Source organism: Sphingomonas sp. P3_C5, assembly GCF_056402635.1.
On the sequence record NZ_JBFUHA010000009.1, the window covers coordinates 168,296 to 224,498 of the forward strand.

The 56,203-nt window shown below is 63.5% G+C and carries 54 protein-coding genes and 1 pseudogene (2 of these 55 cut by a window edge); 18 read left to right on the top strand and 37 right to left on the bottom strand.

Annotation, left to right across the window (positions count from 1 at the left end; all coding sequences use genetic code 11):
• Positions 1-1,615, top strand: the 3' portion of a protein-coding gene (locus tag AC1DVS_RS20815; RefSeq protein ID WP_478026128.1) for a M13-type metalloendopeptidase. It extends 290 nt beyond the left edge of the window; 1,615 of the gene's 1,905 nt are visible here — the last part of the coding sequence; the start codon falls outside the window, past its left edge; its stop codon occupies positions 1,613-1,615.
• Between the two features lie 16 nt (positions 1,616-1,631).
• On the opposite strand, the gene AC1DVS_RS20820 is transcribed toward AC1DVS_RS20815, so the two are convergent.
• From AC1DVS_RS20820 to AC1DVS_RS20835, 4 genes are all read right to left on the bottom strand, one after another.
• Complete coding sequence (locus tag AC1DVS_RS20820; RefSeq protein ID WP_478025998.1) at positions 1,632-2,639, bottom strand: NAD-dependent epimerase/dehydratase family protein; 1,008 nt, start codon at positions 2,637-2,639, stop codon at positions 1,632-1,634.
• Positions 2,640-2,767: 128 nt separating this feature from the next.
• The gene (locus AC1DVS_RS20825; RefSeq protein ID WP_478025999.1) at positions 2,768-3,133 is read right to left on the bottom strand and encodes an EthD domain-containing protein; all 366 of its coding nucleotides are present in this window, start codon (positions 3,131-3,133) and stop codon (positions 2,768-2,770) included.
• A gap of 108 nt (positions 3,134-3,241) precedes the next feature.
• Positions 3,242-3,847 carry a cation efflux transmembrane domain-containing protein gene (locus AC1DVS_RS20830; protein WP_478026000.1) on the bottom strand — a complete coding sequence of 202 codons (606 nt, stop codon included), beginning with the start codon at positions 3,845-3,847 and terminating at the stop codon, positions 3,242-3,244.
• A 110-nt stretch (positions 3,848-3,957) separates the two neighbouring features.
• Positions 3,958-4,989: a M23 family metallopeptidase gene (locus AC1DVS_RS20835; RefSeq protein ID WP_478026002.1), complete on the bottom strand. Its 1,032-nt coding sequence runs from the start codon at positions 4,987-4,989 to the stop codon at positions 3,958-3,960.
• 168 nt (positions 4,990-5,157) lie between these two features.
• On the opposite strand from AC1DVS_RS20835, the gene AC1DVS_RS20840 reads away from it, so the two are divergent.
• Together AC1DVS_RS20840 and AC1DVS_RS20845 are read left to right on the top strand one after the other, a co-directional pair.
• The gene (locus AC1DVS_RS20840; protein WP_478026003.1) at positions 5,158-6,048 is read left to right on the top strand and encodes a helix-turn-helix domain-containing protein; all 891 of its coding nucleotides are present in this window, start codon (positions 5,158-5,160) and stop codon (positions 6,046-6,048) included.
• A 170-nt stretch (positions 6,049-6,218) separates the two neighbouring features.
• Complete coding sequence (locus tag AC1DVS_RS20845; RefSeq protein ID WP_478026005.1) at positions 6,219-6,467, top strand: hypothetical protein; 249 nt, start codon at positions 6,219-6,221, stop codon at positions 6,465-6,467.
• 9 nt (positions 6,468-6,476) lie between these two features.
• Here AC1DVS_RS20845 and AC1DVS_RS20850 read toward each other — a convergent pair whose 3' ends face one another.
• The 3 genes from AC1DVS_RS20850 to AC1DVS_RS20860 are packed head-to-tail and all read right to left on the bottom strand — an operon-like array spanning position 6,477 to position 12,395.
• Positions 6,477-8,003, bottom strand: a complete 1,527-nt coding sequence (locus tag AC1DVS_RS20850) for an efflux transporter outer membrane subunit (RefSeq protein WP_478026007.1) — start codon at positions 8,001-8,003, stop codon at positions 6,477-6,479.
• The gene (locus tag AC1DVS_RS20855; protein WP_478026008.1) at positions 8,000-11,188 is read right to left on the bottom strand and encodes an efflux RND transporter permease subunit; all 3,189 of its coding nucleotides are present in this window, start codon (positions 11,186-11,188) and stop codon (positions 8,000-8,002) included. The genes AC1DVS_RS20850 and AC1DVS_RS20855 overlap by 4 nt, the downstream gene beginning before the upstream one ends.
• A 4-nt stretch (positions 11,189-11,192) precedes the next feature.
• On the bottom strand, positions 11,193-12,395 hold the full coding sequence (locus AC1DVS_RS20860; RefSeq protein ID WP_478026010.1) for an efflux RND transporter periplasmic adaptor subunit: 1,203 nt from the start codon (positions 12,393-12,395) through the stop codon (positions 11,193-11,195).
• A 379-nt stretch (positions 12,396-12,774) separates the two neighbouring features.
• On the opposite strand from AC1DVS_RS20860, the gene AC1DVS_RS20865 reads away from it, so the two are divergent.
• Complete coding sequence (locus AC1DVS_RS20865; protein ID WP_478026012.1) at positions 12,775-13,755, top strand: cupin domain-containing protein; 981 nt, start codon at positions 12,775-12,777, stop codon at positions 13,753-13,755.
• Positions 13,756-13,776: 21 nt separating this feature from the next.
• Here AC1DVS_RS20865 and AC1DVS_RS20870 read toward each other — a convergent pair whose 3' ends face one another.
• Together AC1DVS_RS20870 and AC1DVS_RS20875 are read right to left on the bottom strand one after the other, a co-directional pair.
• On the bottom strand, positions 13,777-14,124 hold the full coding sequence (locus AC1DVS_RS20870) for a cupredoxin domain-containing protein (protein ID WP_478026013.1): 348 nt from the start codon (positions 14,122-14,124) through the stop codon (positions 13,777-13,779).
• Positions 14,124-14,651, bottom strand: coding sequence for a DUF4142 domain-containing protein (locus tag AC1DVS_RS20875; protein ID WP_478026014.1), 528 nt, complete (start codon positions 14,649-14,651; stop codon positions 14,124-14,126). Before AC1DVS_RS20875 ends, AC1DVS_RS20870 begins: the two co-directional genes overlap by 1 nt.
• A gap of 175 nt (positions 14,652-14,826) precedes the next feature.
• Here AC1DVS_RS20875 and AC1DVS_RS20880 point away from each other — a divergent pair, with 175 nt between their 5' ends.
• Complete coding sequence (locus AC1DVS_RS20880) at positions 14,827-15,531, top strand: RNA polymerase sigma factor (RefSeq protein WP_478026016.1); 705 nt, start codon at positions 14,827-14,829, stop codon at positions 15,529-15,531.
• Positions 15,532-15,549: 18 nt separating this feature from the next.
• On the top strand, positions 15,550-15,771 hold the full coding sequence (locus AC1DVS_RS20885) for a hypothetical protein (RefSeq protein ID WP_478026018.1): 222 nt from the start codon (positions 15,550-15,552) through the stop codon (positions 15,769-15,771).
• 16 nt (positions 15,772-15,787) lie between these two features.
• On the opposite strand, the gene AC1DVS_RS20890 is transcribed toward AC1DVS_RS20885, so the two are convergent.
• The 8 genes and pseudogenes from AC1DVS_RS20890 to AC1DVS_RS20925 form a co-directional block, all read right to left on the bottom strand.
• A complete protein-coding gene (locus AC1DVS_RS20890; RefSeq protein ID WP_478026019.1) occupies positions 15,788-16,978 on the bottom strand; it encodes a Yip1 family protein in 1,191 nt (396 codons plus the stop codon).
• Between the two features lie 213 nt (positions 16,979-17,191).
• Positions 17,192-18,208 carry a cell wall hydrolase gene (locus tag AC1DVS_RS20895; protein WP_478026020.1) on the bottom strand — a complete coding sequence of 339 codons (1,017 nt, stop codon included), beginning with the start codon at positions 18,206-18,208 and terminating at the stop codon, positions 17,192-17,194.
• Between the two features lie 101 nt (positions 18,209-18,309).
• On the bottom strand, positions 18,310-21,153 hold the full coding sequence (locus AC1DVS_RS20900; protein WP_478026022.1) for a M16 family metallopeptidase: 2,844 nt from the start codon (positions 21,151-21,153) through the stop codon (positions 18,310-18,312).
• A gap of 94 nt (positions 21,154-21,247) precedes the next feature.
• Positions 21,248-21,724: a winged helix DNA-binding protein gene (locus AC1DVS_RS20905; protein WP_478026024.1), complete on the bottom strand. Its 477-nt coding sequence runs from the start codon at positions 21,722-21,724 to the stop codon at positions 21,248-21,250.
• Positions 21,724-22,134 carry a JAB domain-containing protein gene (locus tag AC1DVS_RS20910; protein WP_478026025.1) on the bottom strand — a complete coding sequence of 137 codons (411 nt, stop codon included), beginning with the start codon at positions 22,132-22,134 and terminating at the stop codon, positions 21,724-21,726. Before AC1DVS_RS20910 ends, AC1DVS_RS20905 begins: the two co-directional genes overlap by 1 nt.
• Positions 22,135-22,283: 149 nt before the next feature.
• Positions 22,284-22,736 (bottom strand): hypothetical protein, encoded by a 453-nt coding sequence (locus AC1DVS_RS20915; RefSeq protein WP_478026027.1) that lies wholly within the window; start codon positions 22,734-22,736, stop codon positions 22,284-22,286.
• 66 nt (positions 22,737-22,802) lie between these two features.
• Entirely contained in the window at positions 22,803-23,150 is a 348-nt protein-coding gene (locus AC1DVS_RS20920) for a hypothetical protein (protein WP_478026029.1), read from the bottom strand.
• 482 nt (positions 23,151-23,632) lie between these two features.
• Positions 23,633-23,770, bottom strand: a pseudogene (locus AC1DVS_RS20925) (LuxR C-terminal-related transcriptional regulator); the annotation flags it as partial.
• A 139-nt stretch (positions 23,771-23,909) separates the two neighbouring features.
• Here AC1DVS_RS20925 and AC1DVS_RS20930 point away from each other — a divergent pair.
• Positions 23,910-24,134: a hypothetical protein gene (locus tag AC1DVS_RS20930; protein ID WP_478026030.1), complete on the top strand. Its 225-nt coding sequence runs from the start codon at positions 23,910-23,912 to the stop codon at positions 24,132-24,134.
• Positions 24,135-24,150: 16 nt separating this feature from the next.
• On the opposite strand, the gene AC1DVS_RS20935 is transcribed toward AC1DVS_RS20930, so the two are convergent.
• A complete protein-coding gene (locus AC1DVS_RS20935) occupies positions 24,151-24,363 on the bottom strand; it encodes a hypothetical protein (RefSeq protein WP_478026032.1) in 213 nt (70 codons plus the stop codon).
• Positions 24,364-24,365: 2 nt separating this feature from the next.
• Positions 24,366-25,505, bottom strand: a complete 1,140-nt coding sequence (gene tgt / locus AC1DVS_RS20940) for a tRNA guanosine(34) transglycosylase Tgt (protein WP_478026034.1) — start codon at positions 25,503-25,505, stop codon at positions 24,366-24,368.
• A 73-nt stretch (positions 25,506-25,578) separates the two neighbouring features.
• Between tgt and AC1DVS_RS20945 the strand changes: the two genes are divergently transcribed.
• The 5 genes from AC1DVS_RS20945 to AC1DVS_RS20965 all read left to right on the top strand — a co-directional run bounded on the left by AC1DVS_RS20945 (position 25,579) and on the right by AC1DVS_RS20965 (position 30,518).
• Positions 25,579-26,298, top strand: coding sequence for a cupin domain-containing protein (locus tag AC1DVS_RS20945; protein WP_478026036.1), 720 nt, complete (start codon positions 25,579-25,581; stop codon positions 26,296-26,298).
• Between the two features lie 220 nt (positions 26,299-26,518).
• Positions 26,519-27,322 carry a glycosyltransferase family 2 protein gene (locus AC1DVS_RS20950; protein ID WP_478026038.1) on the top strand — a complete coding sequence of 268 codons (804 nt, stop codon included), beginning with the start codon at positions 26,519-26,521 and terminating at the stop codon, positions 27,320-27,322.
• On the top strand, positions 27,315-28,070 hold the full coding sequence (locus tag AC1DVS_RS20955) for an NTP transferase domain-containing protein (RefSeq protein ID WP_478026040.1): 756 nt from the start codon (positions 27,315-27,317) through the stop codon (positions 28,068-28,070). Before AC1DVS_RS20950 ends, AC1DVS_RS20955 begins: the two co-directional genes overlap by 8 nt.
• Positions 28,067-29,953: a lysylphosphatidylglycerol synthase transmembrane domain-containing protein gene (locus AC1DVS_RS20960; RefSeq protein ID WP_478026042.1), complete on the top strand. Its 1,887-nt coding sequence runs from the start codon at positions 28,067-28,069 to the stop codon at positions 29,951-29,953. Before AC1DVS_RS20955 ends, AC1DVS_RS20960 begins: the two co-directional genes overlap by 4 nt.
• Positions 29,946-30,518, top strand: a complete 573-nt coding sequence (locus AC1DVS_RS20965; protein WP_478026044.1) for an HAD family hydrolase — start codon at positions 29,946-29,948, stop codon at positions 30,516-30,518. The genes AC1DVS_RS20960 and AC1DVS_RS20965 overlap by 8 nt, the downstream gene beginning before the upstream one ends.
• Here the strand turns inward: AC1DVS_RS20965 and AC1DVS_RS20970 are convergent.
• The 13 genes from AC1DVS_RS20970 to AC1DVS_RS21030 all read right to left on the bottom strand — a co-directional run bounded on the left by AC1DVS_RS20970 (position 30,508) and on the right by AC1DVS_RS21030 (position 44,843).
• Positions 30,508-32,208, bottom strand: coding sequence for a hypothetical protein (locus AC1DVS_RS20970; protein WP_478026046.1), 1,701 nt, complete (start codon positions 32,206-32,208; stop codon positions 30,508-30,510). The two genes, AC1DVS_RS20965 and AC1DVS_RS20970, sit on opposite strands and share 11 nt — an antisense overlap.
• Positions 32,209-32,364: 156 nt before the next feature.
• Entirely contained in the window at positions 32,365-32,823 is a 459-nt protein-coding gene (locus AC1DVS_RS20975) for a helix-turn-helix domain-containing protein (RefSeq protein ID WP_478026047.1), read from the bottom strand.
• A 1,053-nt stretch (positions 32,824-33,876) separates the two neighbouring features.
• Complete coding sequence (locus AC1DVS_RS20980) at positions 33,877-36,372, bottom strand: hypothetical protein (protein WP_478026049.1); 2,496 nt, start codon at positions 36,370-36,372, stop codon at positions 33,877-33,879.
• A gap of 348 nt (positions 36,373-36,720) precedes the next feature.
• Positions 36,721-37,038 (bottom strand): hypothetical protein, encoded by a 318-nt coding sequence (locus AC1DVS_RS20985; protein WP_478026051.1) that lies wholly within the window; start codon positions 37,036-37,038, stop codon positions 36,721-36,723.
• Positions 37,039-37,206: 168 nt separating this feature from the next.
• Positions 37,207-38,118: a bifunctional helix-turn-helix transcriptional regulator/GNAT family N-acetyltransferase gene (locus AC1DVS_RS20990; RefSeq protein WP_478026053.1), complete on the bottom strand. Its 912-nt coding sequence runs from the start codon at positions 38,116-38,118 to the stop codon at positions 37,207-37,209.
• A gap of 54 nt (positions 38,119-38,172) precedes the next feature.
• Positions 38,173-38,862: an HAD hydrolase-like protein gene (locus tag AC1DVS_RS20995; protein WP_478026055.1), complete on the bottom strand. Its 690-nt coding sequence runs from the start codon at positions 38,860-38,862 to the stop codon at positions 38,173-38,175.
• Positions 38,855-39,403, bottom strand: a complete 549-nt coding sequence (locus AC1DVS_RS21000) for an EF-hand domain-containing protein (RefSeq protein ID WP_478026057.1) — start codon at positions 39,401-39,403, stop codon at positions 38,855-38,857. The genes AC1DVS_RS20995 and AC1DVS_RS21000 overlap by 8 nt, the downstream gene beginning before the upstream one ends.
• Positions 39,404-39,657: 254 nt before the next feature.
• Positions 39,658-41,070: a methyl-accepting chemotaxis protein gene (locus AC1DVS_RS21005; RefSeq protein ID WP_478026059.1), complete on the bottom strand. Its 1,413-nt coding sequence runs from the start codon at positions 41,068-41,070 to the stop codon at positions 39,658-39,660.
• Positions 41,071-41,200: 130 nt separating this feature from the next.
• Complete coding sequence (gene queA, locus AC1DVS_RS21010; RefSeq protein ID WP_478026061.1) at positions 41,201-42,226, bottom strand: tRNA preQ1(34) S-adenosylmethionine ribosyltransferase-isomerase QueA; 1,026 nt, start codon at positions 42,224-42,226, stop codon at positions 41,201-41,203.
• Between the two features lie 28 nt (positions 42,227-42,254).
• Positions 42,255-42,995 (bottom strand): peptidylprolyl isomerase, encoded by a 741-nt coding sequence (locus AC1DVS_RS21015; RefSeq protein ID WP_478026063.1) that lies wholly within the window; start codon positions 42,993-42,995, stop codon positions 42,255-42,257.
• A gap of 151 nt (positions 42,996-43,146) precedes the next feature.
• Entirely contained in the window at positions 43,147-43,653 is a 507-nt protein-coding gene (gene coaD, locus AC1DVS_RS21020) for a pantetheine-phosphate adenylyltransferase (RefSeq protein WP_478026065.1), read from the bottom strand.
• Positions 43,654-43,699: 46 nt separating this feature from the next.
• Entirely contained in the window at positions 43,700-44,599 is a 900-nt protein-coding gene (locus AC1DVS_RS21025) for a polyprenyl synthetase family protein (RefSeq protein ID WP_478026129.1), read from the bottom strand.
• A gap of 4 nt (positions 44,600-44,603) precedes the next feature.
• The gene (locus AC1DVS_RS21030; RefSeq protein WP_478026067.1) at positions 44,604-44,843 is read right to left on the bottom strand and encodes an exodeoxyribonuclease VII small subunit; all 240 of its coding nucleotides are present in this window, start codon (positions 44,841-44,843) and stop codon (positions 44,604-44,606) included.
• Positions 44,844-44,964: 121 nt separating this feature from the next.
• On the opposite strand from AC1DVS_RS21030, the gene AC1DVS_RS21035 reads away from it, so the two are divergent.
• Positions 44,965-45,222 (top strand): ribbon-helix-helix domain-containing protein, encoded by a 258-nt coding sequence (locus AC1DVS_RS21035; protein ID WP_478026069.1) that lies wholly within the window; start codon positions 44,965-44,967, stop codon positions 45,220-45,222.
• 46 nt (positions 45,223-45,268) lie between these two features.
• Here the strand turns inward: AC1DVS_RS21035 and AC1DVS_RS21040 are convergent, their stop codons facing one another.
• From AC1DVS_RS21040 to AC1DVS_RS21060, 5 genes are all read right to left on the bottom strand, one after another.
• Positions 45,269-46,975: a long-chain-fatty-acid--CoA ligase gene (locus AC1DVS_RS21040; protein ID WP_478026071.1), complete on the bottom strand. Its 1,707-nt coding sequence runs from the start codon at positions 46,973-46,975 to the stop codon at positions 45,269-45,271.
• Positions 46,976-47,072: 97 nt separating this feature from the next.
• The gene (locus AC1DVS_RS21045) at positions 47,073-47,270 is read right to left on the bottom strand and encodes a hypothetical protein (protein ID WP_478026073.1); all 198 of its coding nucleotides are present in this window, start codon (positions 47,268-47,270) and stop codon (positions 47,073-47,075) included.
• A 57-nt stretch (positions 47,271-47,327) separates the two neighbouring features.
• Positions 47,328-49,034: a GGDEF domain-containing protein gene (locus AC1DVS_RS21050; RefSeq protein ID WP_478026075.1), complete on the bottom strand. Its 1,707-nt coding sequence runs from the start codon at positions 49,032-49,034 to the stop codon at positions 47,328-47,330.
• A 205-nt stretch (positions 49,035-49,239) separates the two neighbouring features.
• A complete protein-coding gene (clpA, locus tag AC1DVS_RS21055) occupies positions 49,240-51,555 on the bottom strand; it encodes an ATP-dependent Clp protease ATP-binding subunit ClpA (RefSeq protein WP_478026077.1) in 2,316 nt (771 codons plus the stop codon).
• A gap of 124 nt (positions 51,556-51,679) precedes the next feature.
• Positions 51,680-51,877 carry a DUF1192 domain-containing protein gene (locus AC1DVS_RS21060; RefSeq protein ID WP_478026079.1) on the bottom strand — a complete coding sequence of 66 codons (198 nt, stop codon included), beginning with the start codon at positions 51,875-51,877 and terminating at the stop codon, positions 51,680-51,682.
• Positions 51,878-51,952: 75 nt separating this feature from the next.
• Here AC1DVS_RS21060 and AC1DVS_RS21065 point away from each other — a divergent pair, with 75 nt between their 5' ends.
• The 5 genes from AC1DVS_RS21065 to AC1DVS_RS21085 all read left to right on the top strand — a co-directional run.
• Entirely contained in the window at positions 51,953-52,969 is a 1,017-nt protein-coding gene (locus tag AC1DVS_RS21065) for an NAD(P)H-quinone oxidoreductase (RefSeq protein WP_478026081.1), read from the top strand.
• 18 nt (positions 52,970-52,987) lie between these two features.
• Positions 52,988-53,605, top strand: coding sequence for a hypothetical protein (locus AC1DVS_RS21070; protein ID WP_478026083.1), 618 nt, complete (start codon positions 52,988-52,990; stop codon positions 53,603-53,605).
• A 91-nt stretch (positions 53,606-53,696) separates the two neighbouring features.
• Positions 53,697-54,314, top strand: a complete 618-nt coding sequence (locus AC1DVS_RS21075) for a glutathione S-transferase family protein (protein WP_478026085.1) — start codon at positions 53,697-53,699, stop codon at positions 54,312-54,314.
• A 98-nt stretch (positions 54,315-54,412) separates the two neighbouring features.
• Positions 54,413-55,306: a UDP-2,3-diacylglucosamine diphosphatase gene (locus AC1DVS_RS21080; RefSeq protein ID WP_478026087.1), complete on the top strand. Its 894-nt coding sequence runs from the start codon at positions 54,413-54,415 to the stop codon at positions 55,304-55,306.
• A 5-nt stretch (positions 55,307-55,311) separates the two neighbouring features.
• Positions 55,312-56,203, top strand: the 5' portion of a protein-coding gene (locus AC1DVS_RS21085; RefSeq protein ID WP_478026089.1) for a glycosyltransferase family 4 protein. Its footprint extends 146 nt past the window's final position; the window shows 892 of its 1,038 coding nt (coding positions 1-892); its start codon is at positions 55,312-55,314; its stop codon lies beyond the right edge, outside the window.

Sequence of the window (56,203 nt, forward strand, 5' to 3'; positions counted from 1 at the left end):
CGCGGACATCGGTGCGCTGATGGCGCGTCCGCGATCAAGCAGTCTGATCGCGTTCAACGTCTTTCCCGCGCAGGGCGAATGGATGGTCCATCTGGACCAGCAAAACCAGAACCAGCCGATGCTCGAGCTTTCGACGGCCGCTTGTGCAGCGACTGACGCGCATTCCGTGAAGCTGCGCGATGCCTATCGGCATTGCATTGCCCAGCTGTTCGAACTGGCCGGGATCTCCGACGCGTCGAGGCGCGCCGGAGATATAGTGGCGCTCGAAGGTGAAATCGCGCGGCGGCAATGGAGTTTCGAAAAGCTGCGCGACCGGCGGGCCAATCTCCATGTCATGACGGTAAGCGAGCTCGAGGCTTTTGCTCCGGGCTTGCCTTGGCGGGTCATGTTAGCGGCGCGCGGGGTTGCGGGTGTGGAGCGCATCAACCTGGGGACGGACAGCGCGGTGGCTGCGCAGGCCGCGCTCTTTCGCGAAAAGCCGGTGGACAGCTGGCGGAGCTGGCTCGCCTTTACGTGGATCCGCAATGGGATCGACACGCTGCCGGCGAGTATGCGTGATGCTTATGGGGCTTTCGTGGCAGTGGCCCGGGGCGCCACGCAGCGGCCGAAGCGCACCGACGAGGCGCTCCGCTTCGTCAACAGCCAGATGCGGATGGATGTGGCACGGCTCTATGTCGAAGCGCATTTTCCCGAGGCGGCGCGCAAACAGGCCGAGGAGATGCTCGCCTATCTGAAGCGGGCGATGGCCGAGCGGCTTCGGACTACAGCCTGGCTGGACCCGCCATCGCGGGCGGAGGCGCTGGCGAAGCTGGACGCAATGGCATTGAAGGCGGGATATCCGCGGCGCTGGCCGACCTATCGAGGGGGCGGAGGGCTACGGGACAACGACGCGGCGGGGAACCTGGAAACCCTGTTGCGGGAAGCCTGGACAGCGCAGCTCGGCCGCCTCGGCAAGGCGAGCCCCCAGCAGGAGCTCTGGTATCAATCGCCGCAAACCGTGGATGCGAGCTATAGCGTGCTGCTCAACACGATCGAGCTGCCGGCGGCTATCCTCCAGCCGCCCATCTTCTCCGACACCGCGCATCCGGCCGAGAATTTCGGAGCGATCGGCGCGCTCGTCGGCCATGAGATGGGCCATGGCTTCAACGATCAGGGTCTGCTCTTCGACAGCAAGGGCATTCTGCGCGACTGGATGTCCGCTGATGCGCAAGCAGCCTTTGCGGCCCGCGCGGAGCAGCTTGTCGCGCAATATGGGGCGTTCGAACCCTTGCCGGGGCTGAAGCTCAACGGACGGCGGACATTGGGGGAGAATATCGCCGATCTTTCCGGCGTTTCGCTGGCACTACACGCTTATGAGCTCTATCGCGCCGACCGTGGCGATACGCTTGACGCGGCAGAAGCGCGGCGGAAACTGTTTCTGAGTTGGGCCAGGATCTGGGTCTACAAGGCGCCTGACAGCGCAATCCGCTATATTGTCGAGAATAGCGATCATGCGCCGGCGCCATGCCGGGTCAACGGCGTCGTCCGGAACCTGGACGCCTGGTACGAGGCCTTTGATGTGGCGCCGGGGGACGCCCTTTATCTGGCGCCCGACGCGCGGGTGCGGCTTTGGTGAGAGGCGGCGACCGAAGTTAGCTCCGGAGCCGTTCCACCGCATCGGCATAGACCGACGCAATTCCAGCGCTGATATCGGTCGAGGGCCTGAACCCGAAAGCGCGCTCCGCCTTTGCGGGGCTTCCGATCGCGTCCTTATGCACCTCTTCGATGATCCGGCTTTTCGGCAGTCTGTTCGGGCCGGTGACGAGTTCGGGATAGCGATCCCAGAAGGTCGCCGGATCATTGAAGACGGGTTCGATATCCAAGCCGCTGACGGCCGTGAAGATCTTGTAGAGCTCGGGCACGCTGCTGCCCACGCCCGAGCAGATGTTGAAACGCTCCGCATCGAACCGGCCGTCAGCGAAGGTCATCTTCGTCAGCAGTTTCACGACGTCGTCGGAGTGGACATAGTCACGGCGGGCATCGGTGTCGTTGTACAGCATCGGCCGCCGCCCAAGGACGAGCTCGCGCGCGACATAGCTGGTAAAGGGCGGGCTCAGCCGCTTGACGTCCTGATGCGGACCGAAAACATTGAAGAACCGGCAGATGATGATGTCCATGCCGTAGCTGGATGCGAAGCCTTCGCACAATTTCTCGCCCGCCGCCTTGGTCATTGCGTAGACCAGGTCCGGATTGATCGGCGCGTCCTCCGTCAGCACGGGCAGCTTCGTCTTTTCGTAGACGGCGGAGGTCGACGAGAAGATGACCCGCCTGACGCCGGCCCTGCGCGATGCCTCCAGGACGTTGCCGAGACCGCCGACATTGACGTCGTACGCGACACCAGGGTTGGCCTGGCAAACCGGCAAGGGCGCGATGCCGGCAAGATGGATCACCACCTCGGCGCCCTGGATCATGTCGAACAGGGCTGGATCGCGGATATCCTTGCACAGGAAGGTTCCGAAAGGCGCGCCGTCCAGCAACAKGTTATCGAGGTGGCCGTAGCTCATATTGTCGAGCAGAACGACGTCGTGGCCCTGGAGATGCAGGCTCTTGCCGAGCTGTGAGCCGATGAAGCCCGCGCCGCCCGTGATCACGATCCGCATGTTCGGAAAATCCATCGCTTTGAGAAGTACTGGTTCGACCTCCAGGCTTTAGGGCGCCCGCCAGATTCCGGCAACGGCACCCCTGTGAAAGTCGCACCTCAGGCAGGGGCGATGCCAATGGGGCGCGATCAAAAAATAATGTGCTCGTGCGTCACGAATATCACCGAGCGATCGAAGTCGATGAATTGGCCTTCATCGTCCAGCAGCATCTTGGCGGCTTCGAGATAGTCTTCCGTGCCCCTGTTGCGATCGCCAGTTTCGGTTTCGATCCAGCCCTCCATGATTCCGTCATAGGGCGCATTACCGCCACGCGACTTGCGGAGTGCGCCGCTCATGGCGTTCTCGATCGTATGGCTTTGCACATAGCGGATCATGCCGATGACGCCGCAGACCGATTTCACTTTGGGCGCATGCGTGTTCAGCCAGTAATCTTGAAATTGCTCACGCGTCAGATGCGGCTTGCGCGTGAGGCAGAAGATGAGTTTGACGATCATGGTGATCCCCCGGGCGCAGTGAATGAGTGCGGCGTTGCGGCAAACTACGCCAAGGCGCCCCTGACGCGACGCTCGAATTTGTCAGCGGGCTGCCTTGGCTCCGCACTATCAGGTCGTCGCGGCGTGTTCCGTACGTGCGGCGCTCCACACTTCTCGCGCTGCGTCCGCATTCATCAGCGCGATGCCGAGACCTGCGATCAGATCCGGCCACGCGGTGTGCCAGGCGAAGGCGGTGATGAGCGCAGCGGCGATGATCGCCAGGTTGGCGAACGCGTCGTTGCGCGCCGACAGGAATGCGGCCCTGGTCAGACTGCCTTTGTGCCCTCGGTAGCGGGACAGCATGAAGGCGCAGCTCAGGTTGACGGCAAGCGCGCCTAGTGCCGCGAGCGACAGCGGGACAGGGTCTGGTGCGACCGGCGCGTTGAACTTCTCCCAGGCTGTCCACAAGGTCGCGAGGCCGGGGACGAGCAGGATCGCTGCCAGCGCCATGCCGACACGTGCGCGATTCTTCGCGCTCCATGCCAGCGCGGCGAGGATCAGCAGGTTCACCGAGGCGTCCTCGAGGAAATCGACTGAGTCGGCGAACAGGGACACCGAACCGATCCGCAGCGCGACGGCAAACTCGATGCCGAAATAGGCCAGGTTGAGCAGTGCGACGATCGCCACGACACGGCGAAGTGCGGGATCGGGGGGATTTCCGGCTTCCTGGTCCATATGTCTGGCTACGCGATGTCCGTATGTCGCGACACCGCCTCTTAACGAAGCGCGCGACGCTCTTGCGGCCTGAGCGGGCGGTGCCTTGTCGGCACCGCCCGCCCGTCACGTCATTTGCGCCACACCGCCACGCTGCGGGTGCCGCAGACATAGTTGGAGGTGCGCTTGAAGCCCTTGGCGACATATTTGGCGTTCATCGATGCGGCGAGCTCAGCTGTCATGCCGAAGGCCGAGGCCCATTGGCCCGATGCTGGTACCCAGTGGGTATCGTAGCTCGCGCCATTGTCCTTGCAGGTAGCGAGGAGCAGCATCTCGCCCGAGTTCGCCATATGGTCGAAATGGCGGCGATAGTCCTCATCCTTGATGTCGTTGAACTTCCAGGTGCCGATCTTGTGCGGCGGCCATAACAGGATCGGCCCGCGCGGCAGTTGCTGGCCGGCGATCGGGGTCCATGGGCCGTTGATCATCCCCTTGCCGTCGACATAAGGCGTCGTCAGACCGCGATCGAACAGCGGCTTCACCGGCTTGCCATCGCGTTCCATGTGGATGTGGAGATGCGGCCCGCTCGACGCGCCGGAGTTGCCCACCCGGCCAATCATCTGCCCGGCGGTAATGTGCGCGCCGTTCACCACGACCGCCTCCTTGCGGATGTCGGGATTGCCCTGGACGACGGAATTGTCGCCGAGCAGCACGGCATTATGGGGGCAGAGCGCGGCCGGGATCGATCCGGGAATGGTATGGGCGTAGAGGGCGACGCTGCCGTCGTCCTGCTTCACCCAGAGATGGTTGCCGCCGCCCGGAATCAGGCCCTTGTCGCGCGCCGGATGCTTGCCGCCCGCCGGATTTTCAGGGGCATTGCGCCAGCAGCCGATCACCGTTCCGCTGGCCATGGCGTAGATTGGCTTGCCGTATATGACATAGTTCGCGTTGACCTTGTCGTCGGTCTTGCCCTCGATCATCGTTGACCATTGGGTGTCGCTGATCCGACGGCGTGCAACAATGTCCTGTCCTTCGGCCTGAATACCGCCAGTGTGGATGTTGGTGCTGAACCGCTCGCCCGGCGCCAGATCATTGCCGCTGAGGGGCAAGTTGTGCGAATCAGCGGCGGCGATGGGCAGAATCAGGGTGGCCGCGAGGGCCATGGATATCGCAATCTTCAAGGTGTCTCTCCTGTACAGGCATCTTTCCTCTCCCTGGCGGCGCCTCTCGGCCGTGCTGGGGGTTTCGCGAAGGTGTAACGGCGTGCGCCACGGTTGCGCGAGGAGATGCAACGGTTGCACGCTTCGCCTGTCGCCCGCATAATCAAGCGGATGATACGCTTTGCAGACCGGCTGACACTCGTCCTCGCCGCCTTATCCCTCAGCAGGGGTCGGCTGGCGGCCGAGATGGGCGTGGACAAGTCGCTGGTCGGCCGCTGGTGTTCGGGCAACACCAACCCTTCGGCCTATAATCTCGATCGCCTGACCATATTCGTCGCGGCGCGTTGCCCGGGCTTCACCATGCTCGACTGGCAGGCGGATCTGCCCACGCTCGCCGCGCGCTTCGGCGTCGAGCCGCCGCGCGCGCCTGTCGACGACAGCCTGCCGGCCTGGGACTGGCTGTCGCCCACCTTGCTCTCCGAGGCGTTGACCAACACCCGGATGAACGGCGAGGCGTTCGAGGGGATCTGGCGCACCACCCGGCCCTCGGCCGACACGCCGGGCATGTTCGCGCATGACCATATGCTGCAATATCGCGCGAGCAACGGGCTGTTGCGGTACCGGCTCGGCGTATGGCGGCTGCGTTTCGATGGCTGGGCGCTGCCGATCCAGAACCAGCTCTTTTCGATGGCGAGCGATCCGGTCAGCGGCGTCTTCATCTTCTCGATCGTCAAGGGCGTAGCGCGGCGCAAGGCGATGGTGCTCGACGGGATATCGCTGACCTGCCTGCGCAACACCGACGGCGATATCGTCGCGACGCCGTGCATCTTCGAGCGTGTCGCCGACCTGACCGGCGATGCCGCCGCTGACGAGGCGCTTTTCGAGGAATGCATGGAGCAGCCCATTTACAGCGACCCGGCGTCGATCCCAGACGATATCCGGGCGCATCTGCTGCCTGATGTCGGACCGGCAGCCGCGGCGGCGGGTGGCGAGATGCTGATGCTGATGCGCTTCGCAAACAGCATGTCGAAAGCGGCGCCGGTGGGAGGCGATTTTCCCTGATCCGACGACCCGGGCTTTCCGCCGCCGCCTCTCTGCGTCTATGATGGCCGGTCACCTGCGCACCAATTGCCTGTGCGGTGAATTTGGGGATCAAGTAACTGTCACCGAAGGTGGATCTTGCTGAATCCGGGTTTCGTTCCCTGGCTGCCGCTGTGCAAGCGGGGGCGGCAATGTCCGTCTATATGCTGCATCTTTCGGAGCTTGCCGCGCCTTGCGCCGAATGGGCGGATATCGTGGCGGGAGGGGCTGCGTGCGTGCTGAACGCGCTGCCGCCGCGGCGGCGGTCCGCCCTGTTTGGTCGAGAATTGCCGTTTCGGGTGATCGTTGTTGACGAGGATTGCTGCCCAGTCCTCGTCATCCAGCCCGATATGATCGCCGTTTATGCTGCATGCCATGGCCGGTTGAACGGAGGCGCGTGACGGCGGAGATCAGGGAAGGGTCGGATCGCGCCGTTCGGGCATTGCCGCGCCCTGCCAGCCGCCGCCGAGCGCCTTGAACAGGCTGACCTGCGCATCCGCCACCGCCGCGTCCGATTGCGCGAGCGCGGCGCGGGCGTCGGCGCGGTCGCGTTCGGCTTCGATCAGTAGCAGGAAGCTGTCGGCGCCGTAATCGAAGCGCAGTTTCGAAAGCCTGGCCGCCTCAGTGCTTGCTGCCTCGGCGCGGCGGAGTGCTGCGTTGCGATCGAGCGCGCCGGCATAGCGGGCGAGTGCCTGTTCGACTTCCTTGAGCGCAGTCAGCACGGTTCCGTCGAACCGCGCGAGCGATGCGTCGGCGCCGGCGCGGGCCTGACGGACGCGGGCGCGGGCGATGGTCTGGTTGGGGAAGTTCCAGCTGATCAGCGGGCCGAGCGACCAGGACAGGCTTGGGCTCTTGAACACATCGCCCGGCTTGCTCGCGCCGAAGCCGATCGAGCCGAGCAACCTGATCGACGGGTAGAGATCGGCGGTCGCGACACCGACGCGTGCCGTGTCGGCAGCGAGGGTGCGTTCCGCTGCGCGAACATCGGGGCGGCGGGCGAGCAGGGCGGCGCCGTCGCCGACCGGCACCGTGACCGTCACGCGCGGCGGGGCGAGGCATTTGTCCGCATCGGTATCGATCTGCTCGGGCGGGCGGCCGGTGAGGGTTGCGAGGGCGTAGAGTGACGCGCGGCGTTCGGCCTCGAAGCCGGGGATCTGCGCCTGGGTGTTGGCGAGCAGCACATCGGCACGCTGCACATCGCGGCGCGTACCGCGGCCGGCGGTGAACAGGGTGTTGGTGAGCTCGAGCGTCTGCTGCTGCAGAGTCACCGTCTCCAGCGCGACCGCGCGCTGCGCGGCATTGGAGCAGGCGCTGGCATAAGCGCGCGCGGTTTCGGCGGCGACCGAGACCCGAGCTGCGTCGAGCTCCGCGGCGGCGGCCTCTGTGTCGCCGCGCGCTGCCTGTATGGCGCGGGTTACGCCGCCGAACAGATCGACTTCATAGGAGGCGTCGAAGCCGACCGAGAAGAAATCGGATTCGAAAGCCTGACCGGTCGGGCTCTGGCCTGCCGAGGTGCGACTGCGGGTGTAGGATGCGCTGAGATCGGTGCTCGGCAGGCGGGCGCCGCGCTGTTCGGAGAGCACCGCCCTGGCACGGGCGAGATTGGCGGCGGCAGTGCGGATGTCCGTGTTGTGGGCGAGCGCGTCGGTGACGAGGCGATCGAGGACCGGATCACTGTAGAGCTGCCACCAGTGATCGGGGAGCGGGGCGGAGGCGGCGGCGGTCGTTTTGGCGGTCTCGGCGAAGCTGCCGGTGGCGATCGGGGGTGGGGTTGGCTTTACGTAATTCGGGCCGACCGTGCAGGCGCTGAGGGCGAGTGCCAGCCCCAGAAAACCGTTCGTGCTGAGCTTGTCGAAGCACTGCCTCAAGCGGGTGCCGCGCCGGGGAGAGGTGCCCTTCGACGTGCTCAGGGCGAACGGAGGGCGGTGCAAGATCATGCCGGCTCCTCCTCTGGGTCACCGACAGGCGCCTCGGGCGCCTTCCGTCCGCGCCATTTCGCGCTCACCCAATCGCCGAGCTTGCGGCAGATGACGTAGAAGCTCGGGGTGAACAGCAGGCCGAACGTGGTCACGCCGATCATGCCGAAGAACACAGCGACGCCGAGCGCCTTGCGCATCTCGGCGCCGGGGCCGGAGCCGATCACCAGCGGCAGCACGCCGAGGATGAAGGCGATCGAGGTCATCACGATCGGGCGCAGGCGCTGCTCGGCGGCGTGTTCGGCGGCGGCGTGCATGTCCATGCCCGCTTCCTCGTTCTGGCGCGCGAACTCGACGATCAGGATCGCGTTCTTGGCGGCGAGGCCGATCAGCACGATGAGGCCGATCTGGGTGAGGATGTTGTTGTCGCCGCCGAACAGGTTCACGCCGAGGATCGCGGCAAGCAGGCACATCGGCACGATCAGGATGACGGCGAGCGGCAGCACCATGCTTTCGTAATTGGCGGCGAGCAGCAGGAACACGAACAGCACGGCAAGCCCGAACACCAGCGCGCCGGTATTGCCAGCCTGTTGCTGCTGGAAGGCGAGCTCGGTCCATTCGAAGGTCATGCCCTTGGGCAAAGTCTCTTCGGCAAGCTTCGCCATCGTGGTCAGCGATTGGCCCGACGAGAAGCCGCGCAACGTGTCGCCCTGGAACTCGGCTGACGGATAGAGATTGTAGCGCACCACCCGGTACGGCCCGCTATCGTTGCGGAGCGTCATCACTGCGTCGAGCGGCACCATCTCGCCAGCCGCGGAGCGGGTGCGCAGGTGGCCGACATCGGAGATCTGGTCGCGGTACGGCGCATCGGCCTGCGCCGTCACGCGGTAGGTGCGGCCGAGCAGGTTGAAGTCGTTGACATAGGTCGAACCCAGATAGGTGTTGAGTGTCGAGAAGACGTTCGAGACCGGCACGCCCAGCTGCTCCGCACGCTCGCGATCGAGTTTCGCGAACAGCCGCGGCGTGCGTGTATTGAAGGTGGTGAAGGCGCTGGTGATGCCCGGAGCCTGGTTGGCTTTCATCATCATCTGGAAGGCAGCGCCCTCGAGCGCCTTGTAACCGAGATTGGTGCGGTCCTCGATCATCATCTTCCAGCCGCCGCCGGTGCCGATGCCGCGTACCGGCGGGGGCGGGATGACGAGGACATTGCCGCCGGCGACCACGCCGAAGGACTGGCGCATTTCCTGTGCGATCTCGTCAGCGTCCTTGCGTTCGCCGAACGCCTTCAGGGGAATGAACATCGCGCCGGCATTGGGTGCGGTGGAGAAGGTCGCGCCGTCAAGCCCGGCAAAGGCGACGGTCGCCTCAGTCGAGGGGTTCTTCATCGCGATGGCGTTGACCTGCGCCATGACTTCCGAGGTGCGCTGGAGCGACGAGCCCGGCGGCAGTTGGACGACGGCGATCAGATAGCCCTGGTCCTGCGCGGGGATGAAGCCCGTAGGTGTCGCCATGAAGCGCCATCCGGCGAGACCGATCAGGCAGGCATAGACGATTCCGACCAGCGCCAAGGTGCGCACGGCGCGCGCGGTATATTTGCCGAACCGTTCGCCCAGCCGCTTGAAGCCGTTGTTGAAGCCGCGCGCGAAACGCCCCGGCCAGCCCAGCAGGCCTGGGCGGGGCTCGCTCTCATGGCTTTTCGGCTTGAGGACGAGCGCTGCCAGCGCCGGCGACAGGGTGAGCGAAACGAAGGCGGAGATGACCGCCGCCGAAACGATGGTCAGCGCGAATTGCTGGTAGAACTGGCCCGAAATGCCGGGGATGAAGCTGGTCGGGATGAACACGCCGCACAGCACCAGCGAGATCGCGATCAGGGCGCCGGAGACCTCATCCATGGTTTCGTGCGCCGCCTGGCGGGGCGTAAGCCCCTTCTCCTCCATCAGTCGCTCGATATTCTCGACCACGACGATCGCGTCATCGACGACGATGCCGACAGCGAGCACCATGCCGAACAGCGAGAGGTTGTTGAGACTGAACCCGAAGGCAGCGAGCATCGCCAGCGAGCCGACCAGCGAGACCGGCACGGCGATCACCGGGATCAGGGTAGCGCGGCCGCTCTGCAGGAACAGCAGCACGACCAGAGCGACCAGGATGATCGCCTCGAACAGCGTGTGATAGACCGCCTCGATCGAGGCCTGGATATATTCGGTGGGATTATAGGGTATGCTGTAGGAGAGTCCCTGCGGGAAGCTCTTCGCAGCGCTGGCGATCTCGGCGCGCACCGCATCGGCCGTGGTGAGCGCGTTCGAGCCGGGCAGCTGAGTGATGCCGATCGCGGTCATCGGCTTGCCGCTCAGCGTGGCGTTGATGCTGTAATCCTGCGCGCCGAGCTCGATCCGGGCGACATCGCGGAGCCGGGTCAACCGACCCTGATCGTCGCGCTTGACGATGATCTCGCCGAACTGATCTGTCGTGGTCAGCCGGCCTTCGGTCTGGATGCCGAGCTGGAAGGCGGTGCCGCCCTGGTTGAACGGCGGCTGGCCAACCGATCCGACCGCGACCTGGGCGTTCTGGCCGCGAATGGCCGTCACGATCTCGTCGACCGTCAGATTGCGCGATGCTGCCCGATCGGGATCGATCCAGACCCGCATATTGTAATTGCGCCCGCCGAACGAACGCACCCCGCCGACGCCGGGGATGCGGAGCAGGCGGTCGATAACCTGGGTGGTCGCATAGTTGGAGACATATTGCTCCGAGAGCGATCCGTCGGGCGAGGTGAGGGCGATCACCATCAGGATGTCGGGCGAATTCTTGGCGACGGTAACACCGATCTGGCGGACCTGATCGGGCAGGCGCGGCTCGGCGGTGGCGACCCGGTTCTGCACCAGCACCTGGGCCTGATCGACATTGACGCCCTGTTTGAACGTCACGGTGATCTGGATCACGCCGTCGCCGGTCGACGAGGAGGACATGTAGATCATGTTCTCGACGCCGTTGATCGATTCCTCGAGCGGCGCCGCGACTGTCTCCGCCAGGGTTTCGGCCGAGGCGCCCGGATAGGTCGCGCTGACCACCACGGTGGGCGGCGCGATCTCGGGATATTGCGCGACCGGCAGGCCGGGATAGGCGACGATCCCGAACACCACGATCAGGACCGACAGGACAGCCGCGAAGATCGGCCGTTCGATGAAGAAGTGCGGGAACTTCACGGGATCAGTTCGCTGTCGCTTCGGACGCCGGCGGCGCACTGTCGGGCTGCGATGTCGGCGCGGTGTCCGCGGCACGGGGCTTCAGTGTCACCAGATTGGCCTTGACCGCTGCGCCGGGCTGAAGCGTGGTGATGCCTTCGATCGCGACCTTGTCCGATGGGCCAATGCCTGTCCTGATGACGCGCAGGCCCTCGACCTGCGGCCCGGTTTCGACCGGGCGCGGGGCGACCTTGCCGTCTTTGCCGACGACATAGACGAGCTTGCGCGTCTGGTCAGTGATGATCGCCTCGTCGGGCACGAGCATGGCGCGGTAATGGCCCGAGCCGAGCAGGCGCGCACGGCCGAACAGGCCGGGCGTCAGGAAGCCATCGGGGTTGGCGATGACGGCATGGGCGCGGATCGTGCCCGAATTGGTGTCGATCGCATTGTCGACGAACTCCATACGGCCGTGCCAGCGATAGCCGCTCTCATCGGCGAGCTGGACCTCGACCGGATTGGGCGTGCTCCGCGAGGAGCCGCGCTCGCCTTTGCGATCCTGGCGGAGATATTTGAGGTAGAAGCTCTCGGCACCCTCGAACGAGAACCAGATCGGATCGGTCGAGACGACGCGGGTCAGGACGGTCTGGCCCTCAGTCGCGAAATTGCCCTTGCTGACCCGACGATCGGACACGAGGCCGGTGATCGGCGAGCGGACCGTGGTGAAGCCGAGGTTGAGGCGGGCATTGGCGACATTGGCCTGAGCTGCGGCAAGATCGGCCGCGGCGGTCCGGACATTGGCCTGCTTGGTCTCATACTCCTCCTTGCTGATCGCCTGGGCGGTGAGCAGCTTGTCGGCGCGGGCGAGCTCGGAGCGAGCATTGATCAGCGATGCGTTGGATTTCGCGACCTGGGCCTGGGCCTGGGCGAGCGCGGCCGCATAGGGCCGGGGATCGATGATGAAGAGCGGCTGTCCCTGCCGCACATGCTGGCCGTTGGCGAACAGGATGCGATCAATCGTGCCGGAGACGCGTGGGCGAAGCTCGACGTCCTGGATTGCCTCGAACCGGCCGACATATTCATCCCAATCGACCACATCGCGCTGCAGCGGGATCGCGACTGTAACTTGGGGAAGCGGGGGCGGTGGCTTGGCTGAGCCCGAGCAGCTCGAAAGCGCGATAGCGGTACCAACGATCAGGACAAGGCGCCGAAAAGGAAAGGCAAACGACATCACGGGACCCCATTTCTGCGGCGCTTTCCGACGTCCCCTCGAATGCCTGGGTCGTTCGCCCGCGTGCTTCATTCGCTGCACAAGTGCGATTCCCGGTAAACCTTTACAAGGGCTGAAAAAAAGGCATGCGTATTAGATTGTTGGAATAGAAAGAAATTTTCTTTCCAGGGTCGTGCTGCGCTGCCGCAATCGCGCCTTCGGAACCGTGTTGGATAATTTCGGTAGACTGCAAGGCATCAAAACAGTTTTCCTATATGATATATTTGATATAGGTCGGCGCGAACGCGTCTCCGCGGGCATCGGCGTGAGACCGGTAGGCGGATAGCGAGAGAATCGGTCCCCGACGTCTTCGCGGACCCTCAGGAGGGAGACGACTGAAATGCATCGACTGAAAGCCGTGTTGAGCGCTGGCGCGATCGGCGCCGCCACCCTGATGGCGCCATCGGCCTTTGCCCAGGCTGCAGCCGCGCCGGCCGGGCCGCCCCGAGAGCGTCCGCCGCTGATCCTCGGCTGGGCGCCCAAGAAAAATCCGGTCGAGGCCTATGTCGCACCCAACAAGCCGCTGTGGAAATTTGCCGACGTGCTCGCGATGCACAAGGGGCAGCCGAACTGGACTCAGCCTGTCGTGCGCAACAAAGACCTGGCCGCCGACTGGCATCAGCTCGCCCCCGGCGGCAAGACGGTGGAGGTGCTCTACCCCGATAATCGCGTCGGCATGATCGTGTGGAGCGGTCAGGTCCGCGTCAGCATCAAGGGGCAGGAGCCGTTCGTCGCGTCAAAGGGCTTCGAGATCAACATTCCGCTGCGCCTGCCCTTCACGATGGAGACGGTCGGGTCCGACCCCGCGCTCTGGCTCGAGATCCATCAGGCCAATGACGTGCCGATTTACCCGGTCACCAGCTCGCCGACCAAGCCGAAGGATGTCCCGGGCTATACCTATACCAAGGTGGTCCTGTCGGGCGGCGACGGCGTGTATGACGACAATAACAAGCCTTATCTCGACTATTACAAGGACGTGATCGGCGGCGGCGCGCGTGCTGGCGCCTTCATCGCCAGCGACCATTTTTTCCTGAACAATATTCGCGGCAAGGGCACGCCAACGCCGCCACCGACCAATCTTGGCCATTTCCATGTCGATTATGCTGAGTTCTGGTTCGTGATGGAGGGTAATATCGACTATCAGATCGAAGGCGTTCCCTTCTTCACCGCCGCGCCAGGCGACATCGTCACCGCGGCAATGGGCCGCTGGCACCGGGCGAGCTTCGGCGGGCCGGTCGGCCAGATGGATACCCGCGTCGCGATTAACCCCTTCCCGCGCGGGTTGCATGACTTCTCGGAAGATTCGGGCGGGCGCCAGTAACCGAGAGCCCGGAGTTCCGTTCTAGCGAGAGACCTTGAGCCGTCCGGTCATGCCCGGGTGGAACTTGCAGAAGAACGCGATCACCCCCGGCTTTTTGAGCACCAGCCTGACGGTTCTGGCCGGGGGAAGATCGAGATCGAAACCGCCATCGCGCGCCGTCGCGCTATGCCGGAACAGGTCGCGATTGACCCACAGGATGGTGTCGCCGACGTGCAGCTTCGGCGGCGGCGCCCCGAACTTCATATTGTCGAGCGTGATCGTGTAGGTTCTTGCGGGAGGTGCGGCCGCCACGGGGATCATGGCGGCCGCCAGCAGGGCGGCGATGGCGAACGCCACCCCACCTTTTGCGGCCCTGCTTATATTCACCATCAGTGGAGCGCCGCCGCGAGATGCTCGGCGTGCTTCTGATGTTCGGTGAAAAGGGTCAGGCCGGTTTGCAGCAGCGATTTGAGTTCGCCATTGCGCGCTCCAGGGACCAGCGTGGTCTTCAGCGCGCCGTTCACGGTGCGGTGATAGGCGACCTCGTTCTTCACATAGGCGCGGTCGAATGCTGCGCCGCTCAAGCGTGAGAGCGTCGTCAACTCGCTCGCCGCCTGTTTCGAAAGCGCCTGGCTGGTGGGGTTGTCCTGCGGCGTCACGCCGAGTTTCTTGACCAGCGCGAGCGCCTTGACGTTCACCGCATCATGGTCGCGGACCATCTCCTCGGCAAAGGCGCGGACGGCCTTGTTGTGTGATTTCGCGAGCGCCTGCTTGCCCGCCGCGATGTCGATCGTGCCGGCGGTATAGGCTATGTGTGCGATCTGCGCGTCGTTGATGGCCGGCGCGGCCTGGGACAGCGCGGCGCCTGACATGGCCAGCAATCCGGCGGCACTCAGCAAAGCAATCCTGTTCAGCATCCTTGATCCCCATATCAGTGGCGGCCGAAGCAATTTTCGGCGCTGCACATTGGATGCCGCCCGTGCTTGAAGGTTCCCGCCATGCCTTGATTGCCTCGCGCGGGAACCTCGTGGCCGCTGCGGCATCCAAGGGAAGAACGGCTATGATATTTCGAGAATCGGGAGAGGCGCTGAGATGAAGGCGGTGGCGAAGGCTGACATTGCTGCGTTGCCGGATCTGGATCTCGCAAGGCGGATCGCGGTGCGCGATCCTGATGCCGTGCGGCTCATGACGGAGCGCAACAACCAGCGGCTGTTCCGCACTGCCTGGAGCATATTGGGCAACCGCGCGGAAGCCGAGGATGCCGTCCAGAGCAGCTATTTCCGCGCCTTTGCCGCGATCGGGGAGTTTGCCGGCCGCTCCTCGCTCTCGACCTGGCTGACGCGGATCGTCATCAACGAGGCGCTCGGACGACAGCGCGCCGCGCGGCGGCGCCGAGCGCGGCTCGACGCGGAGTCGGTGGTGGACCTCGACGATTATCGGGAAAAACTGATGAATGGATCGATCGACCGCAGCGGCCCCGACGGTGCGCTCGCGGTCAAGCAGATGCGGACTATGCTCGAAGCTGCGATCGAGGGGCTGCCGCGCGACTTCCGCCTCGCATTCGTCATGCGCGAAGTGGAGGGGATGACGATCGAGGAGATCGCGCACGCCCTCGATATCGCCCCAGCCACGGTCAAGACCCGACTGTTCCGCGCTCGTCGGCGTCTCCAGGAAGCGCTGGCGCCCGAGTTGCGGGCGAGTCTTGTCGGTGCATTTCCCTTTGCCGGTGCCCATTGCGCATCGCTGACGCATAAGGTCGTGATGGATATATGCGGCGAGGGTGCCCTGCCGCGATAAGGGTCAGGCGGACGAGCGATGGAAAGGGAAATCGCGCGGTGGCGCTGCCGGACCGAGGACGAGTCGGTCGTCACGGTCATCGAATATCAGCATGTCGCCGCCCAGGTACCCGGTGCACCAGCGCGGCATTATCCAGGTGCCCGCCGGCTCGCGCTATCGACCGGCGAAGTGGTCCGCTACATCGACGCGACCATGTTCGAACTTGTCGAAACCGGCGAAATGCTCCGCCGGATCGACTGACCGACAATCGCGGCGGTTATTTTGCCAGGCTGGCGAGCGCGCCCGTGTCCACCGTCGCCACCGCCTGTTTCAGCGTGTCGATGCTCGGTGCGTTGCCGTCGGCGGAGACCATGAAGCGGCTTGCGACCATCGTCTCATAGTGACCGGAATGCGACTCGGTGTTCCATTTTTCACTGACCATCGAGCCGCCGACCATCTCGGTCTTCTCGTAGCCGGTCGCGGTCTGCTTGCTCGATTGCGCGTTTACCGCACCACCCAGCGTCGCGATCGCGCCCATCGCCCCCATGTCAGCCACCGACAGGCTGAAGCTCTGCTCGCCCAGGGTGTAGCGGCCCTCGGCGCGGCTGCCGCCAAGCCCCGCCGCGGCGCCGCTGCTGGTTTCGACATCACCGCGCGTGAAGCCGGCGATCGTGGCGGGCAGCATCCCCTGGAGCGCCGCAACCGGAACCGCCGTGACGGTGCCGCTCTTGGCATCGGCTTGCATCCTGTCGGTCGCCACCTTCATTTTGGCAGCTGCCTCGTTGAGCTTGCCGAGATCGACCGATCCCACGCCCGGCACGCTCATCGTGCCGCTGACAGAGCCGGAGTCGGCAAGGAGCGGCGGCCGGATGAAGGCCGCTGTCAGCGAGGCGGTCGCGAAGGTGATCACCGCCGCCGCGACGATGCAGACGAGGATTGAGACAATGACATAAGCGGGTGCCTTGTCAGCTGGTGCCTTCATCAACAGCGGCAGGCCGATCCACAGGAGATAAAGGCTGTAAAGACCAACCAGACCCAGCCATCCAAGCATGGGGATGATCTGGAAAATCCCGGCAAGCCAGGAAGCGGTCATCGAGAAGGCGACGACCTTCATTGCGGAAACCGGGTTCTTGGTGGCACCAAAATTGGGTGCGAGCCAGTCGATCACCAGCGCCATCACAAAGGCGCTGATCAGCGCGAACACATACATGGTAACGGCGCCACCCACTGCGACACCGATGGACGGCCTGTAAGTGATGCCGAGAAAGCCGATCCCGAATACCATCATGCCGATCAGATGTGCAATCGGACCGATGGCAGCGAGGGGGATGACCCAGGTCATGAAGATGCCTTTGACCGTCATCGGCTCTGCGTCGATCCGCGGCCATTCCTGGGCGGGTGCGGTCAACAGGCGCTTGATTCGGTCCATCATGCCGGCGGGTTGATCGCCGGGAATTTGCGTGGCCATGGTGTTGCTCCCTCTTGTTCGCTCTTCGGCGCGCGACCCTAAACCCGGCCCTCCGGAAGGATAGGATCAAGGCGACATGCCCGCCGATTACGCTCGCCCGGATTCGCCCGTTCCGGGACTATCACAGTTCGCGATTGCCGGGGAGTATTGTCACGCAATCGCGCTGCATCCTCTCCTTCGGGAGATACCGACGCAAAGACCGGGGGTGGCGGCTCACCTTAGTGGCTTGCCCGAATCCTTCCACCGGTCGAGGATCTGGGACTCGCCATTATCGTTCGTCGTTGCCACCGCGGGCTTGAGTATCCCGCTCTGAGCATAGGCCGGCTGGATTGCCGCGGCACTGGTTCGCGGGGCAGGTGTTGGTGTACCGGCTGAAGCCATCGTAAGCGACGGCAGCGCCGGGCGCGCGTGCGGGCCGGGGAAAGGCTCGTGCCCGGTATAAGCCTGGTTGAATGCGGCTGGCGTGCCCCACCAACCCTGCCAGCGATGGAAGAAATGCGCGCCGATCGCGGCGGTCATCACCAGGCTTTTGTTCCACGACGGCGTGACCGCATAGGTGTGGTAGTGCGTCGCCAGCCCCACGGGCGCGAAGACGCGGCCGTTCAGCGCTGCCGCAGCGACCTTCATCGCGCGCACCCAGTAAGCCTGGGAGGGAATGCGCGCCATTGATCCGTCACAGGCGTAGCTGAACTGGCAGCCGGTCGTCCGCTCGGAACCCTGATAGACGACGCCGCACACCGTCGCCGGAAAGGCCGGATGACGCACCCGGTTGAGGATCACCTGCGCAACCGCCTGCTGCCCGGCATCCGGTTCAGTCGCTGCTTCATAATAGATGGCCGCGGTCAGGCACTCCAGCGCGCGGCCTTTGTCGAGGGCGCTTGCCGATGCGGTCGAGAAGGGCTGGGCAGGCCTGATAGAAGCATCGGCGGCGAGCGTGGCGGTCGCGGCCGACACCGGCAGATCGGGCAGGGCGGTCGTTCCTGTCGCACCCGCGCCTGGTGCCGCACTGTCCTCAGCGACATAGAAATAGGCGGCGCCCGGGAAATGGTCCTCGGCCTCATAGCCGGTCGGCTTGGGCGCGGGGCGAGCGGCCTTGGCGCTCTGGTCGACGATCGCGCGGATCGCCGCCTCCGCTGAGACGCCGACGCAGATCAGCGCGACGATCCCGACAATGCCGAGCTTGCCCAGCCGCCGCATCCGGAACCAGTTTTTGATCGCGCCCCACACCATGGCTTTGCCATAGCGGGATTCAACCGCCCGTGCCGCCCCCGATTTTCGGGTGTCTCGCAGCGAAACAGTTGAAGGTTAACGTAATCTTGCCGCGTGAGTGCTCACTTCAGCGCGGCGCTGTCCAACTTCAGCGCGCTTGCCGGGATTAGTTCGACGCTGGGATAATCCTTCCTCAGTGCATCGATGAACAGCTTCGCGTCGCCCACCACGACGATGCTCGCCTGCGACGGATCGAGCAACTTTGCCGCGGCAGCCTGCACTGCAGCCGGATCGACCGCCGAGACCGATGCGGTGAAGGTCTTGAGCTCATCAAGCTGCACCCCCTCGACGATATAGCCGCCAAGCGCATCGGCGATGCCGTCGGTCGTTTCGATCCGTCGGCCGAAATCGCCGATCAGCGTCGCCTTGCGCGGTTCGAGCTCGCTTGCGGCGACCGGTTCGGCGCCGAGCCGCTTCATCTCGGCGATCATGATCGCGATCGTCTCGGGCGCGGTCGGGTTCTTGGTCTGGGTGCGTGCGGAGATCGCGCCGGGATCTCGTCGCGCTGAAAGCGAGCTGCCCGCACCATAAGCCAGGCCGCGCTTGATCCGGATCTCCTGATTGAGCCGGGATGAGAAGCCGCCGCCAAGCACTGTGTTGGCGACGCTTGCCGGATAGAAGGCCGGATTGCTCCGCGCGATGCCGACGCGAGCGACCACGACGCCCGCCTGGCCCGCATCCGGCATGTCGACGACGATCACGCGGGGTTCGGGCGGCAACGAGGGGTGTCCGGTGACGACGAGATCATATGGGTTCGCGAATTTCCAGCTTCCGAAATTCTTCTCGGCGAGCGCCTTTGCGGCGGCGGGGGTGATGTCGCCGACGAGAATCAGCGTAGCCTTTCCGGGCTGCCAGGTCGCACCATAAGCGCTTTGCACATCAACCCGCTTGATCGCCTTGAGCGAGTCCGGCGTCCCCGACAGCGCATGGCCATAAGCCTGGTTGCCGAACACCGCCCGGCCGGCGACAAGCCCGGCAAGCTGCGCCGGGTCCTTTATCGTCAGCGATACGCCATCGATCGCCTGCGCCCGCGCCCGCTCCAGTTCCTCGGGGGCAAAGACGGGATGGCGCGCGACATCGGCGAGGATGGCAAGCGCCGGTGTCGCCTGATCCGATTTCACCGTCACTGAAACCGACGAGCCGTCCCAATCCGCGCTGCTGTCGATCGATCCGCCAAGGGATTCGATCTGCGCTGCGATCTGCGTTGCGGTTCGGGTCGCCGTTCCCTTGGTCAGCAGATCGGCGGTCAGGCTGGCAACGCCAGCGCGATCATTTGGATCGTTGGCACCGCCGCTGTTCGCAACCAGCGAGGCGGTCAGTAGCGGCAGGTCATGCTTCTCCACTGTGATGACACGAAGGCCGTTGGCGAGCCTGAATTCGCGCGGGGAGGGAATCGCAGCATTAGCCGCCGGTCCGGCGGGCGGCGGCTTCAGACGGTCAGCATCGCTGGCGGGCGTTACGATCTCGACATTGGCGGGCGCCGCCAGGGGCGAGACGACCACAGTCGAGGCGACGTTGATCATATCGCCCTTCACGCCAGCCGGTGCAGCTTCGGCGGGAAGATACTGGATGGTGGCCGAGCGTTCATCGCGGAGATATTTCCGGGCGACGCGTTGCACATCGGCAGCGGTTACCAGAGCGATTTGCGCGAGCTGGCGGTCGGAGGTGCGAGGATCGCCGTCAATGATCACCGAGGCCGCGAGCGCCGATGCCTTGCCCTCAGCTGTTTCCCGGCCCTTCAGCGCCGAGGTCAGGATTTCGTTCTTCGCTTCGGAAAGCTCAGCTGCGCTGACCGGCGCGTCGCGTAGCCTTGCGACCTCGCGGCGCAGCGCCACCTCGCCGGCATCGGCGTCCTTACCGCCGGCCATGATTGCGAAGACGGCAAGATTGCCACTGCCCTGCTTGGTATCGAGATAGGTCTCGGCGCTCTGCGCGAGCTGGTCGCGATAGACGAGCGTCTCGTAAAGGCGCGAGCTCTCGCCCTGCGACATCACTGCGTTGAGCACGGCGATCGCCGGGTTGTCGGGATCGTTATCGGCGGGCACCGGATAGCTGATCATCACGGCGGGCAGGGGCGTATTGGGTTCATAAACCTTGTAGTGAGTCGCCACGGTGCGTTCTGGCTCGGTCACCGTCACGCGCGGGATCGGCCGGTCGGGTTTGGCGATACCGGCGAAATATTGGTCCACCCACGCATCGAGCTGCTTCGCGTCGAAATTGCCGGAGACGACGAGGATCGCGTTGTCGGGCCGGTAATAGGTCGCGTGGAAGGCGCGGACATCGTCGATCGAGGCGCTTTCGAGATTGTCGATGCTGCCGATCGTCGAGCGGGCATAGGGATGCCGGCTGTACGAGATCGCCGGGAAATAGATCGAGAACAGCTTGCCGTAAGGCCGCGCCATCGTGCTCTGCCGCAACTCCTCCTTCACCACGTCGCGCTCCGAGGCGAAGCTCTTCGGCTCGACCACCAGGCTCGCCATCCGGTCAGCCTCGGCGAACAGCAGCCGCTGCAGGTGGTTGGCCGGGACCACCTCGAAATAATTGGTGTAATCGTCATTGGTCGAGGCGTTGTTGTAACCGCCGACATCCTCGGTCAGCCGGTCCATCTGCTCGGAAGCGAGGTTTCGCGTCGCCTTGAACATGAGATGCTCGAACATGTGCGCGAAGCCCGAGCGTCCGGCGGGATCGTCCTTCGACCCGACATTGTACCAGACCTGCACCGAGATGTTCGACGTGCCGGTATCACGGATCGCATAGACTCTCAGGCCATTGGCGAGGGTACGCTCGGTGAAGTCGATCGGTTTCACCGCGGTGGACGCTGGCGCGTCTTTCGCCTGGGCGATGGAAGGAATGGCAAGAGGAAGCAGGGCGGCGCCCAGCAACAGGGCGGCACGGTAAAGCTGCATGGGTTACTCCGGTCGGGCAGGAGGCCGATCAGCCTAAGGTGTCGCGCTGGCGAGGCGCGGTGTCAATTGGCCCTCCTTTCGCCAGTGCCCCTCTTCAGCGTAGTGCCGCCTGCATGACCGCCTTGCCTTTCCCCGTGAGGCTCACATGGGAGCGGCGCCGATCGCGTGGATCGTCGGTCCGCACGACCAGACCGCGTTCCTCGAGGATCGCGATCATGCGCAGGCCAGTCGTCGCCGGTACGCTCGAGGCGAGCGACGCGCTGGTGACCGAGATCCGGCGTCCATGGGCGTCAGCGTCGAGCAGATCGAGGAGAATGTCCCATGCGGGCTCGCCGAACAGATCGGCATCCTCCCCGAACGCCGCATCACGCCGGCGCCTGGAGCGATAGATTTCGATGGCACGCGCCACGCTCGTGTCACGGACTTCGGACAGATACCGGCCTGGGTGGACCTGTCTTTCCGGGGCGGGCGCTTCCTGCCCGATCTGCTGCAGCTCGGCATGGACGTTGCTGAGGGCACGGCTGAGGTCCTGGAAGCCCCGACGTGTGGAATTGGGATGAGTGTTGGACATCAGATCAATCTCCTGCCGCGAAGGCTCGCATGGCCAGTTGCACCGATAATCATGTGGTCGTGGATCGTGATGCCGAGCGGCGCCGCCGCCCGGACCAGCGCCCGGGTTGCCGCGATATCGGCGGAACTCGGCGTCGGATCGCCCGATGGATGGTTGTGAACCAGGATGAGGCCGGTCGCCTGAAGTTCGAGCGCGCGGTAAAGGATGTCACGCGGTGCGATCAGCGCCTCGGATTGGGTGCCGGTCGATAGCCGCTCGTCGCGCAGCAACTGGTGGGCGGCGCCGAGAAACAGGCAATGCACTGTTTCGACCCGCTCATGCGCCATGGTGAACCACAGATAATCGTGCAGCTCCCGGTCGCTCGCGATGACTGGCCCCGCATCGAGCCGGTCGCGAAGCGCGAAGCGCATCGCGCGCCGGTTGTTCTCGATACAGGCGGTGGCGTCCGCCGAACCGTCGAGCAGGCGGAGCAGCCGTTCCCGAGGCGCCGAGAGCGCGGCTGCGAGTGTTCCGAACTCGGCGATCAGCCGCTCGGCCCAGAGCGCCGCTGCGTCAGGGTCTACCGGTGCGAGGAGGTCCGCCAGGAGGGATCGGCCCCGGTCGCCTTTAGGCGAACCMGGTGCCGCCAGGTCCCGAGCACAAGGAACAGCAATTGCGGGTAGATCCAGAACGCCAGCATCACGAGGTACGCCGTCCGGATAAGGCGAGGATCGGCGAGCTTGAGCAAATGGCCGAGCACCGACATGCCGTGAAAGACCACTATCCCCATTGGCCAGAAACGGTTCGCCTTGAGCGCGATCGCCGTAAAGGCAAGGAGGATCAGTATGTCGAGAATGAACACCCGGGTCTCGACCCCATAGAAGCGGGTGGAAACCGGGTTGAGCAGCACCGGGGTGATGGCGATTCCGATGATCATCACGAGCACCACCAGCCTCTCCGGCGCGCCACCACGTGCGAGCGCATAGAGAGAGCTGGCGGCAAAGAGCCCATAATAGATGAGGAGATGAAGCATGGTTCGATGACGCCACGTCAATAGCTCCCAGTCAACTCTGGCCTGGCCAATCTCTGGTGGGTGATGTCACGCGACCACGCGGAGCTGCGTGCGGTCTTCGCCTGTGATGGGCGCGTCGACCGGCGGACATCCGGAGTCGCCATAAGCGGAGACGCCGAGCTCGGCAGGCAGCGCCGCCAGCATCGGGTGCACCTTGATGAGTGAGGCTCTTGTCTCGATCGACAGCGTGACTGCCCGCGACATGGCGGCGATCGCGTCGAGGCCGATGCCGAGCGGCAGATTGCTGGCGCGGCGCACCTCAAGCATGGTGGCGACGCAGCGTGCGGCGGCAATGGCGGCATCGTCCTGCGCGCGTTCGGCGGTGAGGAATTCCGATTTTACCGCTTTCACAGCGGCGAGGCGTTCGTTGAGCATAGCTGTCCCCTTTTCGCGAACCCTCGGGGCCGCGATTGCTTCACTCACCCCGGATCGGGTGATCAGTTGTGGTAGACGATTGCCTGGAGCGTGCGCTGGATCGACTCAGCGGCGGCGGCTCCCATGAAAGCGATGATCGCAACGGCAAGCATGCCGGCGGCGATCCAGAAGAGGCGTTCTGTCGGTGTCAGGTCATTGCGATTCTCCCCCGCTGCGGGGAGAGGCCACCGCGCGCGGGGGAAGCGACCGGCAAGGGGAAAGGCGCCTGTCGCCCATCGCTCGCCAAAAGCACTATCCCGAACGCGATCATGACTTGCCCCCTGTTGCGATGGGTTCAAGTCGCTCGAAACATGGCTGAATTCGACCCCCAAAGGATAACCGGTTATTTTTTCGGGGGCGGATTGGCGATCGGCGGCGTGGCAGAGGCGGGCCGCTTCGAGGCTGCTGGTCGCGCCCAGCTTGCGCATTGCCTGCTGGAGATGACCGTTGACCGTGTGGTGCGAGATGCCGAGCTCGCGACCTATCTCCTTCGGCCTCAGGCGCTCGAACACGAGACGCAGGCACTGACGCTCGCGTTCGGTCAGCGTTTCACGCGGGTCGTCGTTCGCGTCAGCCTGCATTTATCCTGAATATGATTTTCGTCGCCAAAAGGACATTATTTTCACTCTTGATATCCCACATTATTTTCCATGGGTGATATCCTATTGTAAGGTAGCGAGGGCCCGCATCCGCCAGGTATCGGGCAAAATGGGAAACGCCATGTCGGTTTCAAAAGCGCAAGATACTGTCTCGGCTGCCGAAATCCGCGATTTCGCGCTGCTTGACCTGCTCGCGACTCTCGAGCGCTCGCAGGCGACCGCCGATGAACTCGGCCTGTCGACAGTGGGCATCCGACTCGATCAGGCGATCCTCGCCCTTATGCGTGAGCGTGCGGTCGGGTTCGAGGCGCAGGGATTACCGCGAGGGCTCGCCAACCGTCACTGATTGAGCCGATTTGGCGCTACTTCTTCCGGTGGCGATTCGCATAGAGCAAAGCCGCCACTATCGCGGCCGAACCGACTCCCAGCCCGATCGTCGCGAGCGGCCAGCGCTTGGCCTTTGCCAAAGCGGCTGATGCCGCCGCGGCCGCACGCTGCTGCGTGACGGCAAGCGTTTCGGCCAGAATCTCGTTGGGGATCTCGTTGGTGCTTTCCTGGTCGTCGGGCGTCGGCAAGCTCACTCTCCTTTTGCGGGACCGGCATAATCCCGCCTGAACGCGTTGGCGAAAGCTGTGATTCGGCCTTCGGCGATCGCCGCGCGCAGATCGGCCATCAGCGCCTGATAGAAGCACAGATTATGCTCGGTCATTAACATCGCGCCCAAAATTTCGCCCGCGCGGACGAGATGGTGGAGATAGGCGCGGCTCCAGCCGGTGCAAACCGGGCAGGCGCAGGTCGGGTCGAGCGGCCCTGTATCCTCGGCGAATTTGGCGTTGCGGATGTTGATAGGGCCGGTGCGTGTGAAGGCCTGGCCGGTTCGGCCGGATCGGGTCGGCAGCACGCAATCGAACATGTCTATCCCACGCTCGACCGCGCCGACGATGTCATCGGGCTTGCCGACGCCCATCAGATAGCGCGGCTTGTCGGCGGGGAGCTGGCCGGGGGCGAAATCGAGGCAGCCGAACATCGCCTCCTGACCTTCGCCGACCGCGAGGCCGCCGACCGCATAGCCGTCGAAACCGATATCGATCAGCGCGGCGGCGCTGTCGCCGCGCAGGGTCTGGTCGAGCGCGCCTTGCTGGATGCCGAAGATCGCCGCGCTTTCGGCGTGCGCGCCGCCGCTGTCGAAGGCGTCGCGGCTGCGCTTCGCCCAGCGCATCGAGCGCGCCATGGCGGCGGCCTGAACCTCGGGTGTGGAGGTGGTCGGCACCAGCTCGTCGAACGCCATCACGATGTCCGATCCGAGCAGCCGCTGGATCTCTATCGAACGTTCGGGGGAGAGCGTGTGGCGCGATCCGTCGAGATGGCTCCTGAAGGTCACCCCATCTTCGGAGCGCGTGGTCAGGTCCGACAGGCTCATCACCTGATAGCCGCCCGAGTCGGTCAGGATCGGCCGGTCCCATCCCATGAAGGCGTGCAGGCCGCCAAGCCGCGCCACACGCTCGGCGCCGGGCCGGAGCATCAGATGATAGGTATTGCCGAGGATGATGTCGGCGCCGCTCGCGCGGACATCGGCGGGTTTCACCGCCTTGACGGTGGCGGCGGTGCCGACCGGCATGAAGGCTGGCGTGCGGATCGTGCCGCGCCGCATCGCGATGGTGCCGGTGCGGGCCTTGCCGTCAGTGGCGGAGATGGTGAAGTCGAAGCGCGGGGCCATGGCCGGCCTCCTAGCGTCGTGGTGCGGTCGCTGTCGACACGCATCGCTCGCTCGCCCTATGCGTTGGCCCGTGATGGCTGATGAACGGGACGAAGCGTTGCGCGCCATGGCGCTGCACCGGGGGCTGAAGCTCCGGAAATCGCGGCGGCGCAAGCCCGGCGGCGATTTCGGGCTTTATGGTCTCGAAGATGCCGGCGGCAAGGCAGTGCTCGGGATCGGCGAGAAGAGGCTGGAGGCGACTGCGGACGAAGTCGAGGCGTGGCTCCGCGATGCGGCGCGGGCGACCTGGAAGAGTTCGGCGGGGACAGTGAAGGCAAGGCCCGCTGCGCCGAGGCGCGAACCGACTCACGCACCGGAGCCCGAGCTGGAACAAAAAGTCGCGCCACAGCCGGAACCCAAAACAGAGCCGAAGCCAGAACCAAAGCCAAAGCCAGAACCAAAGCCGAAGCCGAAGCCGAAGCCGAAGTTCAAGATCACCACTGCCAACCTCTTCTCCAAGCTGCCATCCGCGCGCCGTGCCGAGGCTTTCACCGCGCTGCTCGAACGCCCCGGACTGCGGATCGAACGGATCGTCTCGCAGGGCCAGGCCACACCCGAGGATGAGCCGATGGTGCAGGCGCAGGACGAATGGGTCGTGCTGTTGCAAGGCGAGGCTGGTATCAGGATCGAGGATTCAGTGCCGGTGACATTGCGGCCGGGCGATCATCTGACGATCGCGGGCGGCCAGCGCCATTGGGTGACATTCACCGCGAAGGACGAGCCGACAGTGTGGCTCGCTGTGCATCTCGGCTGAGGTCCATTCCCGAGCCGCGATATAACGCGGCGTTAACCAAATCATGATTAGTGAGCCGGGTAGGGGCTGAAGGCGAATTCACGGTGCAAGAGCGTTGCGGGGCGAGGCTATGTGCCGAAAGCGAATCGTCGTTGCTACGGTTCTCGTGGATCACTGGCCTCGTAGGATTGGCTGAAGCGCCGATCCCGCGTGCGGCAGCACGGCGCTGCGGAGGCGGGCGGTGAGCGAGAAGATCCTGCTCTTCATTCCGTGCTATAATTGCGCGCCTCAGATCGGGCGGGTGTTGGCCCAGCTTCACGGTCCGGCGGCTGCGCATATCAGCGAAGTGCTCGTCCTCGACAATGGCAGCAACGACGGCACGATCGATCGCGCGCGGGAGGCGGCGAGTGGCATCACGGCCCCGCCGATCACGATTGCCCGCAACCACAGCAACTATCACCTCGGCGGATCGCACAAGTCGGCGTTCGCCTATGCGGCGGCCAACGGTTTCAGCCATGTCATTGTGCTGCACGGCGATGACCAGGGGCGGGTCGATGACATCGTCCCGGTGCTGGAGCACGGCGATCACCTGAATCACGATGCATGCCTTGGCGCGCGCTTCATGCGGGGATCGACCTTGCACGGCTATTCGCGGTTCCGCAGACTCGGCAACTGGGTGTTCAACTGGCTTTTTTCGGCGATCGCGGGGGAGCGAATCTACGATCTCGGCTCGGGGCTGAACCTGTTCAGCCGCGCTGTCTTCACTGATCCGCAGGTGACCCGAGCGTCTGATGACCTGCGTTTCAACAATTATCTGCTCATGGGCCTGATCGACCGGCGGCGGCGCATTCTCTATTTCCCGATCACATGGCGGGAGGAGGATCAGGTCTCCAACGTGCGGCTGATTTCGCAAACGCTGGGGGTGCTCGCAATCGGATGGGATTATCTCGCGCGGCGCCGCCATTTCCGTACCGCCGACCATCGCGAGCGGCCCGTGGCGAACTATGGCATGGATGTGATCGCGCGGAGCGGCGCACGTGGCTGAGCTTGCGCTTGTCATGCCGATGGCGGGGCGGGGCTCGCGCTTCTCGACCGCCGGGGAGCCGACGCCGAAACCGCTTGTCGAAATCGCGGGCCGGCCCTTTTTCTGGTGGGCAACCGAGAGCGTCCTGCGGGCGACGCAGGTAGGCGAGATCGTTTTCGTGGTGCTCGAGGAGCATATCGCCAATCACGGCATCGACCAGACGATTGGCCGTTACTATCCCGATGCGCGGATCGTCGCCATTGCCGAACCCACCAGCGGTGCCGCCGAGACCGGCGCGATCGGCGTGGCGGCGCTTACCGGGGATGGCCCGATTGCGATCAACGACTGCGACCATGCTTTCCGCGCGCCCGGACTCAGCGACCTCGTCGATGCGCTCTCATCAGGTGCGGCAGGAGGTCTTGTCGGCTTCGCATCGGATGACCCTGCCTATTCCTTCGTCCGGCTCGACGCGCAGGACCGCACGCGGGTGCTGGAGACTGTCGAGAAGCAGCGCGTTGGCCCCTTTGCCATTGCCGGCTGCTATCTGTTTCGCGATCGTCCGACCTTCGCCGCTGCCCTGAATCGGTATCGCGAAACCTGCTCCTATGCCGAGCTGTTCGTCAGCGGGCTTTACAATGTGCTGTGCGAAGAGGGTGAGCTGGTGCGGTTCCAGTCGCTCGAGCGGCATATCTCCTTTGGAACCCCAGGCGAGCTGGCGCGGGTCTCGCCAGAGGCACTTCAGGGCCTGTTCGTGGAACAGTCAGCTTGACGATCATCTCGGTCGCAGCTCTGGCGATGCTGGTGCTTGGCCATTTGCTGCGCGCGATCCGCCAAGCCACATTATTCCCCGCCAGCGCGCGCCCACGAACCTTTCACCTGATGGTCGGGTTGAGCGTGGCCTATGTCGTCAACGTCGTCATACCGTTCCGCATCGGCGAGGCAGGGCGGGCGCTCTATGTCGCCGCGCGCGCCGATCAGCCATTCGGCAGGGTCTGCGCTACGGTGATCGTGGAGCGCCTGTCGGACCTCGCGGTAGTGTCCGTGCTGCTCTTTGCCATACCGATGTTTTTTGGGGCGGATCATTCCACGGTCCCATTCGTCGCCAGCGTGACGATGGGCGGGACGTTGGTCGTCGCGGTTCTTCTGGCGCATTTGCTGCGATCCTCGCGCCATGCCCGGGCAGCGCTGTGGGGCCTGGCTTCGCTGTTCAACGACAGGCTTCGTTTCACCCTGGTCGATATGGCCTGGAGTGCCGCCCAGTTCCTCACATCGACCCTGTTGCTTCGCCCGCGCTATGTGATGCTGACGGTGCTGATGTGGGGGGCCTATCTGCTCGCCTATGTGTTGCTGGGCCTTTCGGTCCAGCTGGATCTTGCCTCCGTCATCGTCGTTCTGCTGTCCCGGCCATTAGCCCCACTGGCCGATGCAGGAGCACTCGCGTCCGCGCTGGTCCTGCTCACCACTTTCGCTGCGCTGTTCATCCTGAGCATCGGATTGATCGTCGATCGCGGTGGGATCGGGCGGTCGCTCCGGAGGGTGGTTCGCCTTGGCTTGCCGCCGGCGGAGCTTCCCGCTGCGATGGTCGGGACCGCATTCGCCCGGGACGAGGATTATGGCGCGATGCTGCGCGCGCATTTCACCGATGGCAAATCGACGATGGCGCGCTTCGGTCTGCATGGGCTGGACGGCGCTGTCGTGCAGCGCCTTTTGCCGGGTGGGTCGGACGCCATCACCGCCGTTGTGGAGACGGACGGCCATCTGGCGATCCGTAAGTTCGCCTTCGAAGACGCCGGCGACAAGCTCGCCGAGCAGGCGGGCTGGCTCCACGCTCATCAGGGCGAATTGCCGCTTGCCGAGATCACGTCGGAACGGCGGAGCGGCGCCAAGTTCCGGTTCGACATGCCCTATCTGACGACGGCTCGTGACCTTTGCGAGATGATCCACGTCCTGCCCGTCGCCGCAAGCCGGGAGCTGGTCGGCGATGTCGTGCGCCGTGTCGCGCTATGGCATGAAAGCCACGCGGCCGGGCAGTGCAGCGACGACGCGCTTGCAGCCTATATCAATCACAAGGTGGTCGCCAATGCGAGGATGGTGCTCGACTTTGCGCGGCTGCGACTGCCCGAGCGATATCACATCAATGGCGGATCCTTCTCGCTGGAGGAATGGAACTGCCTGCTCGATCCCGTGTGGATCGCGGAGCAACTCCCGAGCCGGGCGACCAGCGCAATCCACGGCGACCTCACCATCGAGAACATCATTGTCTGCCCCGAGCGCGCTCCTGGCTGGTATCTGATCGACCCCAATCCGGGCAATCTGTTCGACACGCCGCTGATCGACTGGGCGAAGCTGATGCAGTCTCTCAACCTTGGCTATGAGGCGCTCAATCGCGGGCCGGCCGCGTCTCTGAGAGATGATGCGATCGACGTCATGTTTGCACGATCCCGTGCTTACTCTGACGTTCATGAGGGGCTGGTCGAGCAGCTTTCCGACCGGCTCGGCGCTGACGGATTGCGCGAAGTCTCGTTCCACGAGATCGTGAACTATCTGAGGCTCATTCCCTACAAGATGCGGCACAATCCGGCCAAGGCGATGACCTTCTTCGCCGCTGCGTCAGTGCTGCTGCGCCGCTACACGGCAGGTGACGATGCCTGATCTCCAGGCCCTGTTCGTGGATATGGACGGTACGCTGGTCGACACCGCGGACGCCAATTTTGCCGCCTATGCGGCCGCGCTGAGTGAGGGGGGCGTTGCGGTGGACCGTGCGGAGTTCGACCGCCTGGCCACCGGCCGGCACTGGCGGCAGTTCCTTCCGCCCCTGCTGGCCAGGACCACGGTCGAGCCGGCCGCAGTGGCGGCACGCAAGCAGAGTATCTATCCCGGCATGGTCGCGCATACGCGGTTGAACCAGCAGCTCATGACGCTCCTCTCGTCGCTTCGGCCGGCGCTGAAACTTGGCCTTGTCACCAGCGCTTCGCGATCGGGGGTCACGGCGATACTTACTGTTCATGGGCTTGAGTCGTGGTTCGACATCGTCATTTCGGGCGACGACGTTACCGAGCCCAAGCCTTCGCCCGAGGCCTATCTTCTTGCCGCCAAGGGTCTCGATATTCCCGCCTCTCGCTGCATGGTGATCGAGGATTCTCCCGTCGGGGTGGAGAGCGCCAGGCGGGCGGGCATGACCGTTCTGAAGATCGAAGCAGCGCGCTTCACCGACTGAACACCGAGGGTGCGCTGACGGCGAGTTGCGACTTTCTCAGCAAGGCCTTGGCATCGCCTGGCGTCGGATCGGCGATGCGGTGATAGCCGGCATCGAGCGTGTTCAGATCCTCCGCGCTTAAGGGAACGGCGATGATCGCGCTCATGGTGACTGCCCGCAATGCCGGCGGCGTGGAACTGTCTGGCACCTCCCGGCCGAGGAGCGGCGCGACACGATCCTGCTTGGCGAGGAACATGATCTGCTGTGGATGCAGCGCGGCGACGCAGGGCAATGCGCCCTGCTCGAGCTGTTCGGGCATCAGCTTGGGCCAATAGGATATGAAGCTTGGCTCAAGCGTCAACTGGACGATGGTTCGGCCGTCCTGTTGCATGGTCACGCCGAGCATGTCGCAGGCTGCAGGCTGCGGAACCCTGTGAAAGCCCCGTTGCAGGAGCTGGAGATGAAGATAGCGGTCTTCGTTCCAGGTGTCGGTCAGGACCACGAGAGGGGCGCCGGCGGGTGCAGAGGTGATGAGGTGATCGATGCGGCCGAAATCCCGGTCGACGGCACCTTGCCAGTCGCGCCAGAGAGAGATGCCCCAGATACGCCCAGAGAGGACACGCGGCCCGTCCGACAGCCCAAGGCCGGTAATCGGACCGGCGATCACGAACAGGCTGAGCAGCCCGAGGGCGATCGGCATGATCGGCCGCCCGGCGGTCAGATCGGCGAGGAGCTCTTCCAGACCCCGTGCCGCTAGCGCGCCCAGAAAGGGCGCCAGGATCAGGAATTGGCGCACCTCCCACATCTTCCCCAGCAGGGCGAGATTGAAAAGCAGCGGCACGCCGATAAGGAGCGCCAGCCGGCGCCATTCCTTGTTTCGGCAGAGCGCCGCAGCGCCGAGCGACAGAAGGGCCAGCCCCGGCAGCCCGCACGCATAAACGAACTGGTTCAGATGGGTTAAGGCGCTGGGTGGCCGATCCCAAAGCTGTACCGCGAGCTTGCCTGCCTGGATCGCATCGAGCGGGCTTGAATGCACCAGCGCGAAGATGCCGAACAGCGTCACAAGCGCGGCGACGCCGGCGATAATGGTACCAATAGCGGCGCGCTTGAGATCCTGGCCTTCGGTGCCGATGAGCGGGACGGCTACTACGGCGACCAGCACCATATCGGTGCGTGTCGCGACGGAGATTCCGATCAGCACGCCAGCGGCGACCATCGCCGCCCAGGAGCGCCAATGCGAAAGCACGGCCAGCGCCACGAGGCAGAGCGCGGCCGCCGGCACGTTATCGTTGAAAAAGAAGCTGCTCTCCGCGATCACGGGCATGATCAGGACCGTCGCCGCAACGATCTTCCAGCGGGCGCCCGACCATCGCCGGATCAGAAAAGCGGACGCAGCGAGCAGGAAGACAAGCCCGACGATCATGATCAGGCGCAGCGCGCCGTCGCCGCCGAAGACTGGCGAAAGCGCGGAAATGCCGAGCACCGTGCCCAATTTGGTCAGGCCGTAATAATCGGCGTTGAAGGGCGCGAAGGGCATGAAATCAGCGATCGAATGCCGTGAGAGGTGCACGCCGAGCGACACGACCGAGGCGCTGAAGCCTTCGACATGGACGGGATGGAGTGCCGGCAGGAAAAACCACAATGCCGCAAGGATAATGGCCAGCCACGGCAGCGCCCGCCGGGGTATCGCCAGAGTCTCGCTTAGCGGCATTTTCCCTCGCTTGATGTTGCCCGACCCATTCGGCTTGCTGCCTTGCCGCAGGCCTTGGGGATAGAGTGAAAATGTATCGATACCGCGAACCGCCGAAGCTCGAGGCACTTCCGCACGATCGGTTTGAGCAAACGGGTCGCACGCGCGACGCTCAGCCTAACCACCGCGAGGCGGCATCGGACAGGGTGAGGCATACTTCGCGGCGCGGGCGAGCGCCTTTTCGATCATCTCGATCGCGCCCGGATCGCTCTTCTGCTCCTCGCGGATTTGCCATTTCTTCGGCTGGCGCACCCGGAGCCAGTGCAGCGCGGCGTTGAGATCGGGCGGGAAATGGTGTTTGTGGGCGGCGTAGACCGGTTTGGGATCACTGGCGCTTTTGAAGACCTTGGTGCGCTCGACGCTGCACCCAACGGCGCGGGAATAGAGCGCGCGCTCGACCCGGGCATCGGCATGCTCCTTCCCGACGACCACGGCTGCCGCGAACTCCTCATGGGTGTTGCGCCAGCGATAGATGGTCCGGACGCACACCTCGAAATGCTCGGCGAGCTCTTCGTCGGTGGCGCCGAGGCGGCACATGTGGCTGGCCTGTTCGGCGAATTCTGGTTTGTAGATCATGGCGCTTGGATAGCGCGGCTGGACCTAGGGTTGAATCAAGGGCGGGCGGGCAAAATGTCAGTAGGGTTCTGACAGGTTTGCTTTGCTGCGATACTTAAAATATTGTTATTAATCAGTACATTAAGCAGACGCGCCAGAATCAATGTCCGTTTATTTCCGCGGGCAATTGATCTGATAGCTCGAGCATCGTGACTGGCTGCTCGACGATGAACTGCCGTAAGGGTGATACCCATAGGTGTTCGAGGAGGAGCCACCGCTGGTTGAACGATTGGTGTAGGGCCTGGAGGGCTGCGCGCTCCCGAAATTCGGACGCAGCCAACTCTGGTCCTGCCTTACAGCCTGCTCATATGTCGAGGGCGGTGTATAGCGTCGCTGCGCGCGGGGTGTGTAGATCGAACTTCCCGAACTCCCCGAAGTGTACGAGCCACTGCTCGCGCTGTTGCCATATGAACGCGAGCTCCCCTGGGATGAAGTACTCGGCGCCGACGACCGGCGCGAATAAGAGGGAGGCACGCTGCTGGTGAAACTCGGGTCGCCGCCGAGATTTACGCTGAGCGGGTGTTGCCGACGATATTGCATGCGTCGCCATTCACTCGCACGCTCGGCATATAATTTCTGCTCGGATTTGCTGCTTTGATCCGTATTGCGGACATTGTCCTGAGGACTCCCGAAGTTGGTCTCATCTCTGGGGTCGCGAGGCTTGGGAGGCCATTCGGTTGCCCCAAAGGGCCGCTGGCTCTGGTAGTTGGGCCTGTCCCGGATCTTTTGCTCTTCGGTTTGCGCAAATGCCGACCCGGCGCAGGTTATCGCCATGACGAAAAGAACCGTGCGCTTCATCGTTGCCTCCCCGAGCAATATTGCAGCTCACTGGCCAGCATAGCGCCTTTTCGTTTCAGTCCAAGCCCGATGCTCTTGCAGACGCCGATTGGACAATGATGCCACGTGCGATAACCCCCAGGCTACGCCACCCGCCATGGGGGCTGGCATCCGACTTGGGGATAATCGCACGCAACACCGAAATCCCGGCTCAATGTCGCATCGAACCTGAAGCCATCATGGAGATGTCAGATTTGCGGGCGGCTGCCGGCGGAAGGACTTCAGGCGGAAGTTGTTTCTCGGTGGCCAGAGAGCATTGCCTCCCGCGAGCGCGATGGTCTGTGCCGTGTCGTCAAACGCCGAAATCGTTACGCCTGCGGCAGCCAGTCCGTCCGTGGCGTAGCTGGAATCAATGAAGTCTCCCACTATCGGACCGGACAGGGACGCGCCCGCCGTCCCTTGGGCGTTGCCGACGTCTCTCAGGATATTGCTGTTCGTGCCGAAGGTGAGGCTTGCACCGGCTGCCGTCGCCGTCGGCCCGGTACCCGACATATAGACGTCGGTCCCGTCGATGCCGATCACAACCGTGCCCGAGGGGATGGTCCCTCCAGCAACCTTCAGACCGAGCAGCTTCAGGGACGCGCGTGCCACGTTCTGGATCTTGGTCGAGCCGCCGGTGAGATCGCCTGTCAGCACCTTGGAAGCCAGATTGCTGACGAACACAGGCACGTTCGGAACGAAGGTACGACCGGTACAGGCCGAGAGGTTGCCGACGCTTGTCGAAAAGGTCCCGTAGATCGTTTCCGCGCCAGGCGGGCCCTGATAGCCGTTCTGGAGCACTGCCTTCATGACCTTGGTGGTGGTGTCGAACGAAAAGACGTAGAATGTCTTACCCGTATCGTCGTCGGTCAGCACGTCGCCGGGGACCAGATATGCCTGTTCCGCAGCGCCGGCTGACTGAAAAAACGTGCCGGTCAAAATAAGGCCGGAGAGCGTGAGATCCGGAAACCGCGATGATTTTGGGAAGCCCGATTGTGACCGCTCGATCTCGACGGGCGAGGTCAGGCCATTCACCTGCAATTTGCGAGTGTAATAGGGACAGCCATAGAGTCGCTGCGCATCGTTTGCGATGCCCCCACCCAGGGACTTCACGCCTACTGAATTGCCCGTAGTGAGATTGCGGGCAATGTATCCGTGGCCGAAGTCCACCTTGTACGCACTAGGCTGCGCCCCGAATGCGGGCGTTACGATCCCGCCAGCCAAGGCTGTGTTGGCCAGGCATCGATAAATCGGCAGACCGCCCCCGGTATTGGTGACATCCTGGACCAAGCCCCCTCGCGTAAAAACGTCCTGAGCCGAAAGCACGCAGACGCGCTCGAAATTCAGCGCGGTGCCGATGAAGAGAATGGGCGACGAACAGGACGCATTGCCCACATGGCGGGTCGTGGACGCGCTCAAATGGTTATCCGGCGTGCCTCGCACGTTGTTATAGGTGACGGTCTGCATATTCATGTCGCCACCAAGGAAGATCACGGCCTTGCCGGCAGATCCCATGAGGTTTCCGAGGCGATCAAGGCATTCGATATAGCAATCCTGGAAGGTGAGCGGCGCCAGATATCCCGCATGCGCGTTGAACAGGTTCATTGTCGCGCTCAGGGAGACGTTGATGACCGGCCCCTGGAATCGCCCTGAACGATGCCCGTGAGTCGAACCTTCGAGAAACGTAAAAATCTGGTTCCCGGTGATATTGCTGATCGAGACGTTGCGGCTCTGCGTCTGACCGACGTCGATGGCATATTTGGTGAACTGGATCAGGCAGTCGCGCACCTTCAGGAAGTCACCGTTGGCGTCATAGTTGGACGGCTGTACGACGACAGTGCAGACAAAGCCCTCGAACGTGCACCGCTCGACGGTGACATTCGAGCTTTGGCCCTTGCCATATTGGGTCGATCCCACACCGCTATAGGACGGGTAGGCGACGTCGTTGTAAGAGACATATTGATTGGGCAGGCCGCTGTTATAAGCACCCATATAGGCCCAGACCATCGTTCCATCGGCCTCGGTAGCCGTCGATCCGCTCGGGCCTCCGCTCGCTGCCGATATGCCGTAGTTGCGCGCCACATAGACCTTGGAATTGACGAAGCACACCTCCCCGGTCTGGTAGGCCGTCGAGGCCACCCACGCGGCCAGGGTCGGCCGTGTTCCCGAGAATGGATCAACCGCAATCGCTGAATAGGGCGTGTAACGCCCATCCTGCATGGCGCTCAGACTCGAGTCGTACCAGTTCTTGACGTCTCGGTCGTCGCACGTCGGATTGAGGGCGAGGGCTCCGCTCGTCACCGCCAAATTGTTGTCGATGACATATTTGGCGAACAGGCCGAAGAGCCCCATGTCGCTGATGGTGCAATTGCGCTGGCCCTGAACGCTGATCAGGGGGCGGTCGCTGAAAGCCGCGTAAAGGCCGGTGCCGGGAGATCCCTGCAAAGAGGCGTGCCCTGCGTAAAGTGCACCGGAGCCACGGATATTGACGTGAGTGTAACTGCCCAGTGTCCCGCCGCCGAAGCCGGCGTGAATCGTATCGTAAAATGCATATTTGCCGGCCGGCACCCAGGCGGTCGAAATTCCAAAATATTGGCAGTAATAGAGCAGCGCGTTCATGGCCGGCGCATTGTCCGTTCCGGTGACCGCGTTGCTGTCATAGGGCTTTGCGCCATCGTCATAGCCGCCGAACATCAGCAGATCCGGCCGCTGTTCGTTCAACTGCCAATAGGCGCCGTCTGCCGACTGGAACCACCACAGGCCCGAGCCCCATCCGAGCGCACTCGTCGCCGCGGATGTCGATCGCCGATAGGATGCCGCGCCTTTCCCGAGGCTGCGATAGCCTGTCGTCTGGACGATATCGGCGTCACTGGGCACGGTCGCCGCTATGGCTGCCGCAAGCAGCCCTGGTGAATAGATCATGATATACTCCTCTAGGTTAATAATAAAATCGCGATATTAGAGTAATGCGTGCAAATTTAAGTGAACGATCTCAAGGATATTATTGTCTCTCCCAATAGTTTTGCTAACTAATGGCGTAATTCATGGTAGATAGATTGACTGTCTGCTTATGAGATGCTGAACTATGTGATTGATCGATGCCATCGACCTTTCGGCTGGTGAAAATTCTCTCGAAGCCAGGGCAAGGCGCTGACGAATGTTGCTGAGAGAGGGCGCGCGCGCTGGACGCGAACATCGGCCCTTGCCGGCGACCAGCGCCTCGGCGAACTCATCATGGATGTTGGGCGAACGACAAACCGCGCGGACGCAGACCTCGAGACGCTCGGCGAGATCCTCGTCGGTCGCGCCGAGGCTGCACATGGTGCGGGGCTGATTGGCGAATTCGGGTTTGTAGATCATGGCGCTGTGGGTAGCGCGGGTGGCCTTGGGGTTGAATCAAGGTCGGGGTAGCAAAATGTCAGTAGGGTTCTGACAGGTTTGGCTGGCGCGGATTGCGCCTATTATCGTTTTAATTCATATATATAGATCTAAGACAGATCCTTTGACCCGTCCTTCAGGGATATGGCCTCAGCCAGTCAATTCCATCTCCCAGATCTCTCCTTGCTCGGGCCGCCCGAATTCGTGATGCACCTCGGTTGAGACAATCCGGAAACCCTCGCCGGCATAGATGCGCCGCGCGCTGTCGAGCACGGTATGGGTCCAAAGTTTCAGCGTCGTATAGCCGGCTTCCCGTGCGAAAGTGACGCAGCGCCCGACGAGATCGCTGCCGATTCCCATGCCGCGCGCCCAGGGTTCGACATAGAGGAGGCGCAACTGGGCAACGCCCTCACCGGCGTCAACGACGAATACCGAGCCGGCCATCACCCCGCCGCTCTCCGCCACCCAGCATTGTTCGCGCCCTTCGCGATAATCGCGCAGGAACCGCGCGGTCACTTCGCCGAGCAGGACCTCCATCGGCGCGCCCCAATCATGGCTCTCACGATAGAGGATCGCCTGGCGCGCCGTGATCATGCCCATATCACCGGTGCCGAAGGTGCGGACGGTATAACCGCGCTTGGCGTCGTTCGAGAGCAGCCCGCGCGCGGCATCGAGCGCAGTGACGAGTGCGCGCTGGTCGACCTCTCCAAGCGTTTCGATCCGCGCCTCGAGCACCGCGCGCTGGCGGTGGTCCAGATCAGCAAAGGCAGCGCGGCCCGTAGCGGTCAACGCGATCGGCCGCCGCCGCGCGTCGGTGCCGCGCCCGCGCTCGATCCAGCCGCTCGATTCGAACTTGCGCAGGATCCGGCTCGCATAGCCCGCATCGAGCCCAAGCGCCTGTTGCAGTTCGACCGCCACCGGACCTTCGCGCGTGGCGATTTCGTACAGCATCCGCGCCTCGGCGAGCGACATGGCACTGCCCAGGAAGTGCGCGTCGAGCGCGCCCGAGAAGTGGGTGTAGAAGCGGTTGAACGCGCGCAGCGACGACAATGTCTGGTCCATGCCGCCAAACTGGCGGATAAACTTGACGGAGTCAACTATTAGGGCCAATCGGCCCTAAAGCAGGGCGCGCATGACGTCGCCCGGCGTTTCGAACAGGACATCGGGCTCGAGCCCGGTCAGCGCTGTTCGATTGGCGTATCCCCACAGGACAGCGCCCGCAGCGACACCTGCCTTGCGCGCGGCGGTGATGTCGCGGGTCTCGTCACCGATCGCGATCACCTGATGGGGCGCAAGGCCGCTCCGGCGCAGCACGCGCTTGAACAGGCGGGCCTTGCCGAACAAGGAAGCTCGGCATTCGAACAGCTCGACCCGCGCGATCGTTTCAGGCGCCAGGACGGTCCGGACATTGGCCTCGCTGTTGGACGTGACGATCGCGATCCGCACGCCGCCGGCGTCGAGCGCCTCGAACAAGGCGTCGATCCCGTCGAACGGTGCGATCTGGTCGATCTGTTCGGCGAGCAGCGCATGGACATGGCGCGAGATCGCCGGGAGCTTCCAGCGCGAGATGCCGAGATGACGGATCACCTCGCGCGAGGTGAGGCCACGCAGCATTTCCAGCTCGTCCCTGGGGGTCGCGCGGAAGCGGAAACGCCGGGCGAGGTCGTCGACGATCGACAGGAACCAGTCGCCGCTATTGGCGAGCGTGCCGTCGAAATCGAAGATGGCGAGTGCATAGCCGGGCGAGCGACGCGTCGCACCGGCTCCCTCAACGGCAAGAGCGCCCCCCGACATGCGATCAGCCACCGCGCTTGCCCTTTTTGCCGGGCGGCCGATCGCCTCCGGCGGTGGCGCGGATCGTCAGCAGCTCGGCGCGGGTGGCGGCGTCATCCTTGTCGGTATCGAAACGCGTGAACAGAGCCCCGAGTCCCGCCTGCAGCTCGGTGAGCGTGATCCGATTGTCGCCATCGCTGTCGATAGTGAAGGGGCTGGGCAGCGCATTGCGATCGCCGAGCCATTTCAGTGCCCAGTCGCTATAGTCGATATAGCCAATCGATCCCTTATGGCCGGTATCGACCGCATCGAAGCTCTTCGTGACGCACTGGATGAGCTCGATGCGGGTCGTCTTGCCGTCATTGTCCGTGTCGCACGCCGCGATCATCATCCCGACGGGCTCGACCACCATCGTCGCCGGGGGCTGGCCGTTGGACCCGTTCGCGATCGGCGGGCTGCCCTGCGCGGCGAGCTGGACAGGGACCGTCGCGTGCGTGTCCTGTGCCGAAACGGACGCGCTGAAGGCGACCGCAAGGGTAGCAGCAAGGATCGCGGCGGTAATCGGCAAGCGCATTGCGGGGATGGGCCTTTCAGGGAATCGCCAGGATGGCGCCGCCATAGCTACAGAAACGTTAGCTGGTGTCGATGGTATGACGACGAGCTGCCCATATGATCGGTTGCCGCTTTGACCGCCGCGAGCGGCGTCTCATAGGCGAGGGCGTCAGGAGGGGCGCCAGCATGTCGTTCCCTGACTGGGCCGCCTATTCGCTGATGGTTGTTCATGGCATCCGTGCGGAAAAGCACCCGACAGATCACAAGTATTTGTATTTAAACGGCTTTTTTATGAGGCTGGCTCTCAACACGATAAGCGAGACGAAGTGCTCCCCAATGCCGCCCCCCAACCCAAATCGGCATGGACAGATCCTTCAGGAGAACGAACTCTCCCCCGCCCATATCGCGCCGGTAGGTCTGCAACAGGAATTTACTCTGGCTTTGTGCGGCGCGCAGACCGGTCCTATCGTCAAATATGCGCCTGTTTCGGCAATTCGCGCTATTCCAGACGAGGTCGTCGCTTTGCTCGCGGCTAAATTTCTTCATATGGGTGGGTAAATACCCGTTACGATCAACAGCCGCGCAAAAGACGATACGAGGATCCATCGCAAGGACAGGCTCTTGTATCAGTGGCAGGACCTCGTCAGTGAAGTTCGTGAATGCGTTCATAAATTGCGTAGGGTTGGTACCAGCGATCGGGCGATAAGTTTCGTCGAACAGAGCTTCAAACCCAATTTTTCGAGACGCAACCGCTTCTTCGAATGCCTGGGTGACTGCCGCGGCAACCCGAGTCAGCATTGCGAGCATCTTTCCGTCGCTCCCGACCATAGTACTGCCGGCCAGCTCGTTCATCAGCCCCTCGCTATGATCGAGGCAGTTTTGTACCCGCCGATCAATCGAGCTAAGACTGCCGGCAGTCTCGCGCATTCCGTCGGTGCAGTGATCGATTCGATCGAGCACCGCCTGGCAATGGAGGCGGTTCTCCGCCGCGGCCGTTGCGGTGTTTTTAACCTTGCCCCCGACAGTGGACAGGTTGGTACGAAGCCCCTCGAAAACGCCGGTGATTACCCCGACGCCTTGATTGACGTCGCCTACAACTGACAGCGAGTCTACACAGACGTTCCGCAAATAGCCGACACTTTTGGAGAGCTCGCCCAAGGTGCCCTCGATGTCTATGGTCGCTTGGTTTGTCTGACACGACAAGGCCTTGACCTCGCTGGCGACGACCGCGAAGCCAGCGCCTGATTCTCCCGCCCGTGCCGCCTCTATCGTCGCATTCAGAGCAAGTATGTTGGTTAGCCGGGCAATATTCTGGATGGTGCGCGAGCTTGTACTTACCGCATCTAATGTACCGTCAACGTGCCCCAGCCTGTCACTCATGCCGCCTACTGACTCGGAGAGATGGCGAACCGCTGAAAGCGCCATAACAGCTGCTTGCATTGATTTCTCAGATTGCTCGGCAGTTAACGCGATGACATCGCTTGTCTCTATAGCTACCTTGTCAATGTTAACAACATCTCGGACAAGAACCTGAACCAATTCCTGAACGTGATCAAACAGGCTCTGTTGGTCATGAACGAAACGGGTAATTTCCGAAACTGTTCCAGCAATCTCGGCCATCTCAAGGCTTATTTGATCAAGTTTGTTTTGAATCTCCTCGCCAAATGTATCGGAAGCGTTTTGACGCACACTTTTCTCCCTCTACATTGGTAAATTGACGCTTATGCATATTAGTATCAGCCAGAAATGAATTTAGCGTCAACTCAATCAAAGTCAGCGCTGGCTCCGGGTTTACCTGCAGCTGCCCACCAATGCACATTCACGGCAGCAGCAGGGAAGCATCCCCGTAAGAGTAGAAACGGTAGCCATTTCCAATGGCATACGCGTAAGCTGCTTTCATCCGCTCGGTGCCCATCAACGCGCTGACCAGCATGAACAGCGTTGATCGCGGCAGATGGAAATTGGTGACGAGCCCGTCCACGCCCCGGAAGCGATAGCCCGGCGTGATGAAGATCGCGGTGTCGCCCTCGAATGGCCGGACGATATCGTCTTCGCCGGTCGCGCTTTCGATCAGCCTGAGGCTCGTAGTGCCGACCGCGATCACGCGACCGCCCGTCGCGCGCACCGCGTTGAGCTGGTCCGCGGTGGCGGCGTCGATACGACCCCATTCGGCGTGCATCTTGTGGCTTTCGGTATCGTCCACCTTGACCGGCAGGAAGGTGCCCGCGCCGACATGCAGCGTCAGCGTCGTATGCCCGACCCCGGCTGCGTCGAGCGCGGCGATCAGCGCCGGCGTGAAATGCAGCGCGGCGGTCGGTGCGGCGACTGCGCCTTTCTCAGCCGCGAACATCGTCTGATAATCATCGGCATCGCGCGCATCGGCGGCGCGGCGGGCGGCGATATAGGGCGGCAACGGCATCCGGCCTGCGCGCTCCAGCAGCAGCTCGACCGGCTCGTCGCCGTTGAAGGTGAGGGCGAGGCTGCCATCCTCGGCGCGGTCGCTCGCCACCGCGCTGACGCCGGCGCCGAAATCCACCATGTCGCCTTCGCGCAGGCGCCTGGCGTTGCGGACAAAGGCACGCCAGCGCCGTGGCCCTTCGCGTTTATGGAGTGTTGCGCCGATCCGGGCGTTCCCCTTCGTCCCTTCGAGCTGGGCGGGGATGACGCGGGTGTCGTTGAAGACGAGCAGGTCGCCAGCGCGGAGCTGGCCCGGCAGGTCAGCGACCATCATGTCGCGCGTCGCGTCACTGTCCAGCACGAGCATGCGCGCCGAATCGCGCGGCGACGCTGGGCGCAGCGCGATCCGCTCGGGCGGCAGATCGAAGTCGAAAAGATCAACCTTCATCCGGTCATCCCGGAAAAACCGGCGGCGCTTATTTCTTTGGTGCCGCCTTCTTCTTCGCAGGCACTGCCGGGGCAGGCTTTGCCGCTACCGGCTTCACCTTCACCACCATCGGCGCCGGCTTGCTGCTCGGCAGTGTCAGTGTCGGCTCGAGCGTCGGTGCGGCCTCGACCGGTGGCGGCGTATAGGCCGGCGGATTATCCGCGGCGACATAGGCGTGAAGGATCTTGGTGGGTCGCGCCGGCGGCTCGCCGCGCGCGATCGCATCCACATATTGCATGCCGTCGATCACCCGGCCGAACACCGTATATTTATGGTCGAGGCTCAGCCTTGGCTGAAACACGATGAAGAACTGGCTGTTGGCGCTGTCTTCCTTGTCCGCCGTCCGCGCGGCCGAAACGGCACCGCGCACATGCGGCAGGAAATTGAACTCCGCCTTCATATCGGGCAGCGTCGATCCGCCGGTGCCGTCGCCCTTGGGATCACCGCCCTGCGCCATGAAACCATCGATCACGCGGTGAAAGGCGAGACCGTCATAGAAATGCTGGCGCGTGAGCGTCTTGATCCGCTCGACCATCAATGGCGCGGCATCGGGCCGCAGCCAGATCGTGACCCGGCCGCCATCGGACAGATCGAGATAGAGCAGATTCTCGGGATCGGTCATCGACGGCACAGGTGGACGACCCGCAATCTGGACATCCATATTCTGCGCGAACGCAGGCCCGGCAAGAAGAGCAGATACACACAGGATCAGGCTGGCAATAAAACGCATCACATCCCCGTAAGGCTTGGCCCATAGGCTCGGGCTTTAATGGGCGCTTAGAGCAAATCCCCGCTTGCGCCAATCTGAACATCGCCCGCTCGAAACCAGGGTCATCCAACCCAACCGTGGCGCTCGTGTGGCAGAGCTTCGAAATCGGGTGTTATGAGCCCTTGAGACCGATCGCCGCGACCCGCGTCGCCACTTCAGCCGCGACGGTCGGCGGCACGAAGCGGTGGATCGGCCCGCCATACAGCGCGATTTCCTTGACCAGCCGGCTCGCGATCGGCTGCAGCGAGACATCGGCCATCAGGAACACAGTCTCGACCCGCGGATTGATCTGCTGGTTCATCCCCGCCATCTGATATTCATATTCGAAATCGGCGACGGCGCGCAGCCCGCGGATGATCACCCGGGCGCCCTCGCGCTCGGCGAAATCCATCAGCAGCGAATCGAAGCTGACGACATGGATCTCGCCGCCGATCTCGGCGACCTCGCGCTGGACCATCGTCATGCGCTCTTCGAGATTGAACATCGGCGATTTGCTAGGGTTGGTGGTCACGCCGATCACCAGCCGGTCGACCAGCTTCGCGCCGCGCCGGATGATATCCATATGCCCGAGGGTCACTGGATCGAAGGTGCCGGGATAAACACCGGTGCGCATGGTCATTGTATGCTCGCCCCCTTCTTTTCGGTCGACCGCGGCTTTCGAAGGATCACCGATCCCGCTCGAGCGTAAACCGCGCGATTTCGCGCAGCAGATCGGCTTCCGGGCCATAATTCTGCAGATGCTGGATCGCCTGGTCGACGAGCATCCGCGCCTGCTCCCGTGCGCGGGGCAGGCCGAGCAGCGACAGGAAGGTCTCCTTGCCGGCGCCCTGATCCTTGCCGACCTTCTTGCCCACCGCTTCTTCAGTGCCTTCGACATCGAGAATGTCGTCGGCAATCTGGAAGGCGAGGCCGAGGTCGCGGGCATAGCCCCGCAGCGAGGTTCGTCCCTCGGGCGGTATCCGGCCGAGGATCGCGCCGGCCTCGACCGAACAGGCAATCAGGGCGCCCGTCTTCATTGCCTGGAGGCGGGTGACGGTCGGCAGATCGAAGCTGGATTTCTCGGCCTCGATATCCATCATTTGTCCGCCAGCCATGCCCGAAGGCCCCGCCGCGCGAGCGAGATCGAGCACAAGCTCGGCGCGGACGAACGGATCCGGATGAGTCGCCGGATCGGCGAGGATCTCGAAGGCAAGCGCGTGTAGCGAGTCGCCGGCCAGGATCGCGGCCGCCTCGCCGAAGATCTTGTGCGCGGTCGGCTTGCCGCGGCGCATATCGTCATCATCCATCGCCGGCAGATCGTCATGGATCAGCGAATAGACATGGATGCACTCGATCGCTGTCGCCGCACGCCCGGTGCAATCGCGATCGACCCCGAACAGCCGCGCGGTCGCGAAGACGAGCAAAGGGCGGAGCCGCTTGCCGCCGCCGATCGCCGAGTGGCGCATCGCGCGGTACAGGTTCGCCCGCGGATCATCGGGGATCGCCAGGAAGACGTCGAGGCGCCGGTCGATATCCGCGCCGACCTGAGTCAGCGCCGCCTTGAGCGACAGGGAGGCGGCCGCCATCGGGTCAGCCGGCAGCAAAGGACTGGACACCAGTTGGACGGCCTTCGCCATCGAGCCGGATCGCCTCGATCCGCGCCTGTGCCGCGTCGAGCCGCTCCGCACAACGCCGCCTGAGCCGGTCGCCGCGTTCGTAAAGGCTGATCGCCTGGTCGAGCGGCGCATCGCCGCTTTCGAGCCGCGAGACGATTGCCTCGAGCTCCTTCAGTGCGTCCTCGAACGACAGCTCTTCTATCGGAGTATCCATCGCACCGCTATGCGGCAGGCGGGCGAGGGGGGTCAAGAAGGCGTGGCGGTATGGAATGCGCGCGCGGGATTTGAGTGAGGCGGGAGGACTTGATATCGTCCGATCATATCGGGAGGTCGTAATGGCGAGCAAAGCGATCAAAGTTACCCTTGGGGGCATGACGAATCGGGCACGGCATTATGTCGAGACCGGCCGATACGCTTCGATGAGCGAGGTTATTCAAGAGGGTTTGCGCGCCCTTGATCGCGAGGAGGCGATGCTCGACGAGTTCTATCGCCGGAAGATCGACGAGGCGCTTGCCGATCCGAGACCTGCAATATTCGTCGAGGAAGCATTTGCCCGGTTGGACAAGCTTTCAGCTGCGAGGCGTCACGATTGAGATGTCGGTCAGATGGGGAACAGGCCTATCAGAGCCATGATCGCGATCAGGGGCTCCTGGATGTCTGCGCTTCCGCCATCACCTCGGCCACCAGATCCTTGCGGCTGAGCTTTCCGATCATCGTCTTGGGCATGGTCAACCGGATCACCACCTCATCGACCCGCTCGTGCCGGCCGAGCTGCGGGTTCAGCCAGCCGCGCAACTCCTCGCTGGTCGCCACCGCGCCATCGTTCAGCGTAACATAGGCGCGCGGGTGCTCGCCGCGATATTTGTCGGGCAGGCCGATCACCATCGCTTCCTTCACCGCCGGATGATGATGGAGCACTGCCTCGATCTGGCTTGGAAACACCTTGAAGCCCGACACCGCGATCATGTCCTTCAGCCGGTCGACGATGCGGATAAAGCCGTCGTCGTCGATCGTCCCGACATCGCCGGTGCGCAGCCATTTTCGCCCGGCAGGATCGGTCACGAACACCTCGGCATCGGCCTCCGGGCGGTTCCAATAGCCCTTCATGATCTGCGGGCCCGAGACGAGGATTTCGCCCGGCTCGCCTTCGGGCGCGGGCTGGCTGGGATCGCCCTTGTCGACGAGGCACACATGCGTGCCGGGGATAGGCTGGCCGATCGTGCCGGATTTGCCTTCGCCTTCGTAAGGATTGGCGGAGATCACGCCCGAACTCTCCGACAGGCCATAGCCCTCGACCACGGCCGCGCCGGTCGCGGCTTCGAACTTCGCCTTGAGTTCGGCCGGCAGCGGTGCTCCGCCGGAAATGCAGATCCGCAGCGACGCGAAATCGGTCGCGCCGATCTTGGGATGATCGAGCAGCGCCTGATACATGGTCGGCACGCCGGGCAACGCGGTCGCCTTGGTCCGGCTGATCGCCGCGAGCACCTGGCCCGCGTCGAAGCGCGGCAGCATCACGATGCAGCCGCCATTGTGGACGGTCCGGTTCAACACACAGGTGTTGGCGAAGACGTGGAACAGCGGCAACACGCCGAGGATGCGGTCATGCATCTCGGGGTGCGGATCGAGCCCCATGACCTGCCGCGCATTGGCTGACAGATTCTGGTGCGTGAGCATCGCGCCCTTGGGAACGCCGGTGGTGCCGCCGGTATATTGGATCAGTGCGACATCCCTGACCGGATCGATCGCCGGGGCGGGGCAGGCGCCGTCATTGGCGATCAATGCCGAAAAGGCGGTGATGCGTGGATCGACGGGCCGTTTCGTCACCTCGCGACGCTTGAACAGCCGGTAGAGCACCGACTTGCCCGCAGGGAGCGCGCCTGCGACCGATCCAACCACGAGCCGTTCCAGCGTGCTGCCCTCGAGCACCGCGAGCGCGGTCGGGAGCAATGCGCTGGCCGAGAGGGTGAACAGCAGCTTCGTCCCCGAATCCGCGACCTGATGCTCGAGTTCCGCGACGGTATAGAGCGGCGAGAAATTCACCACCGTCGCACCGAGCTTGAGGATACCGTAATAGGCCGCGGCGTAATGCGGCACATTGGGCAGGAACAGGCCGATCCGGTCGCCGGGCCCATAGCCGAGCGCCTTCAGGCCGGCCGCGACCCGGTTGGCACCTTCAAGCGTCTCGGCATAGCTATAGTGCCGCCCGAGGAAATCGATCAGCGGCGAATCGCCACCGCGCGCCGCCGCCTGATCGAAGAAATCGATCATTGAAAGCGGCGAGAACTCCGAATCCCAGCGCGTGGGATGGCGATAGGAACTGCGCCAGGCGCTTTCGGGGTCAGTCATGGAAAAGGTGTAGGGAGACGCCCCCTGAGGCGCAAGCCGATCCAAACTGGAAGCCTGAGGCGCAAGCCGATCCAAACTGGAAGCGCCCACGCAAGAGTCAGGCGATGCTCTTCGTCGTCCAGGTGATCAGCAGCGAGACCGCGAACAGCCCGGTGTCGAGCGCGGCCTGGAGGCGATGCGGCGCGCGATCGGACTGATCATGGGTGAGGATGTTGATGTTCGCCGACGGATGGCGCGCGGCTGCAATCAGCAGTGCGGCTGCCGCCAAACCCAGGCCAAGTCGACGATTGCGCACGGGCGCTCCTCCAATCCATTCACCATAAACGCGAGCACGTGCTCCGGCAAGCGATGCTCAGGCGGCGATTTCGTTCCGGATGGTATCGAGCGGGGCGATCGTCCTTCCGCGTACCCGATCGCGCCCGTCGGCCTTGGCCTCGAACAAGGCGCGATCAGCACCGCGATAGAGCGCTTTCCAGTCGCCCTCGTCCATCAGCGGTCCCGTGCAGGCGCCGATGCTTGCGGTCACCTTGAGGTCGAATGGCATCCGTCCGGCGCGCAGTCGCGCCAGTATTTCCTCGGCCGCGACTGCGGTTGCGGTTGGCGCCACGATGGCGAATTCCTCGCCGCCGATCCGCGCGACCAGCGCCGAGGATGATACCGCCTGGCGCAAGGTGCGCGCGAAGACGCGCAGCACCTCATCGCCGCCGTCATGGCCGATCATCTCGTTGACCCGTTTGAAATGATCGATGTCGGCGAGCAACAGCGTCTGATCGCCCTCGCGGCCGATCGCGTGGCGCAGAAAGGCGCGGCGGTTGAGCAGGCCGGTCAGCGGATCGGTATCGGCGAGCAGCCGCGCCGCAATCTCCCGCGCTCGCGCCTCGTCGCGCTCGTTGCTCAGGAGGCGGATGCGATAGGCGATGGCAAGGCTCGAGAACAGCGCCTCGACCGTCACGGTCAGGATCGTCGAATTGTCGAGCCAGAAGCTCCAGCCGACCGCGTTCAGCGCGTTCGCCACCCGGAGGCAGGCAAAGATGATCGGCGCCGCCCAGGCGATCGCGAACATCCAGAGGTAATTGCTCCGCGTCCGCCAGCCGCGCCACAGGATGGGGATGACGATGCCGAGCTGGGCAATGAAAGCGAGGGTGAAGAAATAGTCGAACAGCGCGATTCGCCACGGCGCGAGCGTGATGAGCATCAGGATGGTTGCGGTCATCACCGCAAACACCAGGTTGGTGGCTTTGGTGAGCCATCCGGCGAAGACGCGCGGCTCGAAAAAGGTTCGCGCGAACAGCATCGCCGCCATCGCCGACACGCCGAGCGACGCATAGTTGATCCGGAGCCGGTCATTGTTGATGATATCGGGCCAGGCCCAGGCCAACGCGCCCGACGACGAGATCGCGTAGGTCAGCAACCCGGCCAGCATGCCGCAATAAGCGAGCTGAAAGCGATATCTGAGCGCGCCCCAGAGCGCGAGATTATAGACCAGCAATGCGATGCACAGGCCGGAGAACGCGGCATACATGATGCCCAGGACGAGATTGGCGTCAGCGCTTTCGGCCGGTGTCGCGATCCGCGGGCCGACGACGATGCCGCGCAGATTGGCCGAGCCCTCGACGTGCCAGAGCAGCCGGACGAGCGGCGCGGCGCGGGCGGGCAGGTCGCGTTCGATGATTGCGCCGAGCTGCAGATGCCTGGTCGCAGCCCGGCCGTCAGTTACGGCGGAGACGATCGCGCCATCGGCATACAGCGCGAAAAGCGTGGTACGCTCCTGCCACAGGCTGCCGACCCGGACATCAGCGATCCCGGTGACGTTCACTGGTGCCGAGAGGACCCAATAGTCGCCCGAGCCAAAGGCGGTTTGCTTCGTATCGCAATCGAACCGCTCAGCCTGATTGAACAACGCGCGTGCCTGCATGCCGGATTTTGCGCGCGTCACGCAGACGGCCACCGGGCGCCCGGCGACGCCGGTTTGTGCTGCTGCCGGTGCAGTGCCGATTGCGCCGGAGGCGAGAACCGCACCCACCAGCGCCATCAGATTGAAAAACCACCGCCTGCACATTGGGGTGCTCTAGCGCCGCGATGCGAACAGAAGGTAAATTCGCGAGGCGCAACGCAGTCTTTCGCGGGCGTTTCGCGCGCCCGATCCACCTCATGCCGGGTGGAACCTTACGCTACGGAAACGGGCGCTTCAGCCGCGCTATGGGTCTCGATTGATCGATCAAAAAGATATGGCCGGGCCCGCATTACGGGCCCGGCCACAAAGATTATTTCGCGTCGATCTTTTCCACCTTGCCCTTTTTCCTGGGCTTTTTGGGCGGGGCGGAGACGATCTCGAAGGCGAGCGCGCCGTCCTTGAGCTTGATGCTCACCTCGCCGCCATGGACAAGTTTGCCGAACAGCAATTCCTCGGCGAGCGGCTGCTTGATCTTCTCCTGAATCAGACGCCCCATCGGCCGCGCGCCGTAGAGCTTGTCATAGCCCTTGGTGGTGAGCCACGCCTTCGATTCGTCGTCGAGGCTGATATGGACGTTGCGATCCGACAGCTGGAGCTCGAGCTGGAGGATGAACTTCTCCACAACCCGCGCGACCACGTCCGTCGGCAGGTACGAGAAGGGCACGATCGCATCCAGCCGGTTGCGGAACTCGGGCGTGAACATCTTCTGGACCGCCTGCTCGTCCTCGCCCTCGCGGGAGAGGGTGCCGAAGCCCAGAGTCTCGCGCGCCATGTCCGATGCGCCGGCATTGGTCGTCATGATCAGGATGACATTCCTGAAATCGACTGTCTTGCCGTGGTGATCGGTCAGTTTGCCGTTATCCATCACCTGCAACAGGATGTTGAACAGGTCGGGATGCGCCTTCTCGATCTCGTCGAGCAGCAAAACCGAATGCGGCTGCTGGTCGACAGCATCAGTGAGCAATCCGCCCTGATCATAGCCGACATAGCCCGGAGGCGCACCGATCAGCCGGCTGACCGAATGCCGCTCCATATATTCCGACATGTCGAAGCGCTGGAGCGGAATGCCCATGATCGACGCCAGCTGGCGCGCGACCTCGGTCTTGCCCACGCCGGTCGGCCCGGTGAACAGATAATTGCCAATCGGCTTGTCGGGATCGCGCAGGCCCGCCCGGCTGAGCTTGATCGCCGAGCTGAGCTTCTCGATCGCCGCATTCTGCCCGAACACGACCCGCTTCAGATCGGTATCGAGCGTGGCGAGCGCCTGGGTGTCGTCGGCCGAGACCGATTTCGGCGGGATGCGCGCCATCGTCGCGATCACCTGCTCGATCTCGCGGGTGGTGATCGTCTTCTTGCGCTTGCTGAGCGGCACCAGCATCTGCATCGCGCCCACTTCGTCGATCACGTCGATCGCCTTGTCGGGCAGCTTGCGGTCGTTGATGTAGCGCGCCGACAGCTCGACCGCGGACTTGATCGCATCAGGCGTGTATTTCACTGAGTGGTGCGCCTCGAACGCCGTGCGCAGGCCGGTCAGGATCTTGATCGTATCCTCGATCGTCGGCTCATTGACGTCGATCTTCTGGAAGCGCCGCAGCAGCGCGCGGTCCTTCTCGAAATGATTGCGGAACTCCTTGTAGGTGGTGGAGCCGATGCAGCGGATCGTGCCCCCCGACAAGGCGGGCTTGAGCAGGTTGGAGGCGTCCATCGCCCCGCCGCTGGTCGCGCCAGCGCCGATCACCGTGTGGATCTCGTCGATGAACAGGATCGCGTCGGGCAGCTTCTCGAGCTCGTTGACGACTGCCTTCAGCCGCTCCTCGAAATCGCCGCGATAGCGGGTGCCGGCGAGCAGTGCGCCCATGTCGAGCGAATAGATCACGGCCGGCAACAGCACCTCAGGCACATTGCCCTCGACGATCTTGCGCGCCAGACCCTCGGCGATGGCGGTCTTGCCGACGCCGGGATCGCCTACATAGAGCGGGTTGTTCTTGGAGCGGCGGCACAGGATCTGCACTGTCCGGTCGACCTCGGGGCCGCGCCCGATCAGGGGATCGACCTTGCCGTTCCGGGCTTTCTCGTTGAGATCGACGCAGAACTGCTTGAGCGCGCTTTCGCCCTTGTTCTTGCTGTCGTTCTTGGCGGATTTCTCCTCCTCCGCGCCCTTCACTTCACGGGGCTCCGGGGCAGCGCCGCCCTTGCCGACGCCGTGCGAGATGAAGCTGACGGCATCGAGGCGGCTCATGTCCTGCTGCTGGAGGAAATAGACGGCATAGCTCTCGCGCTCGCTGAACAGCGCGACGAGCACGTTTGCACCCGTCACCTCGTCGCGGCCCGAAGACTGGACGTGGAGGATGGCGCGCTGGACGACGCGCTGGAAGCCGGAGGTCGGCGACGGATCGGTCGCTGCATCCACCTTCAGCGCCTCGAGCTCGGTATCGAGATAATGCGCGACGGTCGCCTTGAGCTCGCCGAGATCGACCCCGCAGGAGGTCATCACTTTCGAGGCGTGCTCGTCATCGACCAGCGCGAGCAGCAGATGCTCGAGCGTCGCATATTCGTGGCGTCGCGAGGACGCGGCTTCGAGCGCCTTGTGGAGGGTGGTTTCCAGCGCGGATGCGAAAGAAGGCATTACGTTACTCCATGCGGACCGCGACACAATGCGCGGTCCTTTCCTGCTATGTCGGAAGACAGACCGCCCGCATCAAGCACTTGACAAAAACCCCGGCCAAATCGGCATGCCGGAGCCCCGATGCTCATCGTTTGAATAAGCTATCGGCGCTTGCGCGGTGATTAACGGCGCGTTCCATTTTTCCGCGCGTCCGGACGATTTCGGCTTCAAGGGCCGCGATACGCGCCTCCAGCTCGGCGACCGACAGGGGATCAAGGTCCTGTCGGGCCAGTTCGGTGAGCGGATCGCCCCCCTTTTTCGGGAGAATCTCGTCCAAATCCATAAGAGTGAACGTTGACCGGGTAGGCAGCGATGTCAATAAGGCCCAGAGGCAATCCGCAAGTTGGGGGGCGGATCAATGAACGAAATTCCGGACATGATGCGCGCGATCGATCCCGAGGCCCCCGGGGGACCCGAAGTCCTGGTCGTCGTCCAGCGCCCGGTGCCGCGGCCTGGCATCGGCGAAGTCCTGATCCGGGTGGCCGCCGCGGGCGTCAATCGGCCGGAGGTGATGCAGCGCAAGGGCCTGTATCCGCCGCCGCCGGGCGCGCCGTCGATCCTGGGCATGGAAGTGTCGGGCACGATCGTCGAGGTCGGGCCCGATGTCGCCGGCGCGGGCGAACAGTTCGAGTTGCTCGGCCAGCCGGTTTGCGCGCTGATTTCGGGCGGCGCTTATGCCGAATATGCTGTCGCGCCGTACGGCCAGTGCCTTCATGTACCCCGCGCCCTGTCGATGGTCGAGGCGGCCGCGATGCCCGAGACGCTCTTCACCGTCTGGACCAATCTTTTCGAGCGTGGCTATGCGACCGAACGCGATGTGGTGCTCGTCCATGGCGGCACCAGCGGCATCGGCACCATGGCGATCGCTCTCGCCAATCTGTTCGGCCTGACCATCATCGTCACAGCCGGCTCCGACGCAAAATGCGCGGCAGCAAAGGCCCTGGGTGCTGATCACGCGGTCAACTACAAGACCCAGGATTTCGTTGCCGAAGTGAAGACGATCACCGGCGGCAAGGGTGTCGCGGTGGTGCTCGACATGGTCGGCGGCGACTATCTTCCGCGCAACATGCAGTGCCTCGCCGATGATGGCCGGCACGTCTCGATCGCGGTGCAGGGCGGCTTGCAGGCGACGATCCCGATCTTCGAGATCATGCGCCGTCGCCTGACCCTCACCGGCTCGACACTCCGCCCGCGCGACACCGTGTTCAAGAGCCTGGTCGCGGATGAGCTTGCCCGCACTGTCTGGCCGCATGTCGAGGCCGGCCGGCTGAAGCCGGTGATCGACCGTACTTATCCGCTCGCCGACGCGCCAAGCGCTCATGAGCGCATGGAATCGGGCGATCATGTGGGAAAGATCGTACTGTTGATGGAATAGCCGGGGGGCAGTGAACACATGGAACGACAGAATCCGTATCTGCGGGGCAAACATCCAACGATCAAGCGCGACGAGACGATCAGGGTGGTGCTCCTGATCGTGATCGGGCTGGTCTTCGGGACCATTTTCCTGCTGTCTGACCGGGCGCTGATCATCGGCGACCGCTCGGCTGTGGTTCGCGGTCAGACCGTCACCGCAAGTGCCGCGTCAGCCGGTTTCGTCCACGCCGTCGACGAATATGGCGTTCACATCCCCAAGATCGGCCATATTCCGATCGTCACCCCAAGAGCGTTTGGAGGCCCTGCACGCGATCTGCCGACCACGCCCGATGAGGTCCGGACGCTCCGCTACGGCTATTCGATCAACGAGCTGGACGTGCTCGGCATGCCCTTCATCCCCCGCAAGGAATATGGCGTTCTCCTCTATTACGAAACGCCGGACGAGTTCGTCGGCGTGCCGGCTGTCGACTATAATCTGCGCATGGCCGGCGTTTCAGGCACCCCGCCACGAAGCGCGTGGGATTTTGCCCTGTGGCGCTACATGTGGGGCTGGCTGTTCGTTGTCGCCTTGCTCGGCATCGGCTTTTTCGAACTTGGCGCGCTGCGTCGCCGCCGCGATGCGCTTGGCCTGATCTGATCGAAAAGCCTGGCTTATCGATCACCCGGCATATTCGATTTGACCTGCCACGCGGCGGCGCCATGAAGGCGCGAGCAACCGGGGAGCGACAATGTCTGGCCTGATCCTGCACGAATATGCCCAGTCGGGGAATTGCTACAAGATCCGCCTCACCGCGGCCCATCTCGGCATCCCGATCGAGCGCCGCGAATATGACATCATGAAGGGTGAGACGCGCTCCGCTGCGTTTCTGGGCGAGGTCAGCGCCAATGGCCGCATCCCCGTGCTTCAGATCGGCGACGATTATCTGCCGGAGAGCAACGCGGCCTGTTTCTATCTCGCTGACGGATCGCCGCTGATTCCGGCCGACCGCTATGACCGTGCCGACATGCTCCACTGGATGTTCTGGGAGCAATATAATCACGAACCCAATGTCGCGACCTTGCGCTTCTGGCGCTACTTCATCGGCGAAGCCGGGCTGAACGAAGTACAGCGCAGCCAAATTCCCGCCAAGGAGGCCGCAGGCAATGCCGCCCTCGCGCTGATGGACGCGCACCTCAGCCGCACGCCTTTCTTCATCGGTGATCGGCTAACGCTCGCCGATATCGCGCTCTATGCCTATACCCATTTTGCGGATGACGGCGGCTTCGATCTCGGACGCTATCCGGCGGTAGTCGCCTGGCTGGCGCGGGTCGCGGCGCTTCCAGGGCACGTCACTATCGACGCGTAAGGCGCACAGTCGCGGCAAATGTTTTTGGCCCGACGACTCAAAGTGTAACATACTCAAGGCATAGCGCTCTTCCATCAGAGGTTGATGGGACTGCGGCAATGGACGCTGTAACCAGGATTGCGATGGACACCTTGTCGAGAGACGGGAACATCGCGGATTTTGCCGATTTCGCGCATTCGAAGCCCGGAATCCCCGAGCGTGCGATCACCGAGCCGCGGCGGCAATATCGCACCATCTGGATTTCCGACATCCATCTCGGCACGCGCGGCTGCAACGCCGAGATGCTGATCGACTTCCTCGATCACGTCGACAGCGAGAAAATGTATCTGGTCGGCGACATCATCGATGGCTGGCGGCTCAAGAAGAAATTCTACTGGCCCCAGGCGCATAACGACGTCGTCTGGCGAATCCTGAAGCGCGCCAAGCGCGGCACCGAAGTCGTCTATATCCCCGGCAATCATGATGAGGTGATGCGGCAATTCACCGGGCTGGATTTCGGGGGCGTCATCATCCGGCGCAAGGCAATCCACGAAACGGTGGACGGCCGCCGCCTGCTGGTGCTGCACGGCGACGAGTTCGACATGATCACGCTCACCCATAAATGGCTCGCGCATGTCGGCGACGTCGCGTATGAATTCATGATGGCCTTGAATCGCTGGGTGAACGCCTATCGCCGCTTCTTCAAACTGCCCTACTGGTCCCTGTCGAAGCACGCGAAAGCAAAGGTGAAGAACGCAGTGGAGTTCATCTCCAACTATGAGGAAGTGATCGCGGAGGCAGCCGGCGCCCGGGGCGTCGATGGCGTGGTCTGCGGCCACATCCACACCGCTGAGTTTCGCAATATCGGCGGCGTCGAATATTATAATGACGGAGATTGGGTCGAAGGCTGCACCGCTCTGGTCGAGCATTTCGACGGACGCATGGAATTGCTTCACTGGGCTGACGAGATCGCCGCGCGAGATGCGGCGAAAATCGAGGCATTGGCAGCCTGACCGCCATGCGCATCGCGATCGTAACCGACGCGTGGTCGCCCCAGGTGAATGGGGTCGTGCGGACACTTCAGGCCGTCCGCGCCGAGCTTGAGCGCCTGGGACACGAGGTCCTGATCGTGTCGCCTGATCTCTTCTATTCCTTGCCGTGCCCGACCTATCCCGAGATCAGGCTCGCCTTTGCCAGCACCGGTACGGTCGGCAAGATGCTGTCGGATTTCGATCCCCAGGCGATTCATCTCGCCACTGAAGGCCCGGTGTGCCTCGCTGCGCGGCGCTGGTGCCTGGGCCATGAATTCCCCTTCACGACTGCCTATCACACCCAGTTTCCCGATTATGTTTCGGCTCGCACGGGCGTGAATCCCGAATGGGTGTGGCACTATATCCGCTGGTTCCACGCCCCGGCGCAGTCTATCCTTGCCTCGACCCCGTCGATCGCGGCCACGCTCGCTGGGCACGGCCTCGCCAATGTGCGGCATTGGGGCAGGGGAGTCGATCTCGCGACCTTCTCGGACACTATCGCGCCCGATCCCATGCTTGCGGAACTGCCCGGGCCGATTCAGCTCTATGTCGGCCGTGTCGCGGTCGAGAAGAATATCGAGGCGTTTCTCGCCACCAGCCACCCCGGCACCAAAGTGGTCGTCGGTGACGGTCCCGCCCGCGCGACGCTGGCGGCAAAATTCCCGGAGGTGAAGTTTCTGGGGCCGCGTTTCGGTGCCGATCTCGCTGCCGCTTATGCTGCCGCCGACGTTTTCGTTTTCCCCAGCCGCACCGATACGTTCGGGTTGGTGATGATCGAGGCGCTCGCCTGCGGCGTGCCGGTCGCAGCCTATCCCGTTACCGGTCCCGTCGACGTGCTGAACGACGAGGTGGGCACGATGGACGATGATCTGGACATGG

What these genes read in the sequence shown, in the direction of transcription:
- AC1DVS_RS20825 (WP_478025999.1), bottom strand. Translation starts at nt 3,133, where the DNA reads ATGATCGTCAAACTCATCTTCTGCCTCACGCGCAAGCCGCATCTGACG.
- AC1DVS_RS20830 (WP_478026000.1), bottom strand. Translation starts at nt 3,847, where the DNA reads ATGGACCAGGAAGCCGGAAATCCCCCCGATCCCGCACTTCGCCGTGTC.
- AC1DVS_RS20835 (WP_478026002.1), bottom strand. Translation starts at nt 4,989, where the DNA reads ATGGCCCTCGCGGCCACCCTGATTCTGCCCATCGCCGCCGCTGATTCG.
- AC1DVS_RS20840 (WP_478026003.1), top strand. Translation starts at nt 5,158, where the DNA reads ATGATACGCTTTGCAGACCGGCTGACACTCGTCCTCGCCGCCTTATCC.
- AC1DVS_RS20845 (WP_478026005.1), top strand. Translation starts at nt 6,219, where the DNA reads ATGTCCGTCTATATGCTGCATCTTTCGGAGCTTGCCGCGCCTTGCGCC.
- AC1DVS_RS20850 (WP_478026007.1), bottom strand. Translation starts at nt 8,003, where the DNA reads ATGATCTTGCACCGCCCTCCGTTCGCCCTGAGCACGTCGAAGGGCACC.
- AC1DVS_RS20860 (WP_478026010.1), bottom strand. Translation starts at nt 12,395, where the DNA reads ATGTCGTTTGCCTTTCCTTTTCGGCGCCTTGTCCTGATCGTTGGTACC.
- AC1DVS_RS20865 (WP_478026012.1), top strand. Translation starts at nt 12,775, where the DNA reads ATGCATCGACTGAAAGCCGTGTTGAGCGCTGGCGCGATCGGCGCCGCC.
- AC1DVS_RS20870 (WP_478026013.1), bottom strand. Translation starts at nt 14,124, where the DNA reads ATGGTGAATATAAGCAGGGCCGCAAAAGGTGGGGTGGCGTTCGCCATC.
- AC1DVS_RS20875 (WP_478026014.1), bottom strand. Translation starts at nt 14,651, where the DNA reads ATGCTGAACAGGATTGCTTTGCTGAGTGCCGCCGGATTGCTGGCCATG.
- AC1DVS_RS20880 (WP_478026016.1), top strand. Translation starts at nt 14,827, where the DNA reads ATGAAGGCGGTGGCGAAGGCTGACATTGCTGCGTTGCCGGATCTGGAT.
- AC1DVS_RS20885 (WP_478026018.1), top strand. Translation starts at nt 15,550, where the DNA reads ATGGAAAGGGAAATCGCGCGGTGGCGCTGCCGGACCGAGGACGAGTCG.
- AC1DVS_RS20890 (WP_478026019.1), bottom strand. Translation starts at nt 16,978, where the DNA reads ATGGCCACGCAAATTCCCGGCGATCAACCCGCCGGCATGATGGACCGA.
- AC1DVS_RS20895 (WP_478026020.1), bottom strand. Translation starts at nt 18,208, where the DNA reads ATGGTGTGGGGCGCGATCAAAAACTGGTTCCGGATGCGGCGGCTGGGC.
- AC1DVS_RS20900 (WP_478026022.1), bottom strand. Translation starts at nt 21,153, where the DNA reads ATGCAGCTTTACCGTGCCGCCCTGTTGCTGGGCGCCGCCCTGCTTCCT.
- AC1DVS_RS20905 (WP_478026024.1), bottom strand. Translation starts at nt 21,724, where the DNA reads ATGTCCAACACTCATCCCAATTCCACACGTCGGGGCTTCCAGGACCTC.
- AC1DVS_RS20910 (WP_478026025.1), bottom strand. Translation starts at nt 22,134, where the DNA reads ATGCGCTTCGCGCTTCGCGACCGGCTCGATGCGGGGCCAGTCATCGCG.
- AC1DVS_RS20920 (WP_478026029.1), bottom strand. Translation starts at nt 23,150, where the DNA reads ATGCTCAACGAACGCCTCGCCGCTGTGAAAGCGGTAAAATCGGAATTC.
- AC1DVS_RS20930 (WP_478026030.1), top strand. Translation starts at nt 23,910, where the DNA reads ATGTCGGTTTCAAAAGCGCAAGATACTGTCTCGGCTGCCGAAATCCGC.
- tgt (WP_478026034.1), bottom strand. Translation starts at nt 25,505, where the DNA reads ATGGCCCCGCGCTTCGACTTCACCATCTCCGCCACTGACGGCAAGGCC.
- AC1DVS_RS20945 (WP_478026036.1), top strand. Translation starts at nt 25,579, where the DNA reads ATGGCTGATGAACGGGACGAAGCGTTGCGCGCCATGGCGCTGCACCGG.
- AC1DVS_RS20965 (WP_478026044.1), top strand. Translation starts at nt 29,946, where the DNA reads ATGCCTGATCTCCAGGCCCTGTTCGTGGATATGGACGGTACGCTGGTC.
- AC1DVS_RS20970 (WP_478026046.1), bottom strand. Translation starts at nt 32,208, where the DNA reads ATGCCGCTAAGCGAGACTCTGGCGATACCCCGGCGGGCGCTGCCGTGG.
- AC1DVS_RS20975 (WP_478026047.1), bottom strand. Translation starts at nt 32,823, where the DNA reads ATGATCTACAAACCAGAATTCGCCGAACAGGCCAGCCACATGTGCCGC.
- AC1DVS_RS20980 (WP_478026049.1), bottom strand. Translation starts at nt 36,372, where the DNA reads ATGTTCGGCGGCTATGACGATGGCGCAAAGCCCTATGACAGCAACGCG.
- AC1DVS_RS20985 (WP_478026051.1), bottom strand. Translation starts at nt 37,038, where the DNA reads ATGATCTACAAACCCGAATTCGCCAATCAGCCCCGCACCATGTGCAGC.
- AC1DVS_RS20990 (WP_478026053.1), bottom strand. Translation starts at nt 38,118, where the DNA reads ATGGACCAGACATTGTCGTCGCTGCGCGCGTTCAACCGCTTCTACACC.
- AC1DVS_RS21000 (WP_478026057.1), bottom strand. Translation starts at nt 39,403, where the DNA reads ATGCGCTTGCCGATTACCGCCGCGATCCTTGCTGCTACCCTTGCGGTC.
- queA (WP_478026061.1), bottom strand. Translation starts at nt 42,226, where the DNA reads ATGAAGGTTGATCTTTTCGACTTCGATCTGCCGCCCGAGCGGATCGCG.
- AC1DVS_RS21015 (WP_478026063.1), bottom strand. Translation starts at nt 42,995, where the DNA reads ATGCGTTTTATTGCCAGCCTGATCCTGTGTGTATCTGCTCTTCTTGCC.
- coaD (WP_478026065.1), bottom strand. Translation starts at nt 43,653, where the DNA reads ATGACCATGCGCACCGGTGTTTATCCCGGCACCTTCGATCCAGTGACC.
- AC1DVS_RS21025 (WP_478026129.1), bottom strand. Translation starts at nt 44,599, where the DNA reads ATGGCGGCCGCCTCCCTGTCGCTCAAGGCGGCGCTGACTCAGGTCGGC.
- AC1DVS_RS21030 (WP_478026067.1), bottom strand. Translation starts at nt 44,843, where the DNA reads ATGGATACTCCGATAGAAGAGCTGTCGTTCGAGGACGCACTGAAGGAG.
- AC1DVS_RS21035 (WP_478026069.1), top strand. Translation starts at nt 44,965, where the DNA reads ATGGCGAGCAAAGCGATCAAAGTTACCCTTGGGGGCATGACGAATCGG.
- AC1DVS_RS21040 (WP_478026071.1), bottom strand. Translation starts at nt 46,975, where the DNA reads ATGACTGACCCCGAAAGCGCCTGGCGCAGTTCCTATCGCCATCCCACG.
- AC1DVS_RS21050 (WP_478026075.1), bottom strand. Translation starts at nt 49,034, where the DNA reads ATGTGCAGGCGGTGGTTTTTCAATCTGATGGCGCTGGTGGGTGCGGTT.
- clpA (WP_478026077.1), bottom strand. Translation starts at nt 51,555, where the DNA reads ATGCCTTCTTTCGCATCCGCGCTGGAAACCACCCTCCACAAGGCGCTC.
- AC1DVS_RS21060 (WP_478026079.1), bottom strand. Translation starts at nt 51,877, where the DNA reads ATGGATTTGGACGAGATTCTCCCGAAAAAGGGGGGCGATCCGCTCACC.
- AC1DVS_RS21065 (WP_478026081.1), top strand. Translation starts at nt 51,953, where the DNA reads ATGAACGAAATTCCGGACATGATGCGCGCGATCGATCCCGAGGCCCCC.
- AC1DVS_RS21070 (WP_478026083.1), top strand. Translation starts at nt 52,988, where the DNA reads ATGGAACGACAGAATCCGTATCTGCGGGGCAAACATCCAACGATCAAG.
- AC1DVS_RS21075 (WP_478026085.1), top strand. Translation starts at nt 53,697, where the DNA reads ATGTCTGGCCTGATCCTGCACGAATATGCCCAGTCGGGGAATTGCTAC.
- AC1DVS_RS21080 (WP_478026087.1), top strand. Translation starts at nt 54,413, where the DNA reads ATGGACGCTGTAACCAGGATTGCGATGGACACCTTGTCGAGAGACGGG.